Raw genomic sequence first — 57,671 nt, 5'->3', positions numbered from 1 at the left:
CAACAAATTTTTCTAAGGCGACAGCAACCCCATCATGATCGCAATCAGCCGTTACAAAACTGGCAACTGCTTTTAATTCTGGAATGGCATTTCCCATGGCTACACCTACTTGAGCTAATTTAAGCATCGATAAATCGTTACCTTGGTCGCCAATGGCCATGAGGTTAGCTGGAGTCATGTTTAATTTATCGAGTAAAATTTTTAAACCGTATGCTTTGTCAACGCCCTTAGGATTGGCTTCGTAATAAGCCGGATCGCTGCGGGTGAAAGTTAATTTAGCGGATAAGGGTTCAAAAAGCTCAGTTTTTTGAACTAAGTTGTCGATTTTAGCAGGATCGTCGACAAACATGGCTTTGACAAGAGGAATATTGCTTAATTCTTCCGGTGTTCTGACACAAACGGGAATCTGGGTTAAAAAGCCCTCAACAATGGTGTATTTACCTAAATCACGGTTAGACGTGTAAAGTTTATCAGCGGATTCGACATGAAAATGGATGCCTAACGAGGTGGCAATTTGATATAATTTGAGATAGTCATTAAAGGATAACTGGTTAGATGCTAACACTTGACCAGAGGTAGTTTCGACGATGCTTCCGCCAAAAGAAATCACATATTGATCATTTTGATTATCTAAACCTAATTGAGCTAAAAAAGGCTTAATGCCAGACAAGGGACGTCCGCTGGTCAGCACAACTTTGGTTCCTTGGGCAGAAACATTTTTGATAGCTTGACTGACTTTGGTTGTTAATTGACGGTTTGAATTAAGTAAGGTAGCGTCAATATCAATAGCTACAAGTTTAATTTCTGACATAATAATCTCCTCCTAAAAGATGATTAAACTACTTTAAATTTTAACATGAAAGGTCTTAGAGACCAAAATAATTGCGTCTAGCAGTTATTTGGAGTAGGATAAAGTAAAATATCATAAGGAGGCCTGGACATGAAAAAGGAAATACAAGCTTTGATTGATCAAACTAATGATAAATTGAGGGTGCAAAATAAACAAGAAGAAGATTATCCTGCTTGGATTGTCGACTACGATTTTTTAAAAAGAGGCTTGATTCAGGGAATTAAGTGGTACCAGGCTAAAGATGAACAAGAACAGTTGAAATTAAAAGATGATACCTGGGCTTACGGGGTTTTGACTGGAAATGCTGAAATCAATCAAGTCCACTTGGATGAATTGGCTCAGTTGGACCCTCGAACCATCTTTGTCGTCTTTTTTGATTATATTTTTGATGATCAAACTGAAATGGAAAATTTTGATACGGTTGTTAAATTAAAAGATATGCGTAAATTGCACGATATGGGGTTTGGCCTAGAAAGAGAACAGACTGTGACGGAATTTTTTAAGCAGCTTCCGCAAGATTACCAGCTGGTAAATATGCCTGATTTTGTAATCACATGGACTTTTGACTATCGTAAATAATAAAGCGGCTTGCCGGCGGAATTATCCGTTAGCAGCCGCTTTTTTTACACAAAAAATCCTTCAAGCATTTGCTTGAAGGATTTTGGCTTAATTATTTAGAGCTAGATGAAGATGAAGAGGTAGAAACGTAATCAGATAAGACATCTTTCAAATCATTGTCTTTGATTGAAACGTTGCCGCCCTTGAAGACCTTACCTAAAATCTTTTGCATATAAGTAGAATCATTAGCCTTGGTTTCGATGATCTGCTTCTTCAAATCTTTGATATGGTCAGACATCTTACCTTTGCCAGGATTCTTGATGCAGTAAATGACATGGTAGCCATAAGAACTCTTAACAGGGGTTGTTGTGTATTCGCCTTGTTTAAGTTTCAAAGCAGCAGCCTTAAAGCTGGAATCAAGGCTGGTGTCGGTGTTGTCAAAAGCAGAAAGCTTCCCACCATTGCTCTTAGTGGAAGTATCTGTTGATTTTGCTTTAGCCAATTTAGCAAAGTTCTTGTAGGAACCATCTTTTTTGAGTTCATTGATAATGGCTTGAGCATCAGATTTCTTGGAAACTAAAATATGAGCTACCGTAATCTTTGGTGTGTATGACTTCCATTGCTTCTTCAACATCTTGTTGGTGATCTTAGTGTGATCAACGACTGCTTCATGCAAAAGCAAAGAAGAGCGGATGTTCTTCTTGAAAGAAGACTTAGTGTAGCCGTTTTGGGTTAAGATTGTTGAAAAACTTGAGCCGTATTGCTTCTTATAAGAGTTGTAAGTTGCATTGACTTTCTTATCAGAAACCTTTGAGCCGTATTCTTTTTCCAAGATTTTGTTTAAAATCATTTCTTGAAGTATTTGCTTGCCTGAAGAAGTTTTCTTCAGGCTTGAGTAATACTCGCTTTCAGTGATCTTGCCACCTGAAGTAGTAGCGACGGTCTTGGAACCGCATGCTGCCAGCGTAAATGCCATCAGGACACTTGCAACTGCGACAAACCATTTTTTCATGTTGAATAACACATCCATTCATAAATATTAACTTGTCAAACAAGTCTAACAGTAATTACTATACCACACTCTTAAAGAGATAACAGAATTGTTTATAAAAATTTAGCAAAACCTTAGAATTTAGTCTTTCTTTTGCATTTCATTAAGCCTAGTCAAGTTAGGTTCAATCTCTTGAAAATAGCGATTAATGTCGTAATCTAAATCAGTTAAAATCTCACTGGCATGACTGGCTTCGGAACTGAAAGCCCGCCATTTTTGGGCGGTCGTTTGCGCCTTGCCGGCTAAATTAGTGACCTCTTGTAAGATAGTGTCGGCTTTTTTGATTTTAGTTGCTACTTGTGCAATGATTTGGGCCCGGTTAATGTAGGCAGCCGCGCCTAAACCAAGCAGCAAGGATGTTTTAACCCATTTCATGTTAATTAAATTGTGCCTTAATGGCAGCTGCTGTTTGGTTTAAGGCATCTTGGTCATATTTAGCCGAATTATCGCTAAAAGCCATCGAAAAACCATCGTCTTTGCCATATCTTGGAATAAAGTGGATATGAGAATGGAAGACGGATTGGTAAGCGACTTCACCATTATTGTTAACAATGTTTAAGCCTAAAATCTTAGGATCGCTATCTTTGATAGCTTGGGCCACCATTGGAATTTTGGTTAAAACTTTTTGAGCTAAGGCATCATCATAAGCAAAAATATCCTGGACGTGCTTTTTTGGCACCAAAAGCGTGTGCCCTTTAGTTGCTTGTGAGATATCTAAAAAGGCTTTGACATCATCATCTTCATATACGGTAATGCTAGGAATTTCACCTTTAATAATTTTGCAGAAAATACAATCGTCCATCAAAAAACCTTCTTTCAAAATGATACCCTAATTATAACATGAATTTATTTTGAAAAGGCTAAATGAAAAAAACTCTGTTATAATTAAAATTAAGTTGAATGGAAGGGACTTTTGCGGATGATTTTAGATGTAGAAAATTTGACAGGCGGATATTTTATGCGGCCTGTGCTCAAAGACTTGAGTTTTACCGTCAATGAAGGCGAATTAGTCGGCTTAATCGGTTTGAACGGGGCTGGCAAATCTACGACCATTAAGCACATTATCGGCTTGCTGCAGGCACAAAGCGGGCAGATTTTAGTTGGTGAAACATCAATTAAAAAGGATCCGATTAATTATAAAAAAAAGCTGGCTTATATTCCGGAAACCCCCGTTTTATATGAAGAATTAACGCTCAAAGAGCATTTAGAAATGACCATTATGGCTTATGACCTTGACTATGAGACGGCTTTTCAAAAGGCTTTATCTTTATTGAAAATTTTCCGTCTAGATAATAAATTAGATTGGTTTCCCGCTAACTTTTCTAAAGGAATGAAGCAAAAAGTGATGATTACCTGTGCTTTCATGACGGAAGCCGAACTTTTTATTATTGATGAACCATTTTTAGGCCTTGATCCTTTAGCAACAAGAGATTTATTGAATTTGATCGACCAAGTAAAGCAGCGTGGAGCAGGGGTTTTGATGTCAACCCACGTTTTATCAACAGCAGAAAAGTATTGCGACCGTTTTGTGATGATTGATCAAGGAAGCCTTAAGGCCAAGGGAACGTTAGCTGAGCTTAGGGATTTGTACGGTGCTAAGGATGCTTCATTAGCTGATATTTATTTAGGAATGACTGAATTGGCGGGTGAAGAGCATGCTTAAATTGTATCAAGTACGGCAAAGGGCATATTTAAAACAAATTTTTAAATATTTGCGTTATGTTTTAAATGATTTTTTTGTCTTATCTTTGTTATTTGCCTTTGGTGGCTTAGGTTTAGCTTATTCAAACTATCTTAAAGCCTTAAAAAATCAGCCGACGCCAAGTTATGCACCTTATATTATGGCGGTAATTTTAACCTTGGTGATTCAATTTGGACAGTTAAAAACACTGCTTAAACCGGCAGATGCGGTCTTTTTATTGCCCAAAGAAGGTGAAATCAGACGTTATTTGACAAGAGCCAAAAGAGCTTCTTTAGTAACTGGAGTTTTATTTACAATAGGATGCAGTTTAGTTTTAGTACCATTTTTACTTTTTATTTTGAAATTTGACCGCTTGCAGGTGACTTTTATCTGCTTAACCGCGATAGTTTTAAAATATTTTTGGCTTAGCTTAGAAGAGTTTACCTTATATTTTGAAATGTCAAAAGGAATCAAATTTCTGTTTTGTGTAGTATATCCTTTCATTAATTTTTTAATTGCTGCTTTAGGTTTAGGGGTTTATGCCCTGACTTTCAGTTTGGTTGGCTGCCTGCTTATTTTTATATGGCGTCAAAGCATGGGCGAAAAGCAAATCTTTTTGTGGCAGCAGGCTATCGGCAAAGAAAGCAGCCGTATGATGAATTTGTATCGCTTTTTTAACTTATTTTGCGATGTTCCTTATGTGGTCACTAGTGCTAAGCGCCGCAAATATTTGGATTTTATGCTGCCTAAGGCACATAAAAAGCGACCTTATTACTATTTATTTGCCCGAGGCTTGGTGCGGTCAGGTAGTTTTGGTAGTTTGTTTTTCCGCTTGCTCGTTTTAGGCGGCCTTTTACTATGTTTTTTGGAAAATCGTTACTTAGCCTTGCTGATTGCTTTGATTTTTACTTATTTGATCTGTTTTCAGATGGGACCTTTAAAAGACAAGTATAACGAAATTGTTTTTACTCACCTTTATCCGCTGACACAGACGGATAAAACCCGGGATTTTGCTAAATTAATGCGGATTTTAATGCTGGCCGTTGTGCTGCTTTTTACCATTTGCTATTTTGCAGGTACCAGAGATGTAAAATACAGTTTAGTGACTGGGATTTTACTGTTATTAGAAAGCTATGCCTTATTAAAGAGACAGTCTAAGGAAAAATAGCTTGACACATAAAGGATGAGTTAGCTAAAATTACTTTAGTTATCGATATTTTCAAAAGGAGAGCCTACGTTGAGTCTTAATTTGGATAATGGTTGGCAGGTTCTTCCTATTGATGGTGATACAGGTACAGCTTTTATGGGAGTTAACCATGATCAGCGCCTGTTCATCAAGCAGAATTCTTCGCCTTTTTTAGCAGCTTTGTCACTGGAACAGATTGTCCCACGGTTAGTGTGGACTAAGACGATGTCGACTGGCGACACTTTAACTGCGCAAGAATGGCAGAATGGCCGCAGTTTGAAACGGACTGAGATGCAAAAAAAAGAAGTTAGCGACCTCTTGTACCGCTTGCACCATTCTGATTTGTTAAAAAGAATGCTGCTGCAGATTGGAGGGCAGGTTTTGCCTCCACAGGAACTGCTTAACCGCTATTTTAGAGGGCTTGCGCCTGACCTCAGAAAGCATCCGCTGCTCAAAAACACGGCCAATCACTTAAGAGCTTGCCAGCCGAAACTTGAACGCTCGAATTACGAAGTATGTCATGGCGATTTAAACCATAAAAACTGGCTGTTATCTGATAAGCATAAGCTTTATTTAGTGGATTGGGAGGCAGCAATGATTGCCGACCCTGCTACAGATCTCAGTATGTTAATGTGTCAATATGTCCCACGTGAACAGTGGTATGCTTGGCTGTGCCAATATGTCAAGGGTACGCCGACTGCTGAACTATGCCAAAGGGTTGACTGGTACTTGCGATTGTACCTGTTAATGTCTATTAAACATAGCTATATGCGTGGTCGTTTCCATGAAATGAACCAAGACATTGTAAAGCTTAATGAGTTTTCAAAAGAAGATATTTTTAAAATCAATAAGGGATAAAAGGTCGCCTTTTATCCCTTATTTCGTGAATAGATAATTATTGGAGGAAAAGATGCGTTTACGAAATAAACCTTGGGCTAAACCCTTAATTAAAGCTAATCCGCAATGGGTTGTTACTGAGCCGGAACAATGGCGGGGCAAATGGCAGGAACGTTTTGCCAAGCCGCAACCTTTGTATGTTGAAGTTGGTACAGGTAAGGGCCGCTTTATTGTTGAAATGGCTCAAAAGTACCCTGATCGCAACTTTATCGGCCTTGAAATGCAGGCGGTAGCAGTCGGAATTACCTTAAAAAAGCAGTTAGAGGCACAGTTACCTAACTTGCAGCTGGTTTGTGCTAATGGCAGCGGCTTGACGGAATTTTTTGCTGATGATGAAGTAACAGGGATTTTCCTTAATTTTTCAGATCCTTGGCCTAAAAAACGCAACGAAAAGCGCCGCTTGACTTATAAGAGCTTCTTAGCTTCATACAAGCAAGTGATGCAAGATGACGGTTTGTTGGAATTTAAGACCGACAATCGCGGTTTATTTGAATATTCTCTGTGCAGCATGAATAATTTCGGCATGCATTTTGAACAGGTCTTTTTAGACTTGCATGATACAGATGAAGATAATGTTATGACTGAATATGAAGAAAAATTCAGTAAAAAAGGTCAACCTATTTATAAGTTGACCGCAAAATTTTAATCAAGGCGTTTGATTTCAATAACAGTTCCGGTTTTGGCTTCGGCGGTAAATTCATATGAAACCAGCCGTTCATCTTCATAGCGCGACAAACCGCCGTGATAAGTTTGGTATTTCAAAGCAAAGCGCTGTAAAGGCCGCCTTTTATGTTCAATCCAAGTACCGTAAACCGGTGATTCGGTTTGAAATTGCTGTTTGACTTTAGTTAAAACACGGTGTGCAGATAAGGGCCGGGCTAAATAAGCTTTAGCTCCGAGGACACCTGCACTGGCACCGAGAAGAAGGCTTAGCAGGGTTGTTTTTTTCATGGAATCACATCCTTGTTTTTTCTTATCATTATAGCATGTTTGAGCAAGTTTGATGCCTTTTTAACCTAAATGCGCTATAATGTAAAAATCAATAATAGTGGAGGTTTAACCATGGAAAAATTAGCTAAGATGACTAAAGCTGAAATGGAAGCACAATTGAAAGAAGGCAAGTATGTTTTATTCTTTACAGCAGACTGGTGCCCTGATTGCCGGTTTATTAAGCCGGCTATGCCTGAAATCGAAGCTGAATTTAGCGACTATACTTTTGTTTTAGTTGATCGTGACGAAAATATCGATTTATGTCAAGAACTTTTTGTCATGGGGATTCCAAGCTTCATCGTTTATGTTGATGGTCAGGAAAAAGCCCGTTTTGTTAATAAGGATCGTAAAACAAAAGCTGAAGTTGAAGCCTTTTTAAAGAGCGTTAATTAATGGGGATAACCCAAATCATATTTTAAGAAAGAAGTTTTAAGTCCATGTTAATTGCAAGTTACAATAAAGAACAACTTGGTGATGTTTTATTGGTGGTTGTGGCCGATGATCAAGGCACACAAGCTTTTGAGAAGAAAGAAAATATTGTTCGCATCTTTGATGAAGAAACAAATCAGACCAAAGGATACAATTTTTTTGATGCAGCGGCTATTTTAGGTGAACTGGATGTTTTGGGCCAAGTTTTCCTTGATGATGCGCAAGTTGAAAAATTAAATGCCGCTTTAACCAAGGCTGGTTTTGAAGCTGAACTTGTCAATGACCATGAACCTAAATTTGTTGTAGGACATGTAGATGAATTGGAAGACCATCCTGATTCTGATCATTTGCATGTGACTAAAGTAACAATTGATGGTCAAAAACAGCTGCAAATTGTTTGCGGTGCACCCAACATTGAAGCTGGACAAAATGTCGTGGTGGCCAAGGTGGGTGCAATGATGCCGGATGGCAGCCTCATTTTTGCTGGTAAATTGCGCGGAATTGATAGTTTTGGGATGATTTGTTCTGCGCGCGAATTGGCTTTGCCTAATGCTCCGCAAAAGCGGGGAATTTTGGTGCTCGACCCTGAAGAATATCCTTGCGGGCAAGCTTTTGACTTTCAAAAAGCCCAAAATTTATTCCAAGCTTAAGGCTTAATTATGTTAGAATGAAGGAGTTAGGATTTGCCTAACTCCTTTTATTTGTATTTAGTTAGGATTGATATTAATGAAAGATTATGATGGACCAAGCTTTTTGCGCAGCAATGCGTCTAAAGATGGTCATAGGAAAAAAAACAGCCAGGTGGTGCCACCAAGGAGACGTTTTTTTCATCCAACTGTTGTACCGCCATCTATGGCTAGTCAAACAGTTGCGGAACCAAACTATAAGTTATTAATTCAAGAACTTTTTAAACCATTAGATAGGTACTTATTTTTCAGCCAGCATGATGATGTACCACTGGTTGATTTAACACACGGGCTGTCGGCAGAAGTCTTGCAGATGGCTGAACTTGAAAATGAAGCTGAAGATAAGCTACAAGCTAGCCCTTCAGAAGTAGAAATGCAAGCGGCTGTTAAGCCAGAAGCTGTCACTGAAATGCCGTCAGCTGCAAATGAAGCTGAACCGAAATTAGAACCGGAAATGATGCCGCAACCAGTATCACATACTGAAGAGGCTAAAGCCGAGCCAATGCTTAAAGCAGCGCCGGAAGTTGAGTTAAAGCCAAACGCAGCAGTAAATCAAAATAAAACAGATATTAAACATCCTTGGAAAGTTGAAGCCAAAGTTCAGCAAACATTACCTGAGTCAGCTGAAACTGATATCAAAGGTGAAAGCCAAAAGTTTCCGCTCATTTCACCTGAAAAGCTCCCTGTATCCGCAGAACCTGATGTATTACCGACTGCACAGCCGCTAGCGCCGGCTAAATCATATCAATTTCCGTCTTTAGAGCTGTTGGACCATAAGCATGAAAAAAACCAAAAACAAAGCGATGACTGGGCTCAAAAGCAAGCCAAAGTTTTGGATGAAACGTTAAAATCATTTAAAGTTGGCGCTCATGTGGTACATTGGACCATTGGACCGACGGTGACCCAGTTTGAATTGGTCTTGGATCGCGGGGTAAAGGTCAATAAGATTACTAATTTAAATGATGATTTAAAACTGGCTTTGGCAGCTAAAGACATCAGAATTGAAGCGCCAATTCCAGGACGCAGTACGGTTGGAATTGAAATTCCTAACCAAAAAGCCCGCCAGGTTTTATTAGCAGAAGTTCTAGAATCAAAAGCCTTCCAAGAAGCTTCTTCACCGCTGACAACAGCGTTAGGGGTCGATTTATTTGGTCAACCAAGAGTTTTTGATATTGCTAAGATGCCGCACGGCCTAATTGCTGGGGCGACGGGGTCGGGCAAGTCAGTCTTTATTAACAGTTTATTGGTTTCAATTTTATATAAAGCTAAACCTTCAGAGGTTAAATTACTGTTAATTGATCCTAAAGCAGTTGAACTAGCACCTTACCAAGGTATTGCCCACCTGCTGGCGCCGGTTATTTCTGATGCTAAGCAAGCTACAGAGGCTTTGAAGTGGGCCGTTGACGAAATGGAAGACCGCTACCAGAAGATGGCGCAATTAGGTGCCAGAAATTTAGCGGGATATAATGATAAAGTCGTCAAAAAAGGACATCCAGCTGATAAATTACCTTATATTTTGATTGTTATTGATGAATTGGCTGATTTGATGATGGCCTCTTCATCAGAAGTGCAAGAGTATATTGCCCGCATTACGCAAAAAGCTAGAGCAGCCGGTATTCACCTGATTGTAGCAACACAAAGACCAAGTGTTGATGTGGTTACCGGCTTAATTAAAAATAATATACCAACCCGTTTGGCCTTTATGGTTGCCAGTTCGACTGATTCACGGACGATTTTGGATGCTTCTGGGGCGGAAAGACTTTTAGGCAAAGGCGATATGCTCTTTTTGGCCAGCGGAGCCAGCCAGCCGGTGCGTTTGCAGGGAACTTATATAGACGATGAAATTGATGATATTTGTGACTTTATCAGGCAGCAGGCACAGCCTAGCTATGCATTTGACCCCGAAAAACTAAAGAAAAAAGCCGTTATTTTAGAAAAAGAAGATGAATTGATGCCACGGGTGTTGGATTATATTGTCAATGAAGACACCATTTCAACTTCCAAATTGCAGCGCGTCTTCTCAATCGGCTATAACCGTGCAGCTTCGATGATTGATACATTAGAAGCACGGGGATATATTTCCAAGGCGCATGGAGCTAAGCCGCGGAAGGTTAATTTAACGCAAGAAGCGTTGAATAATATGCGTTTTTAACGGGTGAAAAATAGTTATTTAATTAGTCGTTTATTTGCGTGAGCTAGTATGGTAAACTTAACATGATTGTAAAATGAAAAGAGGAACTTTCAATGGATATGGAAACCACGTATTTCTTCGTCGGAATCAAAGGGACAGGAATGAGCGCTTTAGCGTTAATCTTAAATGATAAGGGCTGCAAGGTTGTCGGCTCTGATATTGAAAAATACACTTTTACCCAGCGGGGCTTAGAACAAGCTGGTATTAAGATTTTACCATTTGATGAAAATAACATTACGCCTGGGATGACCATTGTTGCGGGTAATGCTTTTGGGGATGATCAAGTTGAAATTGCCAAAGCTAAAGAAATGGGGCTTAAGGTTTTAACTTATCCGCAAGTTGTAGAAATGTTAATTGAAGAAACAACCAGTATTGGTGTTGCGGGCGCACACGGTAAGACCAGTACAACCGGTTTATTAGCTCATGTGTTGAGCGGTGTTTCACCGACAAGTTATTTGGTTGGCGATGGAACAGGCAAAGGTATTCCTGATGCCCGCTTCTTTGTATTTGAAGCTGATGAATACCGCCGCCATTTTGCCGGCTATCATCCAGACTATACTATTATGACCAACATTGATTTTGATCATCCGGATTATTTTACAGGAATTGAAGATGTCTGTGATGCTTTCCAAGAATTGGCTGATCATACCAAGAAAGCTTTATTTGTTTGGGGAGAAGATGAACATTTGCGTCAATTAAAAGCTAAGGTGCCTGTTTATTATTACGGAACGGCTGCAAATGACGACATTAGAGCAGAAAATATTAAGCGGACAACCAATGGATCGAGTTTTGACGTTTATTTAAAAGATGAATTTTTAGGCAACTTTACGATTCCTTTGTTTGGCAAACACAATGTTTTGAACTCTTTAGCAGTGATTGCTGTATCCCATATGGAAAAAATTGAAGCTAAGGCAGTTGCCAGCGAATTGATGACCTTTAAAGGGGTAAAGCGCCGTTTTTCAGAAAAGAAGATTGCCGACATGGTTATCATCGATGATTATGCACACCATCCTTCTGAAATTGCTGCTACGATTGATGCTGCTAGACAACAATATCCAGCTAAAAAGATTATTGCTGTTTTCCAACCACACACATTCAGCCGTACGGTAGCTTTGATGGATGACTTTGCCAAGAGTTTAGATTTAGCAGATAAAGTTTATTTAACTGAAATCTTCAGCTCTATTAGAGAACATGACGGCAAGATTTCAGCGGCTGATTTAGGCAAGAAGATTACCAAGGGTGGCGCTGTTTTACAGCTTGATAATATGTCACCTTTGCTTGATTACCATGATGATGTCGTAATCTTTATGGGGGCAGGCGATATTCCTAAGTATGAACAAGCTTACGAAGAATTGTTGTCTAATTTAAGTTTGAAAAATAACTAGAAATAGTGGGTGTCAGCTGAAACTGGCACCACTATTTTTTTAATGAGGGAATAGGAAAAAGAGGGCTTTTATGGAGAAAAAATATTTAAATTTCGGCTTAGTGATCTTTTTAGTGGCAGCTAATATGCGGATTTCAATTATCATGCTGTCGCCGATTTTAACCAAGGTGGCTGCTGCCTTAAATTTATCATCGGCTGTGATGGGGAGCTTGACGAGTATTCCGCTATTGTGCTTTGCTTTGCTATCGATTTTCGTTGCACCTTTAGGCAACATTTTAGGGAGCAAAAGGTCTTTGAACCTGGCTTTAGGCTTGATTATTGTAGCTAATCTTTTTCGGGTTTATTCACCAACTTTATTAATTTTAGGAACATTGCTCTGTGGGATTGGGATTACATTTTTAAACGTGCTTATTCCAGCGGCTATTTTAGAATGGAAACCCAAAGAAGCTTTAAAGCTTAACGGTTTATATACTGCTTCAAACAGCTTTTTTTGTGCTTTAACTGGGGGAGTAGCAAGTCCCTTGGCCCAAATGCTGGGTTGGAAATTAACCTTGCAATTATCAGCTATTCCAGCAGTGCTTGCGATGATTTTATGGAATTTGTATGTCACTAAAAATCAGCCTAGTCAAAGTGAACCGGGCCCAAAATCCAGCCAGTTGCAAAATTTTGTTTTGGTATTAAAACGTCCTGAAATCTGGCTGCTAGCGCTTTACATGGGCCTGCAATCAGTAGCTTTTTATGCTTTGACAACCTGGCTGCCAACGGTCATTTCAGCAGCCGGCTTTTCAGCTAATCAGGCCGGGTTATTATTTGCCTTTTTCCAAATTGTTGGTTTTCCAGTATCATATATTGCAGCCAGCTTTTTGAAGAGCAAACAGCGTTATTATGGTGTCACGGTAGCCTTAATTTTTTGTTTTACCTTAGGGAGCTTGCTGCTGGTTTATCTGCCTAACTTTGTAGGGGTGGTTTTGGCTTGCATTGCTTTAGGCTTTGGTGTGGCTTGTACTTTTACCATCAGTATGAGTTTGATTTCTATCTTAAGCAAAGAGCGCAATGAAACCAACTTAATTAGCGGCATGGTGCAAACCATCGGCTATTTATTAGCCAGCCTAGGGCCAACTTTATTCGGTTATTTTAAGACCAATGCCGGCTGGAATCATTCGCTATGGTTTTTGACGATTACGATGCTTATTTGGGGGTTGATTGGTCTGATTTTAGGACGTTTTATCAACTGGCAAAAACATTAATTATTATTTAAAATCAGATATCTGCTGAGTAGATTAATTGAGAAACTAAATATGGTATGTTAAGATATATGTGAAATAAATAAGGAAGTGAGTTCTGTATGCAAGATGACGTGCATCGGCGGGGTAAAACAATTGATGAGATTCAAGAGGGCGACTCATTAACAGTGACAGAATCCTTTTCAGAGCGCGAATTGCTGATATATATTGGATTAACGAATGATACCAATCCATTATATTTGCAACCAGCCTACGCGCAAATGATGGGATATAAGTCAGCGCTTGTTCCGCCAGTAATGCTTTCAGGAATTTTAACTAGTTCAATTTCTAAAATTCTTCCCGGACCCGGGAGTGAGATTGTGAATATTGCGACTAATTTTGTTGAACCTGTTTATCATGAAGAGGTAATAACTTTTACCTTTGAAGTGATTAAGGTTGACTTGATGAAAGAAGTTGTCATGATTTCGGTTGAGGGGACAAATGAAGCACAAGATCGGGTTTTAGATTCGGTAATTATGGTGCGTCCTCCTCGACAAGTGCAACAGCAGCTCGAAAATCAAACTAAAAAAGAGGTTGATGTGAATGAATAATGATCCAATGTTTGATAAATCACGCGGACTAGTTAGCGGGACAAATAGTTTTTTTACCAAAATGTATGGTTATATGGCTTGTGCAGTAGCCGTTTCAGCAGTTGTTGCTTACTTAGCAGCTCATGTACCGGCTTTGGTGGCTATTGTGGCTAATCCAATAGTGATGATGATTTTATTTATCTTGCAAATGGTTTTGGCTTTTTCAATGTCAGCGTTGAAGCCAAATCAATCCATCGCTAGATCGCTTACAGCGCTGATGGGCTTTGCGACGATTGAAGGTCTGTTTTTAAGCGGCATTTTCTATGTTTATGCTGCTGTTGATATTACTAAGGCTTTTGTATCAGCAGCTGTAATGTTTGCGGTGTTAGCTGTGATGGGACATACCACTAAAAAAGATCTTTCCGGCATTGGCCGGCAAGCTTTAGCAGCTTTAATTGCGTTGATTATTGTAAGCATCATTAATATCTTTTTGAAGAGTACGATGATTTCTTACGTCTTTTCCTTTATTGGTTTAGTAATTTTTGCTGCTTTAACAGCTTGGGATACCCAACGCTTTAAGCAAATGTATTATGAATATGGAACTCAGGTTAACCCTGATGCTTTGGCAATTACGGGTGCTTTAGAATTATATTTAGACTTTATCAATATTTTCTTGTATCTGCTGCAAATTTTTGGTATCGGTGGCAGTAATAATCGAGATTAAGAATGTGAGAAAGGCTGCGGACCAAAACGTAGCCTTTTTTTGATATAATTGGTATAAAGATAAGTGAGAGGACTACATTATGCAAACAGATAACAAAATGCTATTAATTGATGGTAATAGCCTGACTTTTAGGGGCTTTTATGCTTTATTTATGCAAACAGAACGTTTTGTAAATCAGCAGGGACTGCATACTAGCGCAGTATATTCTTTTAAATTAATGCTAGATAAGGTATTAGACCTTGTGAAGCCTGATAAGGTGTTAGTAGCTTTTGATGCCGGCAAAAAAACCTTTAGAACGCAAAAATTTGCCGATTATAAGGGAGGGCGCAAAAAGACACCTGCGGAATTAACAGAACAATTTCCATATGTCAAACAATTACTGGATGGCTATGGCATCAAACATTATGAATTAGTTAATTATGAAGCTGATGATATTATCGGCACGATGGCTAAAAAAGCAGAAGCAGCCGGTTATCAGGTAACGATTGTGACCGGCGATCATGATTTAACGCAATTAGTTACCAATAAAATTACGGTGGCGTTGACGGTTAAGGGTGTAACGGAACTGGAATTTTATACGCCGGAATACTTATATGAAAAATTAGGCCTAACTCCTAAGCAAATCATTGATTTAAAAGCGTTATCCGGTGATACGTCAGATAATTATCCTGGGGTGACGAAGGTTGGCGAAAAAACAGCTTTAAAATTGCTGAATGAATATGAATCCTTGGAAAATTTGTATGCTAACTTGGAGACGATGAAAAAATCAAAGTTAAAAGAGCACCTTGAAGCCGATAAAGAAGTTGCCTTTGCTTGCCAAGACCTGGCTACTATTAGAACAGATGCACCGGTGTCCATCAGCTTAGAAGAACTTGATTTTGAAGGACAGGATGCAGAAAAACTGCAGGCATTCTATCAAGAATTAGATTTCAATAAATTTTTAAGCGAATTGCGGCAAACAGAAGTCAAAAATGATGTTGAAGTTCACGTTTTGACAAAAGATATCTTAGCTAAGCTATCTTTAAAAAAACCGGTCAGTTTATATGTGGAAATGGCCGATGAAAACTATCATACTGCTGATTTTTGGGGCTTTAGCCTAAATGTAGCCGGTAAAACATATGCCAGCGAAGACCTTGCTTTATTACAAGAACCAAAATTAAAGGAATATTTAGAGACTACTCCTGTCGATGTTTTTGATGGTAAAAAGACCTATACAGCTTTGAAGCGGCTGGGCATTACTTTGGCCGGGGTCGATTTTGATTTGTTATTAGTTTCATATTTATTGAATAATACAGACAATAGCAATGATTTAGGCACCTTATGCCAAAAGCAAGGGTATCTCAAAGTTGCTGGTGATGATGATGTTTATGGCAAGGGGGCCAAAAAGCAAAAACCTGCAGCTGATATTTTCTTGCAGCATTTAACTACGAAAGCTTTGGCTATTTATGAATTAAAGGAAAAATTAATGGCGGCTTTAGTTCAAAATGAGCAAGCGGATTTATATATTAAAATTGAGCGTCCATTGTCACTAGTGTTAGCCCAAATGGAAATTTCAGGCATTAAAGTGGATCGGGCAAAATTAGAAGAGATGGGGTCAAATTTTACGGAATTATTGGCTGATTTAGAACAGCGGATTTATCAAGCTGCTGGTGAAAGCTTCAATATTAACTCGCCTAAACAATTGGGTACTATTTTATTTGAAAAGCTATCTCTACCAGTCATAAAAAAGACGAAAACCGGCTATTCAACGGCCAGTGACGTCTTAGAAAAATTAACTGACTATGATATTGTGGCTGATGTACTGCAATACCGCCAATATGCCAAGCTAAAGTCGACTTATATTGACGGCTTGCTAAAAGTGATTGCACCGGATGGCAAAGTTCATACCCGTTATACACAAACGTTGACGACGACGGGACGGTTATCATCGGTTGATCCTAATTTGCAAAATATTCCCGTGCGCTTGGAAGAAGGCAAGAAAATCCGCCAAGCCTTTGTGCCTAGTCAGGATGGCTGGGAAATTTTTACGTCTGATTATTCGCAAATCGAACTGCGTGTTTTAGCACATATTTCACAGGACGAAAATATGAAGCAGGCCTTTAAAGACGGGATAGATATTCATGCGAAAACAGCGATGAACATCTTTAATTTAACTGACCCAAGCGAAGTGACGGCCAATATGCGCCGCCAGGCTAAGGCTGTTAACTTTGGGATTGTGTATGGCATTAGCGATTTTGGTTTAGCACAAAATATTGGTATTAGCCGTAAGCAGGCTAAAGAATTCATTGCAGGCTACTTTGACTTGTTCCCTGGTGTGAAGAAATATATGGATGAAATTGTCCAAAAGGCGAAAAAGCAAGGCTATGTAGAGACTATTTTCCACCGGCGCCGTTATCTTGAAGGTATTAATTCAAAAAATTTCAACCAGCGGTCTTTTGCACAAAGAACGGCGATGAATACGCCAATCCAGGGGAGTGCCGCTGATATTATCAAGATTGCGATGATTAAAATGCAGGCAGAGTTAACTAAGCGGAATTTAAAGGCTAAAATGCTTTTACAGGTGCATGATGAATTGATTTTTGAAGCACCTCAAACTGAAATTTCTATTCTAGAAGAATTAGTGCCCCAAATTATGGATTCAGCGGTTGATTTAGATGTACCTTTGAAGGTCGAAAGCGGGCATGGACAGACATGGTTTGATACGAAATGAGGAAGAAAAATGCCAGAATTACCAGAAGTTGAAACGGTTAGGCGAGGGTTAGAAAAACTGATTTTAGGCGCTACCGTCGTTAAAGTTGATGTTTTTTATCCTAAGATGATTGTGGGAGATTGTGATAAATTTGTTCAAACTTTACAAAATAAGACCATTGAAGCTGTTGATCGGCGGGGAAAATACCTGCTGTTCCGTTTTTCAGACAGCATCACGATGATGTCGCATTTGCGGATGGAAGGAAAGTATTTTGTCAAAGCTAAAGGATCTCCCAAAGAAAAACACACGCATGTGATTTTTTACCTGCAAGATGGCAGACAACTGCACTACAATGATGTGCGTAAATTTGGGCGGATGGAATTGTTTTTAACGGGGCAGGAATTAGAGAGCTCCAGCCTTAAAAAGTTAGGCCCTGAGCCTACCGAAGCTAGTTTTAAACTAGCTGCTTTTTATCAGGCTTTGCAAAGCAAACATAAAAATATTAAAACAGCTTTGCTTGATCAAACACTGGTTGCTGGTGTAGGCAATATTTATGCAGATGAAGTTTTATGGATAGCCAAAATTCACCCGCAAACACCTTGCAATAAATTGACTTTAGATCAGGCGGATTTACTGCGAAAAGCTATTATTGAAGAATTGGCCATGGCATCCAAAGCTGGCGGCACAACCATCCGCAGCTATGCGAATGCCTTTTTAGAAGAAGGACAATTTCAATTTGCCTTAAATGTGTATGGCAAAAAAGATCAGCCCTGTCCACGTTGCCAGACACCGATTGTCAAAATTGTTGTGGGACAAAGAGGAACGCATTTTTGCCCTAAGTGTCAGGTGCTGCCATGAGTTTTGTGCTAGGATTAACAGGTGGTACCGGCAGCGGCAAGACGACTATTGCCAACTATTTAAAAACATTAGGGGCTGAAATTATTGATGCTGATCAAGTGGCAAGAGAAGTCGTTTTGCCAAACACTGTGGGCCTTAGACGATTGAGCCAAAATTTTGGAACTGATATTTTAAAAGCAGATGGCAGCTTAGACCGCAAAAAATTAGGGAAAATGGTCTTTAGTGATGAAAATAAATTGACTTTGCTTAATCAAATCATGCAGCCGCTTATTTTGCAGAACATTTTGGAGCATTTGGTACAAGCAAAAGCTGCTAAGCTGGTTGTCTTGGATGCGCCTTTATTGTTGGAGCAACATTATCAAAAATATTGCGATGCTGTGATGGTTGTACAAACCAGTCCGCAAGTACAGCTTAAAAGAATTATGGCCAGAGATCATTTAACCTTAAATGATGCTCAAAAAAGAATTGCCAGTCAAATGGCACCGGATAAGCGGGTTGAATTGGCTGATGTTGTAATTGATAGTTCCAAAACGGTTGAAGAAACGCGAAAACAAGTGCTAAAATGGCTTAAGATAAGTAAAATTTTATAATAATGAGGTAATAAAAATGAAATGTCCACATTGTCATAAGAATGGCTCGCGTGTGGTTGACAGCCGTCCCGCTGATGATGGGCACGCTATTAGACGAAGACGCGAATGTGAAAATTGCGGTTTTCGCTTCACTACCTTTGAACGCGTGGAGTCAACACCGTTGTTAGTTGTCAAAAAAAATGGTACTCGTGAAGTTTATGATCGTGATAAAGTTTTACGCGGGGTTTTAAGAGCGGCCGAAAAACGTCCCATTGCGATGGATGATATTCAAAAATTGGTTGATAAGGTGGAAGCTAAGGTGCGTGCTGCCGGCAGTAATGAAGTTTCCAGTCAATTAATTGGCAGTTACGTTATGGAATTATTGTCTAAATTAGATGGAATTGCTTATGTCCGCTTTGCGAGTGTTTATCGTGAATTTAAAGATATGAATGCTTTTGTGGATGAGCTGCAAGATTTAATGGCCGAACAAAAAAAGCAAAAATAAATAAGGCAGGTGAGGGCGATGGATAATGGGTTGAAGCTTCTTTCGCCCAAAGATGGATATATTGCATATTTGCAGGCAGAAAAATCAGAAGTCAGCGTGACTTTATTAGCTGAATTATACCAGCCGGTGATGGGAGTCCAAGCATTTGCGACGTATTTTACCTTGGTTGATCAGTCTCAAAAGAAGCCTTTGCTTAGTGAGAGAAAGCTTTTAGGCGATTTATTATGCCAATTAGATATGGAAGTGCCGACTTTTTACGCAACGTGCAGTAAACTGGAGGCTTTGGGCTTGCTAAGGACTTTTGAAAAAAATGATAACTTGGGTCGAGTCTTTATTTATCAGCTGCTTTTGCCACAAGATGGGCCTCATTTTTTTGCTGATGCTATTTTAGCAGGTATCTTGTATGAAATGGTGGGCGAAAATCGCTTTAAACGTCTGAAAAACAGGTTTTCTCCGCCTGATTTTAAGCATGGTGGCCGGGAACTAACCAAGAATTTTATGGATGTTTTTAATCTTAGTTCGCAGCAATTATTTAAGCCAAGTGAAGTTAAAGCTGCTTTTGAACCACAGCCGTTAATTACTCAAAACGAGGTTTCCTTAGATTTGCAATATCTGAAACAATTACTGAATAGCAGTTATTTAGGTACGGAAGATGTGCTTGGCCATTTAGATGATTTAAAAGCTGCCAAATTGCTCTATAATTTGGATGAAGCTGCGATGGTGGCTTTACTAGAGCGCTGCTTTAATGTAGCTAACAATCGGGTTGATTTTGTGCTTTTCAATAAAAAATTAAAGCAGGAATTTCAAATAAAGGTTAAGCAGTTAAATGTAAAGCGCCAATCCCCAGCAACGATGAAGCCTGATTTAAATCAAGAACAATTGACACAAACCGATCAGCAATTGGCACAGGCCTGTGCTTATTACACGCCGTTAGAGTTTTTAGCCTTGTTGAAAAAAGAGCAGGGCGGATATGTTTCTACATTAGAAAATTATGTTGTCAGTCAGATGGTTAAGTCACAGATTTTGCCAAATGCTGTCATTAATGTTGTGATGCATTATCTGCTCGTGGATGAAGACAATGATTTATTAACATCTAAGGTAGGCAACCGGTTTGAGGCCTTGTGTTCAAGGCTGGCCAAAAAAAAGATTGATACGCCACAAAAGGCAATGATTTATCTCAAACAGGCGCAAAAAAATAAACCTTTGCCAACTAAGCCAACTTATAAGAATAAACAGACACGTCCTGTCGTTCAAAAAGAACGGCCAACTGATTGGAAAAAGATTGCGCAACAAAATGCTGCCAAAGTAACACCGGATATGATGCAAGAAAAATTGGCTAATTTGGAAAAATTACGCCAAGAGCTCCAAGATGATGAATAGAGGTGAAGTAGATGGAAAATGTAGGTGCCCAAATGGGAAAACTGTTGCAACAAAAGGGCTGGAACCAAAAGGTGCAGGCTATTTCGCAAAAGGTCATAAAAGACCCTGATATTGCGGCTTTTTTGCAAGAAAATGTCAGTGAAATTACGCCACAGATTATCCAGCGTGACCTAAGTCAATTACTGGAATATTTGCACTTTAAAAATGATTATCAAGCTGGCAAAGAAACGTTAATGCCGGGATATTATCCGGAATTATTATTTAGCAACCATCAAATAGAGATTGTTTACCGACCGACCCAAAAAAGTAAGCAGGAGCAGGCACAAAAAAAATTGGCGCAGCGTGTTAAAGCAATTAGCTTACCTAAAGCCATTAAAAATGCTAGTTTACAGGATTATTTTACCAGTACCCCGGAACGGATTGATGCTTTAACAGCGGCTATGTCTTTTGTTAGAGATTATAGTCAAGATCCTGGCATTTTCCACCAAGGCCTTTATTTGCAAGGTGATTTTGGCGTTGGAAAAACCTACTTATTAGCTGCAATTGCCAATGATTTGGCTAAGAAAGGCTTTGCTTCAACGATTGTCCATTTGCCAACCTTTATCTTGGATCTTAAAGGTTTAATTGGTTCAAAAAGCAAGTCTATCACCCAAGCAATTAATGAAGTGAAAAAAGCGCCGATTTTGATGCTAGATGATATTGGAGCAGATACTTTATCCGCTTGGTCACGGGATGAAATTATTGGTGTTATTTTACAATACCGGATGCAAGAAGAACTGCCGACCTTTTTTTCGTCCAACTACAAAATGGATGAATTGGAAAATAATTATTTGGCTGTTAATAACCGACAAGAATTTGAACCGGTTAAAGCCAAAAGAATTATGGAAAGAATCCGCTTTTTAGCCAAGGAAGTCACGGTTTTGGGACCTAATTTGCGAAATCCCTAAAAAAGGCTTGAAAAAAGCTTTGGTTAGTGTTTAAATAGAAAGTACATTAGTGAAAGACAAACGGCGTATCAAACCAGGGAGAGAAACCTTGACTGGAAGTTTCTCAATGGTGCGCTTACCGCTTTCATGGCAGAGCTTACTGAAAAGGTAGGACGGGTCGTCCCCGTTATCAGCGACTATGAGAGCATATTTAATATGCTGAAGATGGGTGGAACCACGTCCTAAGGCGTCCCTGATGCAGTCTTTTAGACAGACTGTATCAGTGGCGCCTTTTTTAGTTCCTTTAAATCTGCAAAAATAATTTGGAGGGAAAATTTATGTTACAACTCAAGTTTCCAGATGGTAATGTTAAAGAATTTGAAGCAGGTTCAACTGCTAAAGATGTTGCCTCATCAATTAGTATTAGTTTAGCCAAAAAGGCTGTTGGTGCTAAAGTTGACGGCAAATTATTTGATTTGAACCAAGAACTCGTTAGCGGATCAATTGAAATTTTGACCAAAGATTCCGCTGAAGGCCAGGTTGCTTTGTGGAGTACAGCTGCGATTGTTTTAGGTGCTGCTATTAAGCAACTTTTCCCTGAAATTAAATTTGGTCAAACAGGTGTAACTGAACATGGCTTCTTTGTTGATACTGATAAGCAAGACGGTCAAATTGGGGCGCCTGATTTTGAAAAATTAACGCAAAAGATGGACGAATTGATCAAGTCCAAAGCAGCCGTTGAATTGGTAGCTTACAGCTTAGATGAAGCTTTGGCCTTGGTTGCAGGCGATGAATATCAAACCGAACTTGTTAAAGAATTGGCTGTTGATGGCAAGGTTTACGGCCACAAGTTAGGCGACTATGTTGACTTTAGCGCCGAAATCGCTTTGAGTGATGCCAGCCAAGTTAAAGTCTTCAAGATTTTGTCAGTTGCAGGTGCATATTGGAAGGGCGCTTCTTCTAACCCAATGCTGCAAAGAATCTACGGGACAGCTTTTGTTAAGCAAAAAGAATTAGACGCTGAATTGGAACGTCAAAAAGAAGCACATGAACGTGACCACCGTGTTATCGGCAACAACTTAGATTTATTCTTTGTTGATCCAAAAGTTGGTGCTGGTTTACCATATTGGATGCCAAATGGTGCTACCATCCGCCGGACAATCGAACGTTACATTATTGATAAAGAAGTTGCTTGGGGCTATGAACATGTTTACACACCTATCTTGGCTAATGTCAACTTGTATAAGCAATCAGGCCACTGGGACCACTACCGTGAAGACATGTTCCCACCTATGGACATGGGCGATGGCGAAATGCTTGAATTACGCCCAATGAACTGCCCATCTCACATCCAAGTGTACAACCACCATATTCGTTCATACCGTGATTTACCACTTCGGATTGCTGAACTTGGTATGATGCACCGTTATGAAAAATCTGGTGCCTTGACTGGTCTTTCCCGTGTGCGTGAAATGACTTTAAACGATGGTCATACTTTTGTTACGCCAGATCAAATTGAAGCAGAATTCAAGCGGACTTTGCAATTAATGGTTGATGTTTACCATGATTTTGACATCAATGATTATCGTTTCCGTTTGAGCTACCGTGATCCAAAGAACACACATAAGTACTATGATGACGATGAAATGTGGGAAAAATCACAACGGATGCTTAAAGCAGCCATGGATGATTTAGGTTTGGAATACTTTGAAGCTGAAGGTGAAGCTGCCTTCTATGGTCCAAAACTCGATGTTCAAACCAAGACAGCTCTAGGTGGAGAAGAAACATTGTCAACTATCCAACTTGACTTCTTGTTGCCAGAACGGTTTGATTTGAAGTATATCGGTGCTGATGGCGAAGAACACCGTCCGGTTATGATTCACCGTGGTATTGTTTCAACCATGGAACGCTTTACAGCTTACTTGACTGAAATGTATAAGGGTGCTTTCCCAACTTGGCTTGCTCCAAAACAAGTTGAAATCATTCCGGTTAACCAAGATTTGCACTTAGAATATGCCCGCCAATTGTCTGGCAAGTTGGCAGCTCACCAAATCCGTGTTTCAATTGACGACCGCAACGAAAAGATGGGTTACAAGATTCGTCAAGCACAAGTTAATAAGGTACCATACACTTTGGTTGTTGGTGACAATGAAAAAGAAAACGGTACAGTAACAGTTCGCTTGTATGGGCATGAAGATACTAAGACGATGACATTTGATGAATTTAAGCAAATGTTGGATCACGACTTGGAAACATACAGCCGCAACGAAGACTAAAGATAATTTTGAAGTTATTGTTGACAAACTTCAACTTAACTGATAAGATATTAAACGTTGAGAAAAAAAGCAGAGGCTCCCGCTTCTCGCCTAAGGAACGCATTAGTTCCGGGGCAGAAATTAAGAAATTTATTTCCGATTGAACGGATTTTTACGGGTGTCTGCTGATTTATTAGCTGATACCCGTTTTTTTCTGCATTTTCTCTGAATTTTTTTTGGAGGTGAAACGCCATAGCAGTTGATAAGATGGTAAACGAAGGCATTCGCGCACGTGAATTGCGCTTGATTGCTGATGATGGTTCCCAACTTGGTGTTAAATCAAAGCAGGAAGCATTACAATTAGCTGAACAAGCCAATTTAGATCTTGTGCTTGTGGCACCAAAAGCGAAACCACCTGTTGCCAAAATCATGGATTATGGGAAGTATCGTTTTGAGTTGCAGAAGAAACAGCGTGAAGCTCGTAAAAAGCAAAAAGTGATCAACGTTAAAGAAGTTCGCTTAAGCCCAACGATTGACACGAATGACTTCAATACTAAGATGAATAATGCACGCAAGTTCCTGGCTAAAGGGGACAAGGTGAAAGTTTCCATTCGTTTTAAAGGTCGTGCCATTACTCATAAAGAGATTGGACGCGAAGTTCTTGATCGATTCGCTGAAGAAACAGCTGATGTTGCTTCAGTTGAATCAAAGCCAAAAATGGATGGCCGAAGCATGTTCTTAATGCTTTCGCCAAAGGCCGATAAGGCTTAAATCACATAGGAGGAAATAAGATTATGGCAGCAAAACAAAAAACACACCGCGCATCAGCAAAGCGTTTTAAGCGTACAGGTAATGGTGGTTTGAAGCGTAACCATGCTTACACATCACACCGTTTCCACGGCAAGACAGTTAAGCAACGCCGTCAATTGCGTAAAGCATCTATGGTGTCAAGCTCAGATATGAAGCGCATCAAGCAAATGCTTTCACAAATGAAATAAGCTTTTCATTTATTCGAGTTTTTGAAAGAAGCAGTTTTAAACTGCTAGTGCTTTAAGCACATATTTGGTTTTACCCGAATAAGTCGGGATACTTAAGGAGGAATTATCATGCCACGTGTTAAAGGTGGAACAGTTACGCGTCAACGCCGTAAGAGAGTTTTAAAATTAGCTAAAGGATATCGCGGTTCAAAGCATACTCAATTCAAAGTTGCTAAGCAACAAGTTATGAAGTCTGCACAATATGCATTCCGTGATCGCCGTAAGAACAAGTCCAACTTCCGTAAGTTGTGGATTGCTCGTATCAATGCTGCAGCTCGCATGAACGAAATCAGCTACAGCAAGTTGATGCATGGCTTGAAGCTTGCTAACATCGAAGTTAACCGCAAGATGTTAGCTGATCTTGCTATCAGCGATGCAGCTGCATTTACAGCTCTTGTTGATGAAGCTAAGAAAGCTTTAGCAAAATAAGTTGACTTAAATAAGGAGCTTGGGATAATTTTCCTAAGCTCTTTTTATTTATAAAACCTATCATTCGGGCTGATATGTAATTTCTTTGCATTCTTTAACCCGACTAATTTATAATAGAATGAGATCATATTTTGGAAGGAATTAAGAGGATGTTTGCAACATTTCAACCTACTTGGCAAATTGAATCAATCTATGATTTAAAAGCCAGTCAATTGAAAAAAAGAAATATTAAAGCGGTGCTGACCGATTTAGACAACACGCTGATTGCCTGGAATAATCCTGATGGAACGCCGATGCTTCGAGAATGGCTGCAAGAAATGAAAAAAGCGAATATTTTGGTGATTGTTGTTTCAAATAATAACCACGCTAGAGTTAAAAAAGCATTGGCTAAGTTAGATTTGCCTTTTATTTCACGTGCCTTAAAACCGTTTTCGAGAGGGCTGAGGCTGGCTTTGAAACGTTATAACTTGACGAAAGCCGATGTTGTGATGGTGGGTGATCAGCTATTAACGGATGTAGCAGCGGCTAACCACTTTAAAATCCGGTCAATTTTAGTTAAACCTATTGTCGAATCCGATGCATGGAATACCAAGATTAACCGCTTTTTTGAGGGAATCATTAAGAATTATTTAATTAAAAATAATCACTTTGAAACACGATGGGGGCATAAGCTAAATGACAGATAACAATGATGAATTATATTGCATCGGCTGCGGGGCTAAGATTCAAACGCTTGATAAAGCCTTACCGGGCTATACCCCTAAGGCGGCTTTAGAGAAGCGGTCAGACGAAAAGGATTTATACTGCCAGCGTTGCTTTAGATTGCGCAATTACAATGAAACAGCTGACGTTTCGTTAACTGATGACGACTTTTTGGCCCTATTAAACCAACTGGGACAAACCGACGCTTTAATTGTAAACGTGGTCGACATTTTTGACTTTAGCGGCTCAATTATTCCGGGCTTGCACCGTTTTGTGGGCGATAATCCTATTTTACTGGTTGGTAACAAGGAAGATTTACTGCCACGTTCTTTAAGAAGGCCTAAGCTGCGTGATTGGTTGCGCCAATCGGCCAATAAAGTTGGGTTGCGTCCTATTGATGTTTGCTTAACCAGTGCATCTAAAGGGCATCAAATCGATCATTTATTAGAAATGATTGATAAATACCGCGAAGGACGCGATGTATATGTGGTTGGTGTTACTAATGTAGGCAAGTCGACTTTGATTAACCAAATTATCAAACGGCAAACAGGGATTAGTGATTTAATTACCACTTCTCGCTTCCCCGGCACAACCTTAGACCGCATTGAAATTCCTTTCGGCGATGACCACTTTTTGATTGATACACCGGGTATCATCCACCAAAATCAAATGGCGCATTATTTATCGCCAAAGGAATTAAAATTAGCTGCGCCGCAAAAAGAAATTAAGCCGAAAGTTTATCAGCTTAATGCGGGCCAAACCTTATTTATGGGCGCTTTAGCACGATTTGATTATGTTAGCGGGCCCAAACAGGGTGTTGTGGTTTATTTAGATAATAATTTGATGATTCACCGCACGAAAACTGAAAAAGCAGATGCATTTTATACTAAGCATGCCGGTGAGTTGCTTAATCCGCCAACTAAAGAAGAATTAAAGACTTTCCCTAAGCTGGTTCGTTTCGAATTTAAAACGACCGAAAAAAGCGATTTAGTTTTTTCCGGTTTAGGCTGGGTATCGGTTAAGGCTGGCAGTGTTGTGGCTGGTTGGGCGCCTGAAGGTGTTGGTGTCGTTTTGCGCAAGGCAATGATTTAAAAGAGGTAGATAAAGTGAAATTAAGAGGAAAACAAAAACGTTATTTAAGGGCTCAAGCACATAATATGCGGCCTTTATTTCAGGTCGGTAAAGAAGGTTTAACCCCTAACTGGCTGAAACAAATTGAAGATGCAATTGAAAAACGCGAATTATTAAAAATCAATATGTTGCAAAATGCTTTGGTTGAAGATGATGAAGTAGTTGCTTATATTGAAAATAATTCTAAAATTCAAGTTGTCCAAAAAATCGGCCATGTTTTTGTTTTGTATAAGCAGGCTGATAAAAAAGAACATCGGACTTATTCGTTAGAAGTTGCTAAAATTTAGGAAGTGTTTTAATTGACGGTTACCCGACAAAAAATTACGCAAATTAAGGTTCAAGTCCAGCCTTTAAGTTCTGACAATAAAAAAAGAATTGGTCTTTTAGGCGGAACTTTCAATCCAATTCATAACGGCCATTTATTGATTGCTGAACAGGTTAGAAGCCAACTGAATTTGGACAAAGTTTTATTCATGCCTGATAATATGCCCCCGCACGTTGATCAAAAAGAAGCGATTGATGCTAAAAAACGGCTTAAAATGGTCCAATTAGCAGTAATGGATAATAAACATTTTGGCGTTGAAGAGCTTGAATTAAAACGTGGTGGAGTTAGTTATACTTATGACACCCTCAAAGAATTGCAGCTTTTGCATCCGGAAAATGAATACTATTTTATTATTGGAGGAGACATGGTCGCTTATCTGCCTAAGTGGTACCGCATTGATGAATTAGTTAAAATGGTTAAATTTGTAGGGGTGCAACGACCAGGATACCGCCAGCAAAGTCAGTATCCTGTTTTATGGGTTGATGTTCCTAAATTTGACATCAGCTCATCTCTCATTAGGCAAAAGATTGCCCAAGGCGGTTCAATTAAATATTTAGTGCCTGATGCAGTAGCTGAATATATTAGAAAAGAGGGGCTGTATCGTGAATAAGATGGAATTTAGCGGACGTTTTTACGCTGGCGGTAAGGAAGATTTATTGCAGCAAATTAAGGCGGAGTTAAGCGATTTTCGTTACCGGCATATTTTAGGTGTGGGTCAAACCTGCTTTGAATTAGCGCAAAAATATGGTGTTGATGCCGAACAGGCCATGATTGCCGGTTTCGTACATGATTATGCCAAAGAAAAAAGTGATGCGCAGTTTATTGAAAAGATTCATGCTAAGAACCTGCCTTTGGATTTGCTCAATTGGGGCAATTTTATTTGGCATGGTGTGGTTGGTGCTGAATTTATCAAAGACGAACTCCATATTACTGATGAAGCCATCCTAAATGCGGTTAGAAGACATACGGTGGGAGCTCCTTTTATGACTGTTTTAGATAAAATTGTCTATGTCAGTGACTATGTTGAACCTAATCGTGACTTTCCCGATGTAGAAATGGCACGTGTTTTGGCCTATAGCGATTTAGAGCAGGCGGTCATTTTTGAAACTAAGCATACTTTGCAATATTTAATGAGTACCAATGCAAAGATTTACCCTGATGCTATTTTGACATATAATGCATACGTTGCAAAAAAATAAGTGAGGTATTTTATGGATAGTAAAGAATTATTAGAAGTTGTTGTTAAGGCTGCTGATAGCAAGCGGGCCGAAGATATTGTAGCTTTGGATGTAAGACAGGTCAGCTTACTAGCTGATTACTTTGTTATTATGCAAGCTGGGTCAGAACGTCAGGTCAAAGCTTTAGCTGATATTATTGAAGAAAAGGCTGAAGAAGCTGGTGCTGATGTGCGCGATATTGAAGGTAAAGCTGGTGCTAACTGGATTTTACTTGATTTAGGCGATGTAGTTGTACATGTCTTCAAAGAAGAAACCCGTCAATTCTATAATTTGGAAAAATTATGGTCGGAGGCACCAATGGTCGATTTGACTAATTGGATTGATGATTAATGATTTATACGACTTTTGCCAAGCTATATGATGAATTAATGGATCCAGAGATGTATGAGCAATGGTTTTTATTTGCGAAAAAACATCTTTCCTTAGATGACCACATTTTAGAGCTTGCTTGTGGCTCTGGACGGTTAGCCGTAATGTTGGCACAAGCAGGTTATCAGGTTGAAGGCTTTGATTTGTCAGATGAAATGCTGGCTTTAGCAGCAAATCATGCTGATGATGCCCAAGTAAATCTGCCTTTATATCAAGGTGATATGTGTGATCTAAGCGGGCTGGCAAAGTATGATAAAATTACCTGCTTTGCTGATTCATTTTGTTATTTGCCTGATCAAAATACTTTGAAAAAAGCTTTTAAGCAGGCGTTTGACCATTTAAATGATCAAGGACAACTACTTTTTGATGTGATTACTCCTTTCCAAACAGATACAGTTTATCCGGGTTATATGTATAATTACACGGACGAAAAGCAGGCTTTTGTGTGGACGAGTTATGAAGGTGCATTTGAACATAGTGTTGAACATGAATTAACCTTTTTCATTTGGAATCCCCAATTAAACGCCTATGAGCGGTTAGAAGAGTTGCATCATGAAAGAACTTATGTCTTAAAAGAATATATGTCTTTATTAGCAGAAGCTGGCTTTAAGCAGGTAAAAGTCAGTGCTGCTTTCGGACAGCAGGAAATAAAGGCAGATACTACCAGATGGTTTTTTGTCTGCCAAAAATAGGAGTGTTAGGATGCAGATCGCAGGTGTAATTGCTGAATATAATCCTTTCCACAATGGACATCGGTATCAGTTGGCACAAATCAGGCAAATGGCGCCTAAGATGCCAATTGTTGTGGCTATGAGCGGCAATTTTTTACAGCGTGGCGAACCCGCTTGCCTTGACAAATGGACGCGGGCTAAGGAGGCCATTTTAAATGGCGCTGATTTAGTCGTGGAAATTCCGGTGGCCGCCTGCATGCAGCCGGCTGACCGTTTCGCTCAAGGTGGGATTGCCGTCCTTAAAGCTTTAGGAGTCAGTGATTTATTTTTTGGTGCCGAACATGCAGATTATGCTTTTTTGGACTATGCTAACAAAGTTTTAACCATTAAAGGCGATTTTAAAGCTAAAAATAAATCTTATGCGCAAATGTTTCAAGAAGCTGTTACACAGGCAGTCGGTCATAGTGTAGACCAGCCCAATGACTTATTAGGCTTATCCTACGCCAAACAAATTGTAAAACTTAAGGCAGCGATGAACCTCCACCCGATTCAGCGCGTAGGTGCTGCTTACCATGATGAACACATTGGCAACTTGGCGCAAATCGCCAGTGCGACGGCAGTCAGGACAGCTGTTTTGTCTGGCAATGAAGATCAAATAGCGGCGGTAGTTCCAGCGCAAACTGCTCACGATATTCAAGCAGGGCCTTTTTTAGCGTGGGATGATTTTTGGCCTTATCTGCAATATAATTTGATTAACCAGCCGATTGACGCTTTAGGTGCGATTTATGGCATGGCTGAAGGAATTGAATACCGGCTCAAAGAATGTGTCTTAAAAGCTGAAGCGAATTCTTTTGAGCAATGGCTGAAATTAGTGAAGAATAAGCGGTTCACTTATACACGGCTTTCACGGTTAGCGTGTGCTATTTTACTGCATTTGACACCCGATGATGTTATTAATTATCAAAAGGCACCGTATGCTCGTGTTTTGGCTTTTAATCAAAAAGGGCAGGAAGTATTGCACGCTGCCAAAAAAACCGAAGATTGCCGACTGTTGGCTAAAATTAGTCAAGATGACCGTAAAAAGTTCTTTTTGCCGGATTATCGCGCTGGTAAAATTTATCAGCTTCAAAATGGGCATGAGCAGGATGTAAAACGCGCGCCCTTGCGTTTTTAGTCTTGCCGTCAAGTAAAAAGACTTGACAAACATCATTAAAGCAAGTTATAATAGTATCTGTTGCATTAGGAGGATAGACATCATGAAATGGTCGCTGAACGAATTAAAGCAGACTGCTGATGAACCTTTGATGTTTGAGGAAACCTTAGACCTCAAAGATAATTTAATGTCTAGACGTAAAGATTTGCTCGATGTAGCTCCTGTTTACGTCAAGGGTGTTATTTCACTTGACAGTTTAGGCCTTTGTGCTTATGTAAAGGTTAAAGCCATGCTTAAATTGCCGTCTTCAAGGTCACTTGAACCGGCTGATTTGAGTTTGGATTTTGATTTTACTGAGCATTATGTTAGCCAGCATGAACATGATTTGTCGCGCTTTGAGGATACTGATGTCGTGATTGTAATGCAAAACGACATTTTAGATTTGGATAGCGCGGTTTGCGATAATATTTTATTGCAGATTCCTATGCAGGTTTTAACTGAAGCCGAACGTAACAGTGAAGTACAGCTGCCACAAGGTGAGCAGTGGACGGTTATGTCCGAAAGTCAGTTAAGCACATCTCGGAAAGATGAAGACGGTGTTGACCCGCGTTTGGCTAAATTAAAGGATTTTTTTGATAATTCGCAGAAAAATTCCCAAGATTAGTTGCATTTTTCGGGAATAACAAGTACAATTCTTTTTGTTGAGTATTTTTTGAAAGTAAAAGGAGGTGTCCTCGATGGCTGTACCAGCACGTAAAACATCTAAGACACGTAAAAGATTACGTCGTACACACTACAAATTGTCAGTACCTGGCATGAGCGCATGCCCTAACTGCGGTGAACTTAGAAAGTCACACCATGTATGCCCAGCTTGTGGTTTCTACGGTGATAAAGAAGTCGTAAAGACAAAGTAATGCATAATTAAGTCATTTTTAGGGACCATGGCCCTTGAAATTTCTTAAGCAAGAAGGCACCTCGGACATTTTGTCGCGGGGTGTTTCTTTTTTTTAAGCTTTCGTTTACAATAATGTAAGACTGTAAGAAAGGCGGCAAGAGCTGTATGCAAGTTAATAATGTTGAAATGACAATCAGTGCTGTTTCACCTGCACAATATCCTACGGAAAATTTTCCGGAAATTGCGTTGTCAGGGCGGTCCAATGTTGGTAAATCATCACTGATTAACACCCTGATTAACCGCAAAGGCTTGGCACGGACGTCTAGTCAGCCCGGCAAGACACAAACGCTGAATTTTTATAAAATTGAAAATGAACTCTACTTTGTCGATGTTCCCGGTTATGGTTATGCAAAAGTATCCAAAAAAGATCGTGAAAAATGGGGGCAAATGATTGAGCGTTATTTTTCAGACCGTAAGCCTTTAAGAGGGGTTATTTCTTTAGTTGATGGACGCCATGAACCGACTGAGCTTGATTGCCAAATGATTGATTTTTTGCATTACTATGATTTGCCGATTTTAGTGTGCGCTACGAAAATCGATAAAGTTCCGCGGGGCAAATGGAACAAAGTCGAAAGTCAGATTAAAAAGAAGCTTGATTTAAATGCCAATGATGAACTGATTTTATTCTCGTCAGTTACTAAAACTGGTAAAGAAGAAGTTTGGCAATGGATTAAAAAAATGAGCGGAATCGAGGATAAATAATGGAATTCAACGAGTATCAAGATAAAGCGAACCGGACCTTGTATGGAAATGAACAGGTTTTGACTAATTGTGCTTTAGGCTTAGCAGGTGAAAGTGGCCAATTGATCGATTTAATCCAAAATTATACTTTTATGGGTAAGGATTTGGATAAAGATCAGCTCATTGATGAAATGGGTGATGTTTTGTGGTATTTATCGCAAATTGCACAATGGGCTGATATTGATTTTGATGATGTTGCCAAAACCAATATCGAAACTTTAAATAAGCGCTATCCCAACGGATTTACGGGATTATAAAAATAAAGGCTGGAAAATTTCCAGCCTTTATTTTTTAGGTTTATCTTTTTTGTCAGTTTCTTTTGGTTTGACAGCAGGCTTTTTTTCCGGTTCAATAGTCGCAAATTGGTCAAAAAGCTTGTCTAAATCAGTTTTGCGGTTAACTGTAAGTCCCATAAAATCACCTCTATGGCAAGCATACCAAATTTATCTAATAAAAGGCAATTAAAAATGTCTAAATTTACGTAAACTTATTTATAAGCTGTAAAAAGGAAGTCATGTTATAATCAAGCATGAAATGAGTGATAAAAATGACAACACAGCATATTGAAAATAAATTGAAACTGTTACCGGATAAACCGGGCTGTTATTTGATGAAAGACCTCAATGCTAACATTATTTATGTTGGTAAAGCCAAAAATTTAAAAAACCGTGTCCGGTCGTATTTTAAAAGTTCGCATACCGGTAAAACAGCTAAATTAGTTTCTGAAATCCGTGATTTTGAGACGATTATTACGTCTACAGATAAAGAAGCTTTTTTGCTTGAAATTACTTTAATTCAAAAACATAAACCTTATTATAATATCAAGTTAAAACAGGGGACCGGCTACCCTTATATCAAAATCACCAATGAACGTGATCCACAAACACTTATTGTCAGCCAAATCAAAAATGATGGTGGAACGTATTTTGGACCTTACCCTAATGTGTACGCTGCCCAAGAAACGCTGCAGCTGATTTGGCGGGTATATCCTTTGCGGAGGTGTTCTGGAAAGCAAAAAAGGCCATGCCTTTATTATCATATGGGACAGTGCTTAGGGGCTTGTTTTAAAGAAGTACCGGTTAGCGCATATGAGAAAAATATCCGTAAGATAAAATCTTTTTTGCACGGCAATGTTGCAACCATAAAAAAAGAATTGACGCAAAAAATGCTGCAGGCGTCGGAAAATTTGGAATTTGAAAGGGCCGCTGAAATCAGAGACCAGATTCATTATGTCGAAGTTACGGTTGAAAAACAAAAGATTATTTCAAATGACAATACACCTAGAGACTTGTTCAATTTTTATATGGATAAGGGCTGGATTTCCATTCAAATTTTCTTTATTAGGCAAGCGCGTCTCATGAAGAGGGTCAAGCGGCTTTTTCCTTGTGTTGATTTGCCTAGTGAAGAATTAACGTCATTTATTTTGCAATTTTATAACCAAAAAAACCGTTTATTGCCTAAAGAAATTCTTGTTCCCAAAGGCATTGACGGACAAGTTCTGAGTGAGATCTTGCAAGTGCCTGTTAGAACGCCTCAGCGGGGGCAAAAACGTGACTTAATGGAGATGGCAGAAAATAATGCCAAGCTGGTGTTAGAAGAAAAATTCCGCTTATTAGAGCTGGATAATCGCAAAACGGTAGGAGCAATGAACGAAATAACAGCCGCTTTAAATATTAAGCCAGGCCACCGCATTGAAGCATTTGATCACTCGCACTTACAAGGTGAAGATTTAGTGTCGGCTATGGTTTGTTTTATTGATGGCAGGCCTGAAAAAAACTCCTACCGCAAATATAAAATTAAATCAGTCACCCATGCTGATGAAGCGCAAAGTACAAGAGAGGTTATCTACCGGCGCTATAGCCGCCTGCTCAAAGAAAAAAAGCCTTTGCCGGACCTTATTTTAATGGATGGGGCTCAAATTCAAATTGATGCCTGTTTGGATGTTTTGCGTAATCAGTTGGGTTTGCAGATACCGGTTGCGGGTATGGTTAAAAATAAGCGCCATAAAACGGCTGATTTAATGAATGAAAAGGGTGAAAAAATTGGCCTTGACCCGCAAAGCGAAGGCTTTTATCTTTTACAAAGAATCCAAGATGAGGTGCACCGCTTTGCCATTACCTTCCACCGGCAGGTTCATAGTAAAAATTCGTTAGCTTCACGGCTAGATGAAATTAAAGGGGTTGGACCTAAAACGCGCAATAAATTGCTAAAAAATTTCGGTTCACTTAAAAAAATCGCTGAAGCCAGCGTAACTGAACTGGAAGCGGTGGGAATTAGTGAAAAGACCGCTCAGCTGATTAAAGTCAGTCTAGCAAATTCTGAAAAATCTTGAAAATGCTTTGACCAAGGACATGAAAACTGTTATATTAAAGCATGGTGTGGTTAGTGATTAACCAATAGACAGTTAAGGATCTGCTCGTAAGCAAGAAATGAAAGTAAGGATGAAATAAATGTTTGTAGATCAAGTTAAAATTCAAGTTAAAGCTGGTAAGGGCGGCGATGGTGCCGTGGCCTTCAGGCGTGAAAAATATGTTCCAAATGGCGGACCGGCGGGTGGCGATGGTGGCCGTGGCGGCAGTATCATTTTAAAGGTTGATGAAGGCCTAAGAACATTGATGGATTTTCGTTTCCATCGTATTTTTAAAGCTAAGTCCGGCGGAAATGGGATGATTAAAGGTATGTACGGCCGCGGAGCACAAGATACTTACATCGCTGTTCCCCAAGGGACAACCGTTACGGATGTGGAAACGGGTGAAGTCTTAGGCGATTTAGTAACACAAGGTCAAGAATTGGTCGTAGCTAAAGGTGGCCGTGGCGGTCGTGGAAATATCCACTTTGCTTCAGCTAAGAATCCGGCACCTGAAATTGCAGAAAATGGTGAACCGGGAGTTGAACGGACAATTAGCCTAGAATTGAAGGTTTTGGCGGATGTTGGTTTAGTTGGTTTCCCATCTGTTGGCAAATCAACGCTTTTGTCAGCTGTAACGAGTGCAAAACCTAAGATTGCCGACTACCACTTTACGACTTTGGTGCCAAATCTTGGGATGGTTCGGTTAGATGACGGACGTGATTTTGTGATGGCTGATTTGCCCGGCTTGATCGAAGGAGCTTCTCAAGGTGTTGGGTTGGGTATCCAATTCTTGCGGCACGTTGAGCGGACAAGAGTTATTTTGCATTTGATTGATATGTCAGGGATGGAAGGACGTGATCCTTTTAAAGATTATCAAAAAATCAACGCTGAACTAAAAATTTACGATCCTAGGCTTTTAGAAAGACCGCAAATTGTGGTTGCTTCCAAGATGGATATGCCTGATTCCAAGGAAAATTTGGAAAAATTCAAGGCAAAATTGCAAAATGATGATACTTTAGCTGAAGTTCCGGAAGTGATGGGAATTTCAGCTGTTACGCACCAAGGCTTGGAGGCCTTGATGCTTCGGACAGCCGATGTTTTAGCTCAAGCGCCGGCCTTTGAGACTTTAGATGACCAGGCTGAAGCTGCTAAGAAAGCTGAATATACTTTTGCAGCTGAAGATGAAAAGCCGTTTACTTTGACTCGTGATTCCGATGCTGTTTGGATTTTGTCAGGTGAAAAATTAGAGAAACTCTTCAAGATGACCAACCTTGACCACGATGAAAGCATGATGCGGTTTGCGCGTCAATTACGTGGAATGGGCGTCGATGAAGAATTGCGGCGCCGTGGTGCCAAGAGCGGCGACATGGTAAAAATTAAAGACTTTGCATTTGAATTTGTGGAATAATTTAAGGTGAGCTATTGTGGGGAAGAGAATTAAAAAAAGCAGATATATTTCAGGCTTAGATGGTTTGAGGGCTATAGCTGTGATTGCCGTTATTTTATACCATTTAGCCCCCTTTAAATTTCAAGGCGGCTTTTTAGGTGTACCGATTTTTTTTGTGGTTTCAGGTTATTTAATCACTGATCTATTGTTGATGGAATATCAGCAAAACGGCACCATTGATGTTGTGGGATTTTATGTGCGCCGAATGAAACGGTTATATCCTGGATTATTAGCTGCTCTTTTAGGCGTTAGTGCTTATGTTACTTTGCTTGTTCCTGGATTTATTAAAAATCTCAAACAAGTTGTGGCAGCAAATATGCTTTATGTCTATAATTGGTATCAGGTTTTTCACCATGAATCATATTTTGATAAATTTGGCAACCAATCGCCTTTTACCCATTTGTGGTCGTTGTCAATCGAAGGGCAGTTCTACCTTGTGTGGCCGCTCTTAGTTTTAATTTTGCTTAAAGTGATTAAGCACCGGCAGCCGATTGTTGATTTAATTTTGGGACTGATTTTATTTTCAGCCTTAGAAATGGTTTTTTTATATCAACCTCAATTAGATCCATCACGGGTTTATTATGGAACCGATACGCGGATGTTTGCCATCTTAATGGGAGCTTGTTTAGCCTTTGTATGGCCTAGTGCTGCTTTGAAGCGAACTTTGCCGGCTAAACCACGCCTGGTGTTAGATGTCATTGGACTAGGCGCTTTTTTGGCGATTATTTTGATGTTTATGAAAATGATCGGCCAAAATGGGCTGGTTTATCGTGGCGGGATGTTTTTTTTAACGTTGGCAGCGGTGATTTTGGTAGCTACAGTAGTCCATCCTGGTGCTGACATGAATGCTATTTTTACCAACCCGTTGTTCCATTGGATTGGAACGAGAAGTTATGGGATTTATTTATATCAATACCCTGTAATGATTTTTTATGAAAATAAGGTTCACAGCATCGGCGATCATCCAGTGCTCAATGGTTTGATTGAGGTGACTATTATTTTGGTCATTAGTGAATTATCTTACCGTTATTTGGAAAGGCCTTTGCAGCATTTTGACTATCGGCATCCTTTTGATTTTATCAGGGAAATTATCAAAAAGGATTCCGTTTATGGCTGGAAGAGAGTTTGGGTGGCAGTCTTTTTAGCCATTTTTGTTACAGGTGTCGTGGGTTTGCTTGCGCCATCATCCCAGATGGAATCGTCAAAAGTTGATAGTTCACAACAATTAGCTAAACAAATCGCTAAAAATAAAAAGCAGATTGCCAAGAATAATAAGGCTGCTAAACAAGCCTCTACAAATCCTGCTAATAGCCAGCCCAAAAAAACACAGACAGCTTTAACACCAGCTGAGCAGCAAAAGGCGCAAACGTTGGCAGTAACATGTGTGGGCGATTCGGTGATGGCTGATGCGGCACCAAAAATTCAGGCTATTTTCCCGCAAATGTATGTTGATGCTAAAGTAGGACGGCAGGTTGCTGAAATTATTCCCTTACTCAGCAGTTTAGCTCAAGCAGGCAAATTGGCGGATAAGGTTTTAATTAGTGAGGGTACCAATGGCCCTTACGATGAAGATACAATGGCACAGATTATGCAGATTTTGGGCAGCAAACGTCAGGTTTACTGGATTAATGTGTTCGTACCGACACGCAGCTGGCAAGATCAGGTTAATAATGATTTAAAGCGTGATCAAAAGAAGTATCACAACTTAAAGGTGATTGACTGGTACAACTACAGTAAAAATCATGCTGATTGGTTCTATGAAGATCATATTCATCCTAACCCGACAGGCGCAGAACATTTCAGTACCTTTACAGCTAAACATATTTTACAAGATTAAAAAAAGACGTCGCTTTAGCGACGTCTTTTTATGTAATAATGAGTTTATCGTTTTTGATGGTAATGCCAAAAACGTATCGTGGTTTGGTTTGCAAAAAGTAGAGAAGCTTAGTTTTGGGAGAATATTGGCGTAATTTAACTGTTAGTTCAGTTAATGTCATAGGCTTTTTAGTGGTTAAACAAACCAGGCCCAACTCATTTTGGCGCAGGAGGCCGAGCGGTTTATCTTTGAGATATAGAGGTAAATCGGGCTTGAAATCAGCCGTAATTTGTAAAAAATCTTGAATTTCCATAAAATCACCTCTTTTATTTTACCAAAAAAGCGTTAGGTGATTTAGTTTGTTTTTAAGACATTTGATGATAAAATAAGTTAGTCAGAGGTTTTGAGGGATGAAACTTTCTTAACCCCATATTATATAGAATAGGTTGGATTTACATGGAAATTGAATTTTTAGGTACAGGAGCGGGCTCGCCGTCTAAATTTAGAAATGTTTCATCATTGGTCTTGAAACTGCTGGATGAAAACAATTCAGTTTGGATGTTTGATTGTGGTGAAGGCACGCAGCACCAAATTTTACGGACGAATATCCGTCCCCGCAAAGTTGATAAAGTTTTTATCACCCATTTGCATGGAGATCATTTATTTGGCTTACCTGGCTTTTTAAGTAGCCGCTCCTTTCAAAGCGGTGAAGAAAATCGGGCTTTAACGGTATATGGTCCTAAAGGGGTGGCTGATTTTGTGAAGGCCAGTTTGAAGGCTTCACAAACGAAATTATCATATCCATTGCATTTTGTTGAACTAACTAAAGAAGGCTTGGTTTTTGAAGATAATAAATTCAAAGTAACCTGCCGTTTTTTGGACCATAAAATCCAATGCTTCGGTTATCGTATTGAAGAAAAAGATCATCAAGGTGAACTTTTGATTGCTAAATTGCGACAGGAACAAGTGCCGGAAGGACCGCTTTATGGTCAACTAAAGGCTGGAAAACAAGTCACCTTACCTGATGGACGTGTCTTAGACGGCAAAGATTATCTAGGAGCACCCCAGCCAGGAAGAACCATCGCCATTTTAGGTGATACCAGACAAACACCGTCCATCTTAGATTTAGCGAAAAATGCCGATGTTTTAGTGCATGAATGCACTTTTGGCAAGAAAGATGCACGGTTAGCCCGTAATTATTATCATTCAACGTGTATCCAAGCAGCTAAAGTGGCGCAAAAAGCACAGGTTAAAAAATTGCTGTTAAACCATATTTCTGCTCGTTACATTGGACCTAGTTTGCATCAATTAGAAAAAGATGCCAGGGCTGTTTTTGATAATTGCCGCATTGTTAAAGATTTTGACACATATGAGATTCCTTTTAAGAAAGGTGATAGTAATGACTAAAGGGTACCAACAATTAAAAAATTTAACTGGTAAAGTAGCGTTGATAACAGGGGCTTCATCGGGTATGGGTGAACAAATCGCCTATGAATTAGCTAAAAAAGGTGCCATTGTAGTTTGCTGTGCCAGACGGCTGGACCGCTTAGAAGAGGTGGCAGCTATTTGCCGGAAGATTTCGCACCAAGAAGCTTATGCGTTTGCGGTTGATGTTTCAGTGCCTAACCAAATTGAGAAATTAGTCGAAAAAGTTGAAGCGACAATTGGACCAATTGATGTTTTGGTTAATGATGCTGGTTTTGGCTTGATGGAAAAGGCGCTGGATTTTGACATGACAATTGCGGAAAGAATGTTTAGAGTCAATGTTTTAGGCTTAATATATATGACCAAATATACGGCTTTACACATGGCTGAACGCAAGCGGGGAGCAATTATTAATATTGCCTCGATGGCCGGCAAAATGGCCACACCTAAATCTTCAGTGTACTCAGCTACCAAATTTGCGGTTTTAGGTTATTCTAATGCTTTAAGATTAGAATTAAAGCCTTTAGGAATCAGTGTTTTAACCGTTAACCCCGGACCTGTACGGACTGATTTCTTCAATATCGCTGATGAATCAGGCAAATATTTAGAATCAATCAGTAATATGGCTTTGAATCCAGAGATTGTAGCTAAAAAAGTCGTCAAAACGATCGGTACCGCTAAAAGAGAATTAAATTTGCCAGGATACATGGAAGTGGCGCACCATCTTTACCAGATGTGCCCATATTTAGGCGATTATTTAGCGGGAAGTATCTTTAATAAAAAATAATAGTAGGGGATGTTTTTTTGAAAAAGCAGGGACGCTTGATTATCAGTACTTTAATCGTGTTATTAGTGGTCATCTTTGCCTGGCTCAATGTGCAAAAAACCACTATCAATTTTGGTGTAACCAAAGTAACAATGCCGTTGGTGATTGTTTTAGTGCTGGCCTTTTTATTAGGCGCTGTGGTGGCTGTAATTGTTTCCTATCAAACAGTTAGAGAACAGCAAAAAGAAATTTCATCATTAAAGAGCAAGGCTGATTTAAAAAAGCAAGTTGAACCTGACACCAAAAGTGAGGAAAATGAAAAGTGACTTTAACAAAATATCGCTGGGAAAAAAGTACATCAGACCAAGCTAAAAGCCAAATGCTGGCAAAACAATGCCATCTTTCCCCGTTACTAGCCCAATTGTTAATCAATCGCGGCTATCAAGATCCAGTTGCAGTGGAAGCTTTTTTAACCCCTAGTCCAGAAGACTTGCACAACCCTTTTTTGATGCATGATATGCAAAAAGGGGTTGACCGTATTCAACAAGCAATTATGGAAGGGCAGAAGATTACGATTTATGGTGATTACGATGTCGACGGTATTACCAGTACGGCCATTATGTATGAGGCTTTAAGCGATTTAGGAGCAGATTGCGATTATTATATTCCCAACCGCTTTAAAGACGGCTATGGCCCTAATAAAGCTGTATACCAGCAGCTGATAGATCAGGGAACACAATTGATTGTGACGGTTGATAATGGCGTTTCCGGGGCTGAAGCAGTCGCTTTGGCTGCTAAGCAGGGTGTTGATGTAGTTATTACCGACCACCATGAATTACCGGAGCAATTGCCTGATGCTTACGCGATTATCCACCCGCAACTGGCGGGCGGTGATGGACCTTATCCTTTTAGCGGCTTATCCGGTGCTGGGGTGGCTTTTAAAACGGTAACGGCCCTCTTGGAAGAAGTACCGCAGGATGCGCTTGATTTATGCGCATTGGGTGCGATTGCTGATGTGATGCCTTTGGTGGATGAGAATCGGGTTTTAGTCAAATATGGACTAGAGCAGCTGCGGCATACGTCGCGTTTAGGTTTGCTGGCTTTATGTCAAAGCTGCAATTTAGAGCTTGACCAAATTGATGAAGAAAAAGTTGGTTTTGTGATTGCACCTAATTTAAATGCGATTGGCCGTTTAGATGATGCTAGTTGTGCCGTAGAACTGTTAACAACACTTGATGAGTCACAAGCGCAGACAATTGCTGAAAAGATTAAAGATACCAATGAAGAACGCAAGAAATTGGTCGATACTATTAGTAAGCAAGCTTTAGAAATGGCCCAGGACAATCAAAAACCTGTCAATGTTATTTATCACGATAATTGGCATTTAGGTGTATTAGGTATTGCGGCCAACCGGGTCATGGAAAATACCGGCAAGCCAACCATTTTATTAACCAGGACTGATGAGGGTTTGCTTAAGGGCTCAGGCCGCTCAATTGAAGCTTTTAACCTGTTTGCAGCCATTGACCCGCACCGCGATTTGCTGGAAAATTTTGGGGGTCACCATATGGCCTGCGGGCTAACGTTAAAAGCGGAAAATATGGCTTCATTTGAAGAAGCTTTAGCTAAAGAAGCCCAAAAGCAGAATTTGTCTCAAGCACCAAAAACAGCTAAATTAGTCGATGCAGTCATTTCTTTAAAAGATATTACACCGGAATTTATTAAAAGTTTTGATATCTTAAAACCTTTCGGCCTAAAAAATCCTAAGCCAATCTTTGCTTTCAAGGACTATACTGTAGTAGACGGTAAAGCTATCGGGGATGGAAGCCACTTGCGGCTTGGTTTGACGACATTAGATGGTCAAGAAACAATTAACGCCTTAGATTTTGGATTAGATCAAGATATTGAAATGGTACTTAAACAAGTGGGCCAAGTAGAATTTATCGGTTCTTTGAGTATTAATATTTGGCAGGAAAAAGAATATGCGCAGATCATCATTGAAGACCTTAAAATAAATCAGACGGCGGTGCCAAGCCTGACGATTATGCGGCCGGAAAGTTTGAAAAAAAGTATGTTTCAAACTAAAGCGACATATGTTTTTTTCACCAAAGAATATTTCTATCAGTTAAAGCCTTATATAGCAGGGCAAAGCGTTTTGGTTAGCCGTAATTTACCAGCCCAAACGGTAAAAGAAGCAGTGTTGGTTGATGGCCCAATTACCAAGGCTCAATTGAAGCTATGTTTTGACCGGATTACCGCTGAGCAATATACCGTCATGTTTTATCATAAACAGTCTTTTGGTAGTTATCACTTGCCAAATCGGCAAATCTTTGCTAAAGTTTATCGGGCGGTAATAAATTTAAAGGCATATCCATACCAAAAATTGCTGGACGAATTGACAGTTAAACTGCAAATTGAAAAAAATTGGTTGATTTTCATCTTGCAGGTGTTTTTTGAAGCAGGATTTGTTAAAATGGATAATGGGTCTTTAAGCGGAGTTGCCACGGCACCTGCGCATAAATTAGAAGATACAAGAATTTACTGCCTAAAAAAGCAGCAATTAGAAATGCGGCAGATGCTTGCGGCTAAGTCAGATGAAGAGCTTAAAACTTGGCTGTTGGAATATATTAAGCATTAGCCGTGAAGATGAAAGGAAGAATTTACTAATGGCATTAGATTTAAACAACTATATTGCTACTATCCCTGATTATCCTGAAAAAGGAATTATGTTTCGTGATGTAACACCTTTGATGGCTGACGGTCAAGCATACCGTCAAGCAACAGATCGCATTGTGCAATTTGCTAAGGATAAAGGCGTAGAAATGGTTGTTTGTCCTGAAGCTCGCGGCTTTATTGTAGGCTGCCCGGTTGCTTCTGAACTTGGAGTTGGTTTTGCACCTGCACGTAAAGCAGGCAAGCTTCCACGGGAAACAGTTAAAGCTGAATATACTTTGGAATATGGTACTTCAGCTCTTTACATGCACAAGGATGCGATTAGGCCTGGTCAAAAAGTTTTAGTTGTTGATGATTTATTGGCTACTGGTGGTACAATTGGTGCCACGATTGATTTAGTGCAACAATTAGGCGGCGAAGTTGTCGGCTGTGCCTTTATCATCGAATTAAAGGATTTGCATGGTCGTGATAAACTTAAGAATTACGATACTTTAGCTTTGCTTGAATACTAAAATAAAAGCCCCCGTCTAAATTAGGCGGGGGTTTTAAATTAGACAAGGGTTAAACCTTGTCTTTTTTTAACGCTTGCGTCGGGGTTGTTTACCAGCATTGCGTTGCTTTTTAGGACCTGCAGTCGTTTGGGTGTTGGCTGCTTTTTTAGGAGCAGGTTTGGAATCTACCTTTGGTACTTCTACTTTAGCAGGTGCTTTAGGCGGATTTTTTTTCATTTCAGCGGCAATTTCAGCCCGAATACGAGGCCGCATAAAGTTGATAATTAAGGTTTGTAAGCAGGCAAAAATCCCGCCCACAAAGAAGTAAAGACCTAATCCGGCTGGGGAAACCCAAGTCATAAAGGTAATCATCAAAGGACTGATAATCATCATGCTTTGCATTTGCTTTTTTTGTGCTTCCGGTACGCCCAAAAGCGAAATCCAACCTTGCAAAGCATAAATCGCAAAGGTTACCAAAGCTAAGATAAAGTCGTTTTTTTGCCCTAAATTAATACCAAAGAAGGCATATTTAGATAAAGCGGGTGAATATTGGATGGCCGCGTACAAAGCTGCAAAGATTGGCATCTGAATTAGCAGGGGTAAACAGCCGATACCGCCGGTCATCGAAATGTTATTTTCGCGGTAAAGCCGCATCATTTCTTGGTTGATAGCCATTTTTTCGGCTTCAGTTTGAGCAGCTTTTTGTCTTTTAGTGATGTCTTCTAATAAAGGCTTAATGTGAGCCATCCGTTCTTGTTGAATGGTGGCATTTTTGGATTGATTAAGCATGATTGGCATCAAAATTAAACGGACGATAAAGGTCAATAAAATAATTGCCCAGCCCAAACTATTGCCCATCAAATGGGTCAGCCACATCAAAAAGTGCTGTGTTGGAATGGCCATATTTTCATAAACCCAGCCGTATGGTTTGCCAGAAGAAGTGCGTTGAACACATCCTGACAGGACCATTGAAGCGGTCAATAAGGCTGGCAATAGGGCCAAAAGCTTTTTGTTCTTCAAAATATCATTATCCTTTCATCTACACTATCTTTATAAATATATCCTAATCTGCAAACATTTTCAACCTTTATCAGCATAAACCACGTTAAAGCGGGTGTATGATTTGGGCTGCATCGATGCTATAGAAAAAGAATCTACCCGGCCGGCTGGCGTAGGTGAATTTTTGATTCCTTCAATAAAGCGACTTAAGGCATCTGTATCATCGCTTTGTGCTTCAATATAAACGGATCCGTCAGGCATATTTTGAACCTTGCCTTTAATTTTAAGTTCATTTGCCAAGATAAGGGTCATATAGCGAAAACCGACTCCTTGAACTAAACCGTTGACTGTCATTTGATATGCTTGCATAATGTTCCTGCTTTCTTTTCGATTCTTCTTTAATTAATTATGGGACACTTTTTAAATTTTGCAACTAAATATTTGCTCGTTTGAAAAAATAAGCATGATTAGTTAAACTAGTATTAGTAAAACAGTAAGGTAGGAAACAATATGCAAATAGGAATCGATAAATTAGGTTTTTATACATCTGATTTATATGTCGATATGGCTGAATTAGCCCAGGCACGTAATGAAGATCCCAATAAATATTTAATCGGAATCGGACAAGCAAAAATGGCAGTTATTCCTCCCACCCAAGATGCGGTGACTTTAGCGGCTAATGCTTGTTCAAAAATCTTAACAGAAGAAGATAAAAAGCAGATTGATCTGGTTATTTTTGCGACCGAATCAGGTATCGATAATTCAAAATCCTCGGCTGTTTACCTCAGCCGTCTTTTAGGTCTTTCACACTATTTGCGCGCAGTTGAGTTAAAGCAGGCTTGTTATGGTGCTACAGCTGCTTTGCAATTGGCTAAGGGGCACGTTGCTTTGCATCCTGATAAAAAAGCACTGGTTGTTGGAGCAGATATTGCTCGTTATGGTTTACATACCAAAGGCGAACCAACCCAGGGTGGGGGAGCTTGTGCCATGGTAATTGCTGCTAATCCGCGGATTTTAGCTTTGGAAGATACTTGCAGCTATTATATGGATGATGCAATGGATTTTTGGCGTCCTTTCGACCATACGGAAGCTTTAGTTGATGGTAAATTTTCGGCTAACATTTATGTTGAATTTTTCCAAAAAGTTTTTGAAGCATATCAAGCTCAAACAGGAATTCGAATAGAAGAATTTAAGGCACTTTTATTCCATCTGCCATACACTAAACAAGGCTTAAAAGGCTTAAGAGCCGCTTTGGCGGGGGTTGATCCACTGGTGGCTGGCAAATTGCTGCGGCAATTTGAATTTTCACGGCAATATAGTCGTCAAGTAGGTAATTTGTACACAGGCTCACTGTATTTAGGTCTGCTTTCCCTGCTTAATTTGTCTGATTCTTTAAAAGCACATGAACGGCTAGGATTGTTCAGTTACGGGTCAGGAGCGCAAGGCGAATTCTTTAGCGGCTTATTAATGCCTGGTTTTGAAAAAATGCTTGATCCTGTTTTCTATGAACAGCTGCTAGCTCACAGAAAACAGGTTAGTGTAGCTGAATATGAACAAATCTTCAGTGCTTTGGATATGCGAGCTAAAGATTTAGTGTTGGACGTAAGCCAAGATCAAGCACCGTTTGTTTTTACAGGAATTAGCGAATATCAACGCCAATATCTTGCCAGATAAATAATAAATAAAATCGCTCTTTTTTGCGTCTTTACTAATAGATGGAAAAAAGGGGGATTTTTTTTTGAAAGCAGTATTTTTAAATAAGGGGCAACGGCAATTATTTGTTAAATTAACCCAGCTTAGTTTGCGCATGGAAACAGAGTATCGTTTGTTGCGGTCTTTGATGGGAAAAAAGCCGTCTTTGTTGAATTTGAGGGCTAAGTATCTAAACCGGGCTAAAGGAAGCCATAACTTAGCTTTTCAAATGACACTCAATTTGACACTGTTGGCACTTAAAAAGGGCTTTTTCCCCAAAAGCGGGTTAGCCAGTGGGGTAATTATCGACTTGCCGCAGCAAATATTATTTGAAATAAATGGTGAAATTTATCGTAAAGAAATCCGTTGGCAGACAGCTTCAATTAACTTGGAACCGGAGATTTTACGGCTGGGCAATAAGATTTTATGCCAAAAATCAAGCGGGATTTGCCTAGCTTATTTTGAAAAATTGAGTAAAAGACAGCTGCGACAGTTAAAAATACGTTATCAAAAGCAGGCTAAAAGCAAATATTTGACCATTTCGGCCCGGCAGCTTGTGGAAAAAGCTCCCAAGATGCTTTATATTGTGGTTGAAATGCAGGCTTTAGGGAGATACCAGGCTGAACAGCAACTTTTTTTGCACGCTTTAATTTGGCAGTGCCAAAAGTGTCAGCAGCAATATCAGCTTTTTTATGAAAATGTCCGGCCCAAAACAGAGCTTAAGCAACTAGCGGCACTGTATAATTAAAAAAAATATAAAAATAATAAAATTGTCTACGATTTCTTCTTGGTTCACGCTAAAATAGTTTTATAATTAAGGTGATTATGAAGAATCGAGGAATAGCAATGAGTAATTCAAATCAATTTACACTAGTGGATCATGGCCAAGCTACGAAAGCTTTGGCGATGGTCTTGAAAAATAAAACCGACTATCTCCAAACTTTGGCTCAAGCTGTAGCCAACCAAGATGATCGGCAGGTTTATCAGCTAATTAATGGTGAAAAGTATGCTACTGAAATTCAAAAAGCCCGTCATATTCAGGCTGATAAGGCTAATGAACAATTGGTTGTGGATGCCAACGATTATTTGAGCGATTATTTAAGTCAAAAATTAATCGCCTTTTTAAACGAACGATATCCTTTCTTTTATTTTGAAGAAACCGGTCGGGGCCACTTCCAATTTTACTTTGGCAATTGGTGGGGAAGACGTTTATTCGGCACACTTGATGTTTTAAATGTGGCTTTTGTTTTTGATGAAGAAGAGTACCAAAAATTAGCCCGCTCTTTTGAATTTGAAGCGCAAAATAAGCGTTTAAACACTGATACGATTGAACGTTTGTCACAAGAAAACGATGAAATTAAGGAACTTTTGGATTCAAAAAATGCTCGTGATGCTGAACAAGAGCGGATTCGCCGTAAATTAAAAGACTTGAATCAAATGAAGGTTATGCCTTGGGAAGCTTCTAAGCAAAGGGAAAGAAAACAGCAGCTGGAAGATGAATTAAACCGTTACGAAAAATTAGATGCTAAAGTATTTGATGGATATCAAAGAATCCATGATAACGAAAAAAAGATTTTAGCTTTATCAAAAGAAGATACTTTACTAGGGTATGAAAAGCAAAGTATCTTGGCCAAGTTTGGCAGCTTTGCTGATTTTGAAGCGCAAAATAAAGTTTTATATCGTGATTATATTGCAAATTTAATTGCACATGATAATCAGGAGGTTTAATTATGAAATTAGAAACAGTGGTTTTTTATCCTCATGAATCAGAATTTGATGTTGAATCAGCCGGAGCTTTTGCGCCGGCCCAATCGACGGCCGACCGTTTGGTTGAATATAATCAGCAATTAAAAGATAATTTAAATGCTGGCCTTTATTTCACCGAAGTTTTGGATACTTTAATTAAAACGGACGATGTCAATGAATTGTTGAAAGCTGTCCAAATTTTAGCCTCCTATCAGCTTGATAGCAGCTATTTAGTCTATCCGCTGCAATATAGCCGTGCTGATTTTTATTTGATTTTTGTTAACCGTCTACTAGGTTTGCATGAAGACGAAACGATTATTTTGCAATCCAGTGAACAAAAGCAAAGTTTATACCATGAATTTCCAGGCATTAATGACCGGGGGATTTTTAAATTTGCAGTTAATCCAGCCAATAATCAGCAGGCTTTTTATGTTGAAGAAAAAACCGGCTTGAGGTTATTTTTCATTGATTTTGAAAAAAAGCAATTGTACTTCAATAGCCAAGATTTAACTAAATTATTATTAGTCAATTATCGTGATCAAGTTCAAAAACATATTTTAAAGCATTTTGAGAGGTATTTAGTAGCTTTAGGTCAATATCTCCAAGCCGATTATGGTTATGAAGTGGACTTTAACTTCTTTGATGCCACATATGATAAGCTTTATCAAATGCAAACCGCAACTGATCCTGATGATGCGCTTGATAAGCTTTTTGTCAAAAGTTCGCAAGCTGGCTTGATGCTTATTTCCGGTATGAACGGGGAAGCGGTGCTAAAGCTTAAGGGCCAAGTTGTTTTAACCTTGTTCAACAAGGATTTAGTTCAAGCTACACAGCCTTGCTGGGTAATGAAAGTTGATGACCCTGATAATCAGGTCTCGTTGTTTGATTTGTTAGTTGATAACGATTTTTTGGTTGACTGGTACTTGGAAAATGAAAATGATGTGCAAATTAGGTGTCATGAAGTTTTTATGGAAGCAGATGATAAGTGATGGATATAGCTGCGATGGCTAAAAGGGCGCTGCACCATTATCCGCGCCAAGTTATTCCTTTAAAAAAATATAGCGACCAAGAACGTTTAAATGGATTATACACTGACTTGTTGTGTTCTTTGAGTGACTTGATGGAAGTATCAAATAAAGGCTCAAATCCAGAAAAATATCAAGCATATGCAAAAGTATTATTGGCCTTTTTTATGATTTCCAATGAACAAAAGACCAGTTATAAACTGTTATTATCAGACGAAGAATTGCAAAAGATGCGCGCTAAATGGCAAAGCCAGTCTTTTAACGCCGTTTATTTAATCGCTGTCCGTTTATTGGAAAAAAGTCACTTTGAGCACCAGTTGAGCGATTTTGTGCGGGCTTGGCATGTTATCTTAAAATATGGCTTGGTTGATTTGGCTTTAGACGAACAAAAAATTGTTGCTTATTATAATGAACTAACAGCTTGAAAAAAGTATCTGCTTTACACAGCAGATACTTTTTTGTTTTACAGCAGATAGCACATACAAGTGACATTTGTTTTAGAGAATGATATAATCGAAAGCAGGTTAACTGTTGTTAAAACAGCAGTTGGTGATATTTTCTGACCTTAGGGCAGGACAATCAAAGCCCTTTGCCAACTAACTAATAAATCAGCTTGAGTTGGATAATTATTTGAGGGGTGGATTTTGATTCACCTCTTCTTTATTGCAGAAAATGCTGAATTTTGAAAGAAAGCAGGAAAAGCTAATGGATTATGAAAAAATGAAAGAGCGGCAAAAACATATTCGCAACTTTTCAATTGTTGCTCATATTGATCATGGTAAATCAACGTTAGCGGACCGCATCCTTGAATTAACAGATACTGTTTCTAAGCGCGAAATGAAGGATCAATTACTGGATTCAATGGATTTGGAACGGGAACGTGGGATTACGATCAAATTAAATGCTGTTGAATTGCACTATCATGCTGAAGATGGCGAAGATTATATCTTCCATTTGATTGATACGCCAGGACATGTCGATTTTTCTTATGAAGTTTCACGTTCACTGGCTGCGTGTGAAGGTGCTGTATTAGTTGTTGATGCTGCACAAGGGGTTGAAGCTCAAACACTAGCCAATGTTTACTTGGCCTTAGATGATGATTTGGAAATTGTGCCGGTCATCAACAAAATTGACTTGCCTTCAGCTGAACCGGAAAAGGTGCGGCAAGAAATTGAAGATGTCATTGGTTTAGACGCTTCTGAAGCGGTTTTAGCTTCGGCTAAAGAAGGTATTGGCATTAAAGAAATGCTGGAACAAATTGTGCAAAAAGTACCGGCACCAGCTGGGGATTTAAAGGCACCTTTGAAAGCTTTAGTCTTTGATTCAGTCTATGATGATTATCGGGGTGTTGTTTTGAGTATTCGCGTGGTTGAAGGGACAGTTAAGCCAGGAGACCGTATTTTAATGATGAATAGCAATACCAGTTATGAAGTTGTTGAAGTAGGGGTTAACTCACCTAAGCCTTTGAAAAGAGATTATTTGATGGCTGGGGACGTTGGTTATTTAACCGCCAGCATTAAAGATATTCAAGATACACGTGTTGGTGATACGGTAACAAACGCTGACAACCCAACCGCTAAACCTTTAGCTGGTTATCGGGAAATGAATCCAATGGTTTTTGCCGGCCTTTATCCTACCGATAATGCCAAATATAACGATTTAAGAGAAGCTTTGGAAAAGCTCAAATTAAATGATGCGGCACTTGAATTTGAACCAGAAACTTCACAAGCTTTAGGCTTTGGTTTTCGCTGCGGCTTTTTAGGCCTTTTGCATATGGATGTTATCCAAGAACGTTTGGAACGTGAATTTGGGATGGATTTGATTACAACGGCTCCTTCTGTTACCTATGATGTTGAATTGACAGACGGCAGCCACATCAGTGTCACTAATCCTTCGGAAATGCCTGAAGCACCGCAGATTAAACAAATAAATGAGCCTTTTGTCAAGGCTGAAGTCATGGTGCCAAATGATTATGTTGGCCCCGTTATGGAATTATGCCAGCGCAAACGGGGAAATTTTGTAACGATGGAATACTTAGATGATTATCGGGTTAATGTCATTTACGAAATGCCGCTGTCAGAAATTATCTTTGATTTCTTTGATAAATTAAAATCCAGCACACGCGGATATGCTTCACTTGATTATGAATTAGATGGAACACGTCCAAGTGATTTGGTTAAAATTGATATTTTGCTTAATGGGGATAAGGTTGATGCCTTGAGCTTTATTACGCACCGTCAATTTGCGGCACAACGCGGTCGGGTGATTGCCGACAAGCTTAAAACAATTATTCCACGGCAAAACTTTGAAATTCCAATTCAAGCAGCTATTGGTGCGAAGATTATTGCCCGTACCAATATCAAAGCTTATCGCAAAGATGTAACGGCTAGGATTCATACGGGTGATCCTGACCGCCGTGCGAAGCTATTGGATAAACAAAAACGCGGTAAAAAACGGATGAAGGCCGTTGGACGGGTTGTTGTGCCGCAAGAAGCCTTTATGGCTGTTTTGAAGACGGATGAAGAAGTTAAATAAGGGGGGCTAATTTTTGGATGCACATCATTTGTCAAAGCGCTTGAAGACAGTTGCTTCGTTTGTGCCAAAGGGGGCAAGGTTAGCTGATATCGGCTCTGATCATGCCTATTTGCCGGCTTACCTGGCTTTAAATAAGCAAATTACTTTTGCAATTGCCGGCGAAGTAGTTAAGGGTCCTTTTGAAAATGCGCAAAATGAAATTTTAAAAGAAGGTTTAACCGGCGTCGTGCAAGCACGGTTAAAAGACGGTTTAGCTGCCGTTGAATTAACCGATAACATTGATACGATTACAATTTGCGGGATGGGCGGGCCTTTGATTGCTGATATTTTGCAGGCGGGTAAAGCTAAATTACAAAATCATCCGCGCCTTATTTTACAGCCAAATGTGGGTGAAAAAAATGTCCGCCTCTTTTTAGATGCTAATGGTTATACCATCAAAGCAGAAGAAATTTTAGCAGAAGACGGCCATACTTATGAAATTATCGTGGCAGACTGGACGGGTGCTGAACCTAGCTTATCTGAATTAGACTTATTATTTGGTCCAGCCTTGCGCCAGGAGCAAAATCAAGTCTTTAAGGCGAAGTGGACTAAGGAAAAAGACAAGTTAAAAAAGGTTTTAGCGCAAATGCAAAAAGCTAAACAGGTTCCCACAGCTAAAATCAAAGAAATTGAAGCTGAAATTGCTCAAATTGAAGGTGTTTTACATGGTTAAAGTAAAAGATATCGTCGACCGTTTTTATCAATTTGCACCGCCTTTTATTGCCGAAAAAGGCGATCCTGTTGGCTTACAGTTAGGATCATTAGATCATGAAGTCAAAAAAATGCTTGTGACGCTTGATGTGAGACCGGCTGTGGTTAAAGAAGCACTTGAAATAGGTGCTGATTTTATTTTTGCTCACCACCCTGCCATGTTTGTGCCGGTTAAATCAATAGATTTGAGTATACCGCAGCATAAAATGTATGCTGATATTTTAAAAAACAACTTAACTGTTTTTGGAGCCCATACTTTGTTGGATAATGCGCAAGGCGGCACCAGTGATTGGCTGGCAGAAGAATTAGGATTGATTGAAACGCAGCCATTTGTTTCTTTAAAACAGGAAACGTGGTATAAATTGGCAGTTTTTGTGCCTACGCAAAATGCAGCTGAATTGCGGCAAGCTTTAGGCGACGCTGGCGCGGGCCATTTAGGGGCTTATTCGCGTTGCTCATATTCTTTAGCGGGGACTGGACGCTTTTTACCTGAGACTGGGTCTCACCCTTATATTGGAACGAAGGGTACCGCTGAAGAAGTGCAGGAACAAAAGGTTGAAGTCGTTTTTCCAAGCCGGTTAAAAAACCAAGTCTTGGATGCAATGTGTGCTCACCATCCTTATGAAGAAATTGCTTTTGACCTTTATCAAGTTGAAAATTTAGGGCCAACCTATGGCATGGGCCGGATTGGAACGTTGGACAAGCCGATGACAGTTGCGGACTATGCACAGTTTGTTAAGGAAAAAACCGGGATGGATGGAGTAAAATTAATTGCTAAAGATCCTGCTAAAATGGTGCAGCGGGTGGCTGTTTTAGGCGGTTCCGGCTCTAAATTCTTTACGGAAGCTATGAAGCAAAAGGCTGATGTCTATGTTACCGGTGATGTTACTTACCACACGGGTCATGATATTTATGAATCAGGTCTGGCTGTCATTGATCCAGGACATTATTTTGAAGTCATCTGCAAGACTAAGATGACAGCTTTATTTAAGCAATGGGCGCAAAGTGAAAAGTGGCAGCTTGAAGTTATTGAATCAAAAGTTAACACTAACCCATTTAAATTTATCTGAAAAAATGCGACAATAATAAAAGGCAATTGCCAAAGAAAGGTTGTTAGTATGATGAGTAAGTACGAAACATTACTCCCACGTTTTATCAAATATGTCAAAAAAGAAACACGTTCTGATGAAAATTCAACGACGATTCCTTCAACACCAAATCAAGTTGAATTTGCTAAAGAATTAGTGGCAGAATTAAAAGAAATCGGCTTGGATAATGTCCGCATTTCACCTGTTAGCGGATATGTCTTTGCTACTTTGAAGAGCAATCTCGACCATGATGTCAAAAAAGTCGGCTTTATTTCACACTTAGATACAGCCGATTTTAATGCAACGAATGTTAATCCGCAAATCGTGGAAAACTATGATGGTCAAAGTGATATCAAATTAGATAGTGAAGGCAAGTATGTTTTATCACCAAAAGAATTTCCTAATTTGAAAAATTACCAAGGCCATACTTTGATTACAACAGACGGGACAACGCTGCTTGGTGCTGATGACAAGTCTGGTGTTGCTGAAATCATTACAGCGATGGAATATTTGGTTAACCATCCTGAAATTAAGCACGGTGAAATCGAAATCGGAATCGGACCTGATGAAGAAATCGGTACTGGTGCTGATCATTTTGACGTTAAAGATTTTGGCGCTGATATTGCCTATACGGTTGATGGCGGTCCTTTAGGCGAACTTGAATATGAAACGTTCAATGCCGCTGCGGCTAAATTGACCTTTATCGGCAAGGACGTGCACCCTGCAACAGCTAAGGGCGTTATGGTTAACGCTATCCGGTTGGCGATGGAATTTAATAATCGCTTGCCACAAGGCGAAGTACCGGAAGAAACAGAAGGACGCGAAGGCTTCTATCATATCTTAGAAGTTGACGGTACGGTTGATGAAGCGCATAGTCAATACATTATTCGCGATCATGATCGGGCTAAATTTGAAGCACGTAAGCAAGTTATGCAAGATATCGCAGCTAAGATGAATGAAGAATTAGGTGAAAAGCGGGTTGTTATGGATCTTAAAGACCAATACTACAACATGCGCGAAGTCATTGAAAAAGATATGACAGTAGTTGATTTAGCTAAGCAAGCCATGGAAGACTTGGATATCACCCCTGTTATCTACCCTGTACGTGGCGGTACAGATGGTTCTAAGATTTCCTTTATGGGCTTGCCAACACCTAACTTATTTGCCGGTGGCGAAAACATGCATGCACGCTATGAATATGTATCGCAACAAGTTATGGAACAAGCAACGGATGTAATTTTGCAAATTGTGAAATTAGTCGCACAAGACTAATTTTTAAAGAGCTAGGTTACTTACTTAGCTCTTTTTTTATTTGGGAGAGAGAAAATGCATCTTATTATTTTTAATTTAGAATTGATTGTTGTCGGCCTTTTGGCGGGCATTGTCAGCACAGCTGCTGGGTTAGCCTCGCTGGTGTCTTATCCGGCCTTGCTGATGTTAGGTTTGTCGCCGGTAATGGCCAATGTTACTAATACTTTTGGGACAATTACCAGCTCTTTTAGTTCAGTGATTACTTCGCTGCCGGAACTGAAAAAATCAGTCAAACAGCTGCTTTATTTGATTCCAATTACCTTTATCGGCGCCATTATGGGTTCGCTGCTGCTTTTTATGCTGCCGGGCAAAACATTTCAAAATTTGGTGCCTTTATTTATGCTGTTGGCGGCCTTTATGTTGTTAAAGCCCGGCAAAAAAGCACCGGCTGAGGGTGAATTTGTTAAAATTGAGCCTTCCTTTTTGAAAAAGGCGCTATCGTTTGGCGGCATTTTTATCGTCAGTATCTATCAAGGGTATTTTGGAGCCGGATCAGGCGCTTTGCTGCTGGCTTTAATGATGGTTATTTACTCTGATAAAACGTTTGCCGAAAATAATGCGCTAAAAAATGCTTCCGCCGGCTTAACCAATGTGATTTCAATTATTATTTATGCGACTAAAACTACGATTTTGTGGGGATATGTGCTGCCAATGGCAATCGGCTTTTTTGTAGGCGGTATTTTAGGCCCCATGATTGCGCGCAGAGTTCCGCAAAAAATCATGAAAACCATTGTTGGTTTAGGCGCGATTTTACTGGCTATTGTGCTCTTTTTCCGCAATCATTAATTTTTTTGAATAACCCTTTGACAAATTACAAAAAGTAAGTTAAAATTAACTTATTATTTGTAAGGAAGGAGACATTCACAATGATTAACGCAAGCAAACAATGTTGTTGTTTACATAACCTTGGTGAAGTGTGTCTAAACGGGGCCTGTTGTCTCTAGTTATAGAGACAAATTATTTTGGCTAAGACCTGCATTTCACCATTTTTTTGGTGCTGTGCAGGTCTTTTTTTGCACACTTTTAAATTAATTGAGGGGTTATTAAGCATGAATAAAAAAAGTATTTTGGTATTATCACTGGCATTAGCGTTTGTTTTAGCGGGCTGCACCAAGCAGCAGACACAAAGCTCAAAACAGGTTTTAAAACTGTCCGCACAAGCACCGCTAGATACGATTGATATTTCCAAGGCAACAGGTTATGGACAGACAGGCAATGTTTACGAAAGCTTTTATCGGTTAGGCAAGAAAGGCAAGCCAGTGGCAGGTTTAGCCAAGTCAGGGACAGTGTCAAAAGACGGGTTAACTTGGACTTTTAAATTGCGAAATGCCAAATGGTCTAATGGTGATCAAATTACAGCCCAAGATTTTGTGTACTCATGGAAACGGACCATTAATCCGAAGACCAAATCACCATATGCTAATCTTTTTTCCAGTATCAAAAATGCTGATGCCATTATGGCGGGAAAAAAGAAAGCTGATACTTTAGGCATTAAAGCTACAGATAAAAATACGGTGGTGGTAACCTTGGATAAGCCGATTGTTTATTTCAAGGTACTGATGGCATATCCATTATTTGCACCACAAAATCAAAAAGTAGTTGAAAAATATGGTAAAAAATATGCTACTAAGTCTAAATATATGGTTTATTCAGGTCCATTTAAAATTTCGGGTTGGACGGGAACCAATGACAAGTGGTCATTTGTCAAAAATAAGCAATATTGGGATCAAAAAAAGGTTAAATTACAAAAAATCACTTATAAAGTTGTCGAAAATACCAACACCGGCTACCAGCTCTATTCCCAAAAAAAGCTTGATATGACACCACTTTCTAATCAGCAGGTTAAAAATCTCAAGCACAGCAGTGAATTTAAAGAATATCCGTATTCATATGTTGCTTATCTGGCATATAATTTCAATGATGCTAACGATATCAATAAAAAAGCCTTTAACAACCGTAATATCCGGCTAGCCTTTTCACTGGCCTTAGATCGCAAAGTTTTAACAAAGAAAGTTTTTGGTGACGGTTCGCAGGTTCCAAGTGGTTTTGTAGCAACAGGTCTAGCCGCCAACCCTAAAACAGGCGTTGATTTTGCCAAGGAACAAGCCGTTAAAGGCACAGTAGAATACAATGAAAAAAAGGCTCAAGCATACTGGAAGAAGGGCTTGGCCCAGATTGGCGCCAAAAATTTGACTATTAATATTCTCGCTTCAAATGAAAACAGCAATAACACGCCTTTAACCCAGTATTTGCAATCACAATATACCAAGGTTTTACCGGGAACTAAAGTTAATGTTGAAGCCATTCCAGGAAATTCTGCTTTAACTAAAGCAAGAAATGGCGACTTTGATATCTATGTCTCAGGTTGGGGTGGCGATTTCAATGATCCGATTACTTTTTTGCAGATTCCTTTGCAAAATACATCATATAATTACGGTAATTACTACAATCCAACGTATGATGCTTTAATTAAGAAAGCTGAAAATGAGGATGCAAATGATGTTGATAAACGCTGGTCAGACCTGGTTGCGGCAGCAAAAATTTTCAATCAAGATCAAGGGGTAACCCCAATTTATCAGCAGACGACCGCATATATGCAAAGTTCTAAGGTACATGGAATTATTCATAATACTGCCGGCACGCAGTGGAATTATAAATATGCTTATATCAAGTAAAGACGCAAAAAAGCAGGATTTTATGCCTGCTTTTTTTATTTTTTAAAACTATAATTCAAAAAATATTGATTTGTTATTTATCGAATTAAAGATACCCGTGGTGCAGTTAGTGCATCACGGGTATTTTAGCTTAATCAGGGACTTTATATGCTAATCATTCAGCAATTCTTCCAAGGCTTTCAAGACACCGGACTCGTTGTTGGAAAGGGTCGAGTATTGGGATACCTTCTTTACCTCTGGGTCGGCGTTTGCCATGGCATAACTGTATTTGGCGAACCTTAGCATTTCAATGTCATTGCCGCCGTCGCCGAATGCCGCCAGGTCCTCGCCGGTCAGGTTCCATCGCTTAAGCATTGTTTCTAAGCCCTGGGCCTTGTTGACACCTTTTTTGATGATGTCGATATCGCCGAAGCCCGAAGAGGTGACGTGGACTTCAGCGCCAAACATTTCCGTAAGTCTTGCGACAGTTTGTTTTATGTCTTCAGCCGGGACGGCCAGGTTTAATTTTATGA

63 protein-coding genes and 1 other annotated feature (2 of these 64 cut by a window edge) are annotated in these 57,671 nt (G+C 39.5%); of the genes, 53 read left to right on the top strand and 10 right to left on the bottom strand.

Annotated elements, in window-relative coordinates; genetic code table 11:
- Positions 1–811, bottom strand: partial view of a Cof-type HAD-IIB family hydrolase gene (locus BMX26_RS01735; RefSeq protein WP_075529752.1) — the 5' portion only. 14 nt of this gene lie to the left of the window's left edge; 811 of the gene's 825 nt are visible here — the first part of the coding sequence; the start codon lies at positions 809–811; the stop codon falls past the left edge of the window.
- Between the two features lie 129 nt (positions 812–940).
- Here BMX26_RS01735 and BMX26_RS01730 point away from each other — a divergent pair, with 129 nt between their 5' ends.
- Positions 941–1,429 carry a hypothetical protein gene (locus tag BMX26_RS01730; RefSeq protein ID WP_075529751.1) on the top strand — a complete coding sequence of 163 codons (489 nt, stop codon included), beginning with the start codon at positions 941–943 and terminating at the stop codon, positions 1,427–1,429.
- Positions 1,430–1,520: 91 nt separating this feature from the next.
- On the opposite strand, the gene BMX26_RS01725 is transcribed toward BMX26_RS01730, so the two are convergent.
- The 3 genes from BMX26_RS01725 to BMX26_RS01715 form a co-directional block, all read right to left on the bottom strand.
- The gene (locus BMX26_RS01725; RefSeq protein ID WP_075529750.1) at positions 1,521–2,420 is read right to left on the bottom strand and encodes a peptidylprolyl isomerase PrsA; all 900 of its coding nucleotides are present in this window, start codon (positions 2,418–2,420) and stop codon (positions 1,521–1,523) included.
- 120 nt (positions 2,421–2,540) lie between these two features.
- Entirely contained in the window at positions 2,541–2,834 is a 294-nt protein-coding gene (locus tag BMX26_RS01720) for a hypothetical protein (protein WP_075529749.1), read from the bottom strand.
- Between the two features lies 1 nt (position 2,835).
- On the bottom strand, positions 2,836–3,261 hold the full coding sequence (locus BMX26_RS01715; RefSeq protein WP_075529748.1) for an HIT family protein: 426 nt from the start codon (positions 3,259–3,261) through the stop codon (positions 2,836–2,838).
- Positions 3,262–3,378: 117 nt separating this feature from the next.
- On the opposite strand from BMX26_RS01715, the gene BMX26_RS01710 reads away from it, so the two are divergent.
- From BMX26_RS01710 to trmB, 4 genes are all read left to right on the top strand, one after another.
- On the top strand, positions 3,379–4,122 hold the full coding sequence (locus BMX26_RS01710; RefSeq protein ID WP_075529747.1) for an ABC transporter ATP-binding protein: 744 nt from the start codon (positions 3,379–3,381) through the stop codon (positions 4,120–4,122).
- A complete protein-coding gene (locus tag BMX26_RS01705; protein WP_075529746.1) occupies positions 4,115–5,308 on the top strand; it encodes an ABC transporter permease in 1,194 nt (397 codons plus the stop codon). The genes BMX26_RS01710 and BMX26_RS01705 overlap by 8 nt, the downstream gene beginning before the upstream one ends.
- Positions 5,309–5,377: 69 nt before the next feature.
- Entirely contained in the window at positions 5,378–6,184 is an 807-nt protein-coding gene (locus BMX26_RS01700; RefSeq protein WP_075529745.1) for a phosphotransferase family protein, read from the top strand.
- 52 nt (positions 6,185–6,236) lie between these two features.
- The gene (gene trmB / locus BMX26_RS01695; RefSeq protein ID WP_075529744.1) at positions 6,237–6,869 is read left to right on the top strand and encodes a tRNA (guanosine(46)-N7)-methyltransferase TrmB; all 633 of its coding nucleotides are present in this window, start codon (positions 6,237–6,239) and stop codon (positions 6,867–6,869) included.
- Here trmB and BMX26_RS01690 read toward each other — a convergent pair.
- Entirely contained in the window at positions 6,866–7,174 is a 309-nt protein-coding gene (locus tag BMX26_RS01690; RefSeq protein WP_075529743.1) for a hypothetical protein, read from the bottom strand. The genes trmB and BMX26_RS01690 overlap by 4 nt on opposite strands.
- A 111-nt stretch (positions 7,175–7,285) precedes the next feature.
- Between BMX26_RS01690 and BMX26_RS01685 the strand changes: the two genes are divergently transcribed.
- The 29 genes from BMX26_RS01685 (at position 7,286) to BMX26_RS01545 (ending at position 32,630) form a co-directional block, all read left to right on the top strand.
- Positions 7,286–7,606, top strand: a complete 321-nt coding sequence (locus tag BMX26_RS01685; RefSeq protein ID WP_075529742.1) for a thioredoxin family protein — start codon at positions 7,286–7,288, stop codon at positions 7,604–7,606.
- Between the two features lie 44 nt (positions 7,607–7,650).
- Positions 7,651–8,292, top strand: coding sequence for a YtpR family tRNA-binding protein (ytpR, locus tag BMX26_RS01680; RefSeq protein ID WP_075529741.1), 642 nt, complete (start codon positions 7,651–7,653; stop codon positions 8,290–8,292).
- Positions 8,293–8,368: 76 nt separating this feature from the next.
- A complete protein-coding gene (locus BMX26_RS01675; RefSeq protein WP_075529740.1) occupies positions 8,369–10,480 on the top strand; it encodes a DNA translocase FtsK in 2,112 nt (703 codons plus the stop codon).
- 92 nt (positions 10,481–10,572) lie between these two features.
- Positions 10,573–11,904, top strand: coding sequence for a UDP-N-acetylmuramate--L-alanine ligase (gene murC, locus BMX26_RS01670; protein ID WP_075529739.1), 1,332 nt, complete (start codon positions 10,573–10,575; stop codon positions 11,902–11,904).
- A 70-nt stretch (positions 11,905–11,974) separates the two neighbouring features.
- Positions 11,975–13,150 carry an MFS transporter gene (locus tag BMX26_RS01665; RefSeq protein WP_075529738.1) on the top strand — a complete coding sequence of 392 codons (1,176 nt, stop codon included), beginning with the start codon at positions 11,975–11,977 and terminating at the stop codon, positions 13,148–13,150.
- Between the two features lie 98 nt (positions 13,151–13,248).
- A complete protein-coding gene (locus BMX26_RS01660) occupies positions 13,249–13,737 on the top strand; it encodes a MaoC family dehydratase (RefSeq protein WP_075529737.1) in 489 nt (162 codons plus the stop codon).
- Positions 13,730–14,440: a Bax inhibitor-1/YccA family protein gene (locus BMX26_RS01655; RefSeq protein WP_075529736.1), complete on the top strand. Its 711-nt coding sequence runs from the start codon at positions 13,730–13,732 to the stop codon at positions 14,438–14,440. Before BMX26_RS01660 ends, BMX26_RS01655 begins: the two co-directional genes overlap by 8 nt.
- A 79-nt stretch (positions 14,441–14,519) precedes the next feature.
- Complete coding sequence (gene polA / locus BMX26_RS01650) at positions 14,520–17,150, top strand: DNA polymerase I (protein WP_075529735.1); 2,631 nt, start codon at positions 14,520–14,522, stop codon at positions 17,148–17,150.
- Positions 17,151–17,159: 9 nt separating this feature from the next.
- Complete coding sequence (mutM, locus tag BMX26_RS01645; RefSeq protein ID WP_075529734.1) at positions 17,160–17,987, top strand: DNA-formamidopyrimidine glycosylase; 828 nt, start codon at positions 17,160–17,162, stop codon at positions 17,985–17,987.
- A complete protein-coding gene (gene coaE / locus BMX26_RS01640; RefSeq protein ID WP_075529733.1) occupies positions 17,984–18,577 on the top strand; it encodes a dephospho-CoA kinase in 594 nt (197 codons plus the stop codon). Before mutM ends, coaE begins: the two co-directional genes overlap by 4 nt.
- A gap of 16 nt (positions 18,578–18,593) precedes the next feature.
- Positions 18,594–19,061 carry a transcriptional regulator NrdR gene (gene nrdR / locus BMX26_RS01635; RefSeq protein WP_075529732.1) on the top strand — a complete coding sequence of 156 codons (468 nt, stop codon included), beginning with the start codon at positions 18,594–18,596 and terminating at the stop codon, positions 19,059–19,061.
- A gap of 18 nt (positions 19,062–19,079) precedes the next feature.
- Positions 19,080–20,441: a hypothetical protein gene (locus tag BMX26_RS01630; RefSeq protein WP_075529731.1), complete on the top strand. Its 1,362-nt coding sequence runs from the start codon at positions 19,080–19,082 to the stop codon at positions 20,439–20,441.
- 11 nt (positions 20,442–20,452) lie between these two features.
- On the top strand, positions 20,453–21,388 hold the full coding sequence (dnaI, locus tag BMX26_RS01625; protein ID WP_075529730.1) for a primosomal protein DnaI: 936 nt from the start codon (positions 20,453–20,455) through the stop codon (positions 21,386–21,388).
- Positions 21,389–21,705: 317 nt separating this feature from the next.
- On the top strand, positions 21,706–23,643 hold the full coding sequence (thrS, locus tag BMX26_RS01620) for a threonine--tRNA ligase (RefSeq protein WP_075529729.1): 1,938 nt from the start codon (positions 21,706–21,708) through the stop codon (positions 23,641–23,643).
- A gap of 61 nt (positions 23,644–23,704) precedes the next feature.
- Positions 23,705–23,844 (top strand) — a sequence feature (ribosomal protein L20 leader region).
- Positions 23,845–23,889: 45 nt separating this feature from the next.
- On the top strand, positions 23,890–24,393 hold the full coding sequence (infC, locus tag BMX26_RS01615; RefSeq protein ID WP_075529728.1) for a translation initiation factor IF-3: 504 nt from the start codon (positions 23,890–23,892) through the stop codon (positions 24,391–24,393).
- Between the two features lie 23 nt (positions 24,394–24,416).
- The gene (gene rpmI, locus BMX26_RS01610) at positions 24,417–24,620 is read left to right on the top strand and encodes a 50S ribosomal protein L35 (protein WP_075529727.1); all 204 of its coding nucleotides are present in this window, start codon (positions 24,417–24,419) and stop codon (positions 24,618–24,620) included.
- Between the two features lie 108 nt (positions 24,621–24,728).
- Entirely contained in the window at positions 24,729–25,088 is a 360-nt protein-coding gene (rplT, locus tag BMX26_RS01605; protein ID WP_075529726.1) for a 50S ribosomal protein L20, read from the top strand.
- Positions 25,089–25,237: 149 nt separating this feature from the next.
- The gene (locus BMX26_RS01600; RefSeq protein WP_075529725.1) at positions 25,238–25,774 is read left to right on the top strand and encodes a YqeG family HAD IIIA-type phosphatase; all 537 of its coding nucleotides are present in this window, start codon (positions 25,238–25,240) and stop codon (positions 25,772–25,774) included.
- The gene (gene yqeH, locus BMX26_RS01595) at positions 25,764–26,882 is read left to right on the top strand and encodes a ribosome biogenesis GTPase YqeH (protein WP_075529724.1); all 1,119 of its coding nucleotides are present in this window, start codon (positions 25,764–25,766) and stop codon (positions 26,880–26,882) included. Before BMX26_RS01600 ends, yqeH begins: the two co-directional genes overlap by 11 nt.
- A gap of 14 nt (positions 26,883–26,896) precedes the next feature.
- A complete protein-coding gene (yhbY, locus tag BMX26_RS01590; protein WP_075529723.1) occupies positions 26,897–27,208 on the top strand; it encodes a ribosome assembly RNA-binding protein YhbY in 312 nt (103 codons plus the stop codon).
- A gap of 33 nt (positions 27,209–27,241) precedes the next feature.
- Positions 27,242–27,856, top strand: a complete 615-nt coding sequence (locus BMX26_RS01585; protein WP_412771389.1) for a nicotinate-nucleotide adenylyltransferase — start codon at positions 27,242–27,244, stop codon at positions 27,854–27,856.
- A 1-nt stretch (position 27,857) separates the two neighbouring features.
- A complete protein-coding gene (yqeK, locus tag BMX26_RS01580) occupies positions 27,858–28,445 on the top strand; it encodes a bis(5'-nucleosyl)-tetraphosphatase (symmetrical) YqeK (RefSeq protein WP_412771388.1) in 588 nt (195 codons plus the stop codon).
- 12 nt (positions 28,446–28,457) lie between these two features.
- Positions 28,458–28,814 carry a ribosome silencing factor gene (gene rsfS, locus BMX26_RS01575; RefSeq protein WP_075529720.1) on the top strand — a complete coding sequence of 119 codons (357 nt, stop codon included), beginning with the start codon at positions 28,458–28,460 and terminating at the stop codon, positions 28,812–28,814.
- A complete protein-coding gene (locus tag BMX26_RS01570; protein WP_075529719.1) occupies positions 28,814–29,545 on the top strand; it encodes a class I SAM-dependent DNA methyltransferase in 732 nt (243 codons plus the stop codon). Before rsfS ends, BMX26_RS01570 begins: the two co-directional genes overlap by 1 nt.
- A 10-nt stretch (positions 29,546–29,555) precedes the next feature.
- Complete coding sequence (locus BMX26_RS01565; protein WP_075529718.1) at positions 29,556–30,698, top strand: nucleotidyltransferase; 1,143 nt, start codon at positions 29,556–29,558, stop codon at positions 30,696–30,698.
- An 82-nt stretch (positions 30,699–30,780) separates the two neighbouring features.
- Entirely contained in the window at positions 30,781–31,341 is a 561-nt protein-coding gene (locus tag BMX26_RS01560; RefSeq protein WP_075529717.1) for a YceD family protein, read from the top strand.
- Between the two features lie 73 nt (positions 31,342–31,414).
- Positions 31,415–31,591 (top strand): 50S ribosomal protein L32, encoded by a 177-nt coding sequence (rpmF, locus tag BMX26_RS01555; protein ID WP_004047302.1) that lies wholly within the window; start codon positions 31,415–31,417, stop codon positions 31,589–31,591.
- Between the two features lie 146 nt (positions 31,592–31,737).
- A complete protein-coding gene (yihA, locus tag BMX26_RS01550) occupies positions 31,738–32,334 on the top strand; it encodes a ribosome biogenesis GTP-binding protein YihA/YsxC (RefSeq protein WP_075529716.1) in 597 nt (198 codons plus the stop codon).
- Positions 32,334–32,630: a nucleoside triphosphate pyrophosphohydrolase family protein gene (locus BMX26_RS01545; protein WP_075529715.1), complete on the top strand. Its 297-nt coding sequence runs from the start codon at positions 32,334–32,336 to the stop codon at positions 32,628–32,630. The genes yihA and BMX26_RS01545 overlap by 1 nt, the downstream gene beginning before the upstream one ends.
- A gap of 27 nt (positions 32,631–32,657) precedes the next feature.
- Here the strand turns inward: BMX26_RS01545 and BMX26_RS09865 are convergent, their stop codons facing one another.
- Positions 32,658–32,786 (bottom strand): SPJ_0845 family protein, encoded by a 129-nt coding sequence (locus BMX26_RS09865; RefSeq protein WP_412771386.1) that lies wholly within the window; start codon positions 32,784–32,786, stop codon positions 32,658–32,660.
- 134 nt (positions 32,787–32,920) lie between these two features.
- On the opposite strand from BMX26_RS09865, the gene uvrC reads away from it, so the two are divergent.
- From uvrC to BMX26_RS01530, 3 genes are all read left to right on the top strand, one after another.
- Positions 32,921–34,705 carry an excinuclease ABC subunit UvrC gene (uvrC, locus tag BMX26_RS01540; RefSeq protein WP_075529714.1) on the top strand — a complete coding sequence of 595 codons (1,785 nt, stop codon included), beginning with the start codon at positions 32,921–32,923 and terminating at the stop codon, positions 34,703–34,705.
- Positions 34,706–34,823: 118 nt separating this feature from the next.
- Positions 34,824–36,131, top strand: a complete 1,308-nt coding sequence (gene obgE, locus BMX26_RS01535) for a GTPase ObgE (RefSeq protein ID WP_075529713.1) — start codon at positions 34,824–34,826, stop codon at positions 36,129–36,131.
- 16 nt (positions 36,132–36,147) lie between these two features.
- The gene (locus BMX26_RS01530; RefSeq protein ID WP_075529712.1) at positions 36,148–38,007 is read left to right on the top strand and encodes an acyltransferase family protein; all 1,860 of its coding nucleotides are present in this window, start codon (positions 36,148–36,150) and stop codon (positions 38,005–38,007) included.
- 28 nt (positions 38,008–38,035) lie between these two features.
- Here the strand turns inward: BMX26_RS01530 and BMX26_RS01525 are convergent, their stop codons facing one another.
- Entirely contained in the window at positions 38,036–38,299 is a 264-nt protein-coding gene (locus BMX26_RS01525) for a hypothetical protein (RefSeq protein WP_075529711.1), read from the bottom strand.
- Positions 38,300–38,442: 143 nt separating this feature from the next.
- On the opposite strand from BMX26_RS01525, the gene rnz reads away from it, so the two are divergent.
- The 5 genes from rnz to BMX26_RS01500 are packed head-to-tail and all read left to right on the top strand — an operon-like array spanning position 38,443 to position 43,359.
- On the top strand, positions 38,443–39,393 hold the full coding sequence (gene rnz / locus BMX26_RS01520) for a ribonuclease Z (RefSeq protein ID WP_075529710.1): 951 nt from the start codon (positions 38,443–38,445) through the stop codon (positions 39,391–39,393).
- Positions 39,386–40,198: an SDR family NAD(P)-dependent oxidoreductase gene (locus tag BMX26_RS01515; RefSeq protein ID WP_075529709.1), complete on the top strand. Its 813-nt coding sequence runs from the start codon at positions 39,386–39,388 to the stop codon at positions 40,196–40,198. The genes rnz and BMX26_RS01515 overlap by 8 nt, the downstream gene beginning before the upstream one ends.
- 17 nt (positions 40,199–40,215) lie before the next feature.
- Entirely contained in the window at positions 40,216–40,503 is a 288-nt protein-coding gene (locus BMX26_RS01510) for a LapA family protein (protein WP_075529708.1), read from the top strand.
- Entirely contained in the window at positions 40,500–42,812 is a 2,313-nt protein-coding gene (gene recJ, locus BMX26_RS01505; RefSeq protein ID WP_143454840.1) for a single-stranded-DNA-specific exonuclease RecJ, read from the top strand. Before BMX26_RS01510 ends, recJ begins: the two co-directional genes overlap by 4 nt.
- Positions 42,813–42,840: 28 nt before the next feature.
- Positions 42,841–43,359 (top strand): adenine phosphoribosyltransferase, encoded by a 519-nt coding sequence (locus BMX26_RS01500; RefSeq protein ID WP_075529707.1) that lies wholly within the window; start codon positions 42,841–42,843, stop codon positions 43,357–43,359.
- 66 nt (positions 43,360–43,425) lie between these two features.
- Here BMX26_RS01500 and yidC read toward each other — a convergent pair whose 3' ends face one another.
- Together yidC and BMX26_RS01490 are read right to left on the bottom strand one after the other, a co-directional pair.
- A complete protein-coding gene (yidC, locus tag BMX26_RS01495) occupies positions 43,426–44,358 on the bottom strand; it encodes a membrane protein insertase YidC (RefSeq protein WP_075529706.1) in 933 nt (310 codons plus the stop codon).
- Positions 44,359–44,418: 60 nt separating this feature from the next.
- The gene (locus tag BMX26_RS01490; RefSeq protein ID WP_075529705.1) at positions 44,419–44,706 is read right to left on the bottom strand and encodes an acylphosphatase; all 288 of its coding nucleotides are present in this window, start codon (positions 44,704–44,706) and stop codon (positions 44,419–44,421) included.
- Between the two features lie 141 nt (positions 44,707–44,847).
- On the opposite strand from BMX26_RS01490, the gene BMX26_RS01485 reads away from it, so the two are divergent.
- The 11 genes from BMX26_RS01485 (at position 44,848) to BMX26_RS01435 (ending at position 57,159) form a co-directional block, all read left to right on the top strand.
- Positions 44,848–46,011, top strand: a complete 1,164-nt coding sequence (locus BMX26_RS01485) for a hydroxymethylglutaryl-CoA synthase (protein WP_075529704.1) — start codon at positions 44,848–44,850, stop codon at positions 46,009–46,011.
- A 64-nt stretch (positions 46,012–46,075) separates the two neighbouring features.
- A complete protein-coding gene (locus tag BMX26_RS01480) occupies positions 46,076–46,777 on the top strand; it encodes a hypothetical protein (protein WP_075529703.1) in 702 nt (233 codons plus the stop codon).
- Positions 46,778–46,875: 98 nt separating this feature from the next.
- Entirely contained in the window at positions 46,876–47,757 is an 882-nt protein-coding gene (locus BMX26_RS01475; RefSeq protein WP_075529702.1) for an exonuclease SbcC, read from the top strand.
- Between the two features lie 2 nt (positions 47,758–47,759).
- Positions 47,760–48,764 carry a hypothetical protein gene (locus BMX26_RS01470; RefSeq protein WP_075529701.1) on the top strand — a complete coding sequence of 335 codons (1,005 nt, stop codon included), beginning with the start codon at positions 47,760–47,762 and terminating at the stop codon, positions 48,762–48,764.
- Complete coding sequence (locus BMX26_RS01465) at positions 48,764–49,225, top strand: hypothetical protein (protein ID WP_075529700.1); 462 nt, start codon at positions 48,764–48,766, stop codon at positions 49,223–49,225. Before BMX26_RS01470 ends, BMX26_RS01465 begins: the two co-directional genes overlap by 1 nt.
- Before the next feature lie 280 nt (positions 49,226–49,505).
- Positions 49,506–51,335, top strand: coding sequence for a translation elongation factor 4 (gene lepA / locus BMX26_RS01460; protein WP_075529840.1), 1,830 nt, complete (start codon positions 49,506–49,508; stop codon positions 51,333–51,335).
- A gap of 13 nt (positions 51,336–51,348) precedes the next feature.
- Positions 51,349–52,047 carry a tRNA (adenine(22)-N(1))-methyltransferase gene (locus BMX26_RS01455; protein WP_075529699.1) on the top strand — a complete coding sequence of 233 codons (699 nt, stop codon included), beginning with the start codon at positions 51,349–51,351 and terminating at the stop codon, positions 52,045–52,047.
- Entirely contained in the window at positions 52,040–53,155 is a 1,116-nt protein-coding gene (locus tag BMX26_RS01450; protein WP_075529698.1) for a Nif3-like dinuclear metal center hexameric protein, read from the top strand. The genes BMX26_RS01455 and BMX26_RS01450 overlap by 8 nt, the downstream gene beginning before the upstream one ends.
- A gap of 51 nt (positions 53,156–53,206) precedes the next feature.
- Positions 53,207–54,445 (top strand): peptidase T, encoded by a 1,239-nt coding sequence (pepT, locus tag BMX26_RS01445; protein ID WP_075529839.1) that lies wholly within the window; start codon positions 53,207–53,209, stop codon positions 54,443–54,445.
- A gap of 54 nt (positions 54,446–54,499) precedes the next feature.
- Positions 54,500–55,270: a sulfite exporter TauE/SafE family protein gene (locus BMX26_RS01440; protein ID WP_075529697.1), complete on the top strand. Its 771-nt coding sequence runs from the start codon at positions 54,500–54,502 to the stop codon at positions 55,268–55,270.
- Positions 55,271–55,533: 263 nt separating this feature from the next.
- A complete protein-coding gene (locus BMX26_RS01435) occupies positions 55,534–57,159 on the top strand; it encodes a peptide ABC transporter substrate-binding protein (protein ID WP_075529696.1) in 1,626 nt (541 codons plus the stop codon).
- A gap of 150 nt (positions 57,160–57,309) precedes the next feature.
- On the opposite strand, the gene BMX26_RS01430 is transcribed toward BMX26_RS01435, so the two are convergent.
- Positions 57,310–57,671, bottom strand: partial view of a Cof-type HAD-IIB family hydrolase gene (locus BMX26_RS01430; RefSeq protein ID WP_075529695.1) — the 3' end only. 412 nt of this gene lie beyond the right edge of the window; the window shows 362 of its 774 coding nt (coding positions 413–774); its start codon lies off the right edge, out of view; the stop codon is at positions 57,310–57,312.

The sequence above is a fragment of the Ligilactobacillus sp. WC1T17 genome (genome assembly GCA_900110005.1).
Lineage (GTDB): Bacteria > Bacillota > Bacilli > Lactobacillales > Lactobacillaceae > Ligilactobacillus > Ligilactobacillus ruminis_A.
The sequence above is the reverse complement of the archived record's forward strand: the minus strand, read 5'-3'. Positions and strand labels throughout refer to the sequence as shown.

Coding starts and splice junctions, on each gene's coding strand:
- obgE (WP_075529713.1), top strand. CDS start 34,824: ATGTTTGTAGATCAAGTTAAAATTCAAGTTAAAGCTGGTAAGGGCGGC.
- BMX26_RS01655 (WP_075529736.1), top strand. CDS start 13,730: ATGAATAATGATCCAATGTTTGATAAATCACGCGGACTAGTTAGCGGG.
- BMX26_RS01450 (WP_075529698.1), top strand. CDS start 52,040: ATGGTTAAAGTAAAAGATATCGTCGACCGTTTTTATCAATTTGCACCG.
- polA (WP_075529735.1), top strand. CDS start 14,520: ATGCAAACAGATAACAAAATGCTATTAATTGATGGTAATAGCCTGACT.
- nrdR (WP_075529732.1), top strand. CDS start 18,594: ATGAAATGTCCACATTGTCATAAGAATGGCTCGCGTGTGGTTGACAGC.
- BMX26_RS01475 (WP_075529702.1), top strand. CDS start 46,876: ATGAGTAATTCAAATCAATTTACACTAGTGGATCATGGCCAAGCTACG.
- ytpR (WP_075529741.1), top strand. CDS start 7,651: ATGTTAATTGCAAGTTACAATAAAGAACAACTTGGTGATGTTTTATTG.
- BMX26_RS01725 (WP_075529750.1), bottom strand. CDS start 2,420: ATGAAAAAATGGTTTGTCGCAGTTGCAAGTGTCCTGATGGCATTTACG.
- BMX26_RS01465 (WP_075529700.1), top strand. CDS start 48,764: ATGGATATAGCTGCGATGGCTAAAAGGGCGCTGCACCATTATCCGCGC.
- yihA (WP_075529716.1), top strand. CDS start 31,738: ATGCAAGTTAATAATGTTGAAATGACAATCAGTGCTGTTTCACCTGCA.
- BMX26_RS01685 (WP_075529742.1), top strand. CDS start 7,286: ATGGAAAAATTAGCTAAGATGACTAAAGCTGAAATGGAAGCACAATTG.
- BMX26_RS01565 (WP_075529718.1), top strand. CDS start 29,556: ATGCAGATCGCAGGTGTAATTGCTGAATATAATCCTTTCCACAATGGA.
- BMX26_RS01515 (WP_075529709.1), top strand. CDS start 39,386: ATGACTAAAGGGTACCAACAATTAAAAAATTTAACTGGTAAAGTAGCG.
- BMX26_RS01660 (WP_075529737.1), top strand. CDS start 13,249: ATGCAAGATGACGTGCATCGGCGGGGTAAAACAATTGATGAGATTCAA.
- rpmI (WP_075529727.1), top strand. CDS start 24,417: ATGGCAGCAAAACAAAAAACACACCGCGCATCAGCAAAGCGTTTTAAG.
- murC (WP_075529739.1), top strand. CDS start 10,573: ATGGATATGGAAACCACGTATTTCTTCGTCGGAATCAAAGGGACAGGA.
- BMX26_RS01630 (WP_075529731.1), top strand. CDS start 19,080: ATGGATAATGGGTTGAAGCTTCTTTCGCCCAAAGATGGATATATTGCA.
- rsfS (WP_075529720.1), top strand. CDS start 28,458: ATGGATAGTAAAGAATTATTAGAAGTTGTTGTTAAGGCTGCTGATAGC.
- lepA (WP_075529840.1), top strand. CDS start 49,506: ATGGATTATGAAAAAATGAAAGAGCGGCAAAAACATATTCGCAACTTT.
- yqeK (WP_412771388.1), top strand. CDS start 27,858: ATGGAATTTAGCGGACGTTTTTACGCTGGCGGTAAGGAAGATTTATTG.
- BMX26_RS01490 (WP_075529705.1), bottom strand. CDS start 44,706: ATGCAAGCATATCAAATGACAGTCAACGGTTTAGTTCAAGGAGTCGGT.
- BMX26_RS01485 (WP_075529704.1), top strand. CDS start 44,848: ATGCAAATAGGAATCGATAAATTAGGTTTTTATACATCTGATTTATAT.
- dnaI (WP_075529730.1), top strand. CDS start 20,453: ATGGAAAATGTAGGTGCCCAAATGGGAAAACTGTTGCAACAAAAGGGC.
- rnz (WP_075529710.1), top strand. CDS start 38,443: ATGGAAATTGAATTTTTAGGTACAGGAGCGGGCTCGCCGTCTAAATTT.
- BMX26_RS01470 (WP_075529701.1), top strand. CDS start 47,760: ATGAAATTAGAAACAGTGGTTTTTTATCCTCATGAATCAGAATTTGAT.
- BMX26_RS01440 (WP_075529697.1), top strand. CDS start 54,500: ATGCATCTTATTATTTTTAATTTAGAATTGATTGTTGTCGGCCTTTTG.
- infC (WP_075529728.1), top strand. CDS start 23,890: ATGGTAAACGAAGGCATTCGCGCACGTGAATTGCGCTTGATTGCTGAT.
- BMX26_RS01710 (WP_075529747.1), top strand. CDS start 3,379: ATGATTTTAGATGTAGAAAATTTGACAGGCGGATATTTTATGCGGCCT.
- BMX26_RS01435 (WP_075529696.1), top strand. CDS start 55,534: ATGAATAAAAAAAGTATTTTGGTATTATCACTGGCATTAGCGTTTGTT.
- BMX26_RS01600 (WP_075529725.1), top strand. CDS start 25,238: ATGTTTGCAACATTTCAACCTACTTGGCAAATTGAATCAATCTATGAT.
- rplT (WP_075529726.1), top strand. CDS start 24,729: ATGCCACGTGTTAAAGGTGGAACAGTTACGCGTCAACGCCGTAAGAGA.
- uvrC (WP_075529714.1), top strand. CDS start 32,921: ATGACAACACAGCATATTGAAAATAAATTGAAACTGTTACCGGATAAA.
- BMX26_RS01705 (WP_075529746.1), top strand. CDS start 4,115: ATGCTTAAATTGTATCAAGTACGGCAAAGGGCATATTTAAAACAAATT.
- BMX26_RS01570 (WP_075529719.1), top strand. CDS start 28,814: ATGATTTATACGACTTTTGCCAAGCTATATGATGAATTAATGGATCCA.
- rpmF (WP_004047302.1), top strand. CDS start 31,415: ATGGCTGTACCAGCACGTAAAACATCTAAGACACGTAAAAGATTACGT.
- BMX26_RS01665 (WP_075529738.1), top strand. CDS start 11,975: ATGGAGAAAAAATATTTAAATTTCGGCTTAGTGATCTTTTTAGTGGCA.
- BMX26_RS01560 (WP_075529717.1), top strand. CDS start 30,781: ATGAAATGGTCGCTGAACGAATTAAAGCAGACTGCTGATGAACCTTTG.
- BMX26_RS01500 (WP_075529707.1), top strand. CDS start 42,841: ATGGCATTAGATTTAAACAACTATATTGCTACTATCCCTGATTATCCT.
- BMX26_RS01715 (WP_075529748.1), bottom strand. CDS start 3,261: ATGGACGATTGTATTTTCTGCAAAATTATTAAAGGTGAAATTCCTAGC.
- BMX26_RS01730 (WP_075529751.1), top strand. CDS start 941: ATGAAAAAGGAAATACAAGCTTTGATTGATCAAACTAATGATAAATTG.
- yqeH (WP_075529724.1), top strand. CDS start 25,764: ATGACAGATAACAATGATGAATTATATTGCATCGGCTGCGGGGCTAAG.
- mutM (WP_075529734.1), top strand. CDS start 17,160: ATGCCAGAATTACCAGAAGTTGAAACGGTTAGGCGAGGGTTAGAAAAA.
- BMX26_RS01675 (WP_075529740.1), top strand. CDS start 8,369: ATGAAAGATTATGATGGACCAAGCTTTTTGCGCAGCAATGCGTCTAAA.
- pepT (WP_075529839.1), top strand. CDS start 53,207: ATGAGTAAGTACGAAACATTACTCCCACGTTTTATCAAATATGTCAAA.
- BMX26_RS01690 (WP_075529743.1), bottom strand. CDS start 7,174: ATGAAAAAAACAACCCTGCTAAGCCTTCTTCTCGGTGCCAGTGCAGGT.
- BMX26_RS01545 (WP_075529715.1), top strand. CDS start 32,334: ATGGAATTCAACGAGTATCAAGATAAAGCGAACCGGACCTTGTATGGA.
- trmB (WP_075529744.1), top strand. CDS start 6,237: ATGCGTTTACGAAATAAACCTTGGGCTAAACCCTTAATTAAAGCTAAT.
- BMX26_RS01720 (WP_075529749.1), bottom strand. CDS start 2,834: ATGAAATGGGTTAAAACATCCTTGCTGCTTGGTTTAGGCGCGGCTGCC.
- thrS (WP_075529729.1), top strand. CDS start 21,706: ATGTTACAACTCAAGTTTCCAGATGGTAATGTTAAAGAATTTGAAGCA.
- BMX26_RS09865 (WP_412771386.1), bottom strand. CDS start 32,786: ATGGGACTTACAGTTAACCGCAAAACTGATTTAGACAAGCTTTTTGAC.
- BMX26_RS01525 (WP_075529711.1), bottom strand. CDS start 38,299: ATGGAAATTCAAGATTTTTTACAAATTACGGCTGATTTCAAGCCCGAT.
- coaE (WP_075529733.1), top strand. CDS start 17,984: ATGAGTTTTGTGCTAGGATTAACAGGTGGTACCGGCAGCGGCAAGACG.